At 65.5% G+C, this 55986-nt stretch carries 57 protein-coding genes, 1 pseudogene and 2 riboswitches (2 of these 60 only partly in view); of the genes and pseudogenes, 34 read left to right on the top strand and 24 right to left on the bottom strand.

Annotation, left to right across the window (positions count from 1 at the left end):
* From QF047_RS00765 to QF047_RS00740, 6 genes are all read left to right on the top strand, one after another.
* On the top strand, positions 1-217 hold the final stretch of the coding sequence (locus QF047_RS00765) for a fumarylacetoacetate hydrolase family protein (protein ID WP_307272841.1). 1265 nt of this gene lie to the left of the window's left edge; only the last 217 of its 1482 coding nucleotides appear in the window; the start codon falls outside the window, past its left edge; its stop codon occupies positions 215-217.
* A complete protein-coding gene (locus QF047_RS00760; protein WP_307272838.1) occupies positions 210-890 on the top strand; it encodes a GntR family transcriptional regulator in 681 nt (226 codons plus the stop codon). Before QF047_RS00765 ends, QF047_RS00760 begins: the two co-directional genes overlap by 8 nt.
* Positions 891-935: 45 nt before the next feature.
* A complete protein-coding gene (gene hpaE / locus QF047_RS00755) occupies positions 936-2477 on the top strand; it encodes a 5-carboxymethyl-2-hydroxymuconate semialdehyde dehydrogenase (RefSeq protein WP_306636298.1) in 1542 nt (513 codons plus the stop codon).
* 66 nt (positions 2478-2543) lie between these two features.
* Entirely contained in the window at positions 2544-3623 is a 1080-nt protein-coding gene (hpaD, locus tag QF047_RS00750) for a 3,4-dihydroxyphenylacetate 2,3-dioxygenase (protein WP_307272835.1), read from the top strand.
* A gap of 2 nt (positions 3624-3625) precedes the next feature.
* Entirely contained in the window at positions 3626-4411 is a 786-nt protein-coding gene (gene hpaH / locus QF047_RS00745; RefSeq protein WP_306636302.1) for a 2-oxo-hept-4-ene-1,7-dioate hydratase, read from the top strand.
* Positions 4396-5211, top strand: coding sequence for an HpcH/HpaI aldolase/citrate lyase family protein (locus QF047_RS00740; protein ID WP_307272832.1), 816 nt, complete (start codon positions 4396-4398; stop codon positions 5209-5211). The genes hpaH and QF047_RS00740 overlap by 16 nt, the downstream gene beginning before the upstream one ends.
* Positions 5212-5270: 59 nt before the next feature.
* Here QF047_RS00740 and QF047_RS00735 read toward each other — a convergent pair whose 3' ends face one another.
* Complete coding sequence (locus tag QF047_RS00735; protein WP_307272831.1) at positions 5271-5936, bottom strand: metalloregulator ArsR/SmtB family transcription factor; 666 nt, start codon at positions 5934-5936, stop codon at positions 5271-5273.
* Between the two features lie 92 nt (positions 5937-6028).
* On the opposite strand from QF047_RS00735, the gene QF047_RS00730 reads away from it, so the two are divergent.
* A complete protein-coding gene (locus QF047_RS00730; protein ID WP_307272829.1) occupies positions 6029-6523 on the top strand; it encodes a hypothetical protein in 495 nt (164 codons plus the stop codon).
* Positions 6524-6689: 166 nt separating this feature from the next.
* The gene (locus QF047_RS00725) at positions 6690-8099 is read left to right on the top strand and encodes an aldehyde dehydrogenase family protein (protein ID WP_307272826.1); all 1410 of its coding nucleotides are present in this window, start codon (positions 6690-6692) and stop codon (positions 8097-8099) included.
* A gap of 36 nt (positions 8100-8135) precedes the next feature.
* On the opposite strand, the gene QF047_RS00720 is transcribed toward QF047_RS00725, so the two are convergent.
* The 7 genes from QF047_RS00720 to QF047_RS00690 all read right to left on the bottom strand — a co-directional run bounded on the left by QF047_RS00720 (position 8136) and on the right by QF047_RS00690 (position 14479).
* Positions 8136-8522 carry a hypothetical protein gene (locus tag QF047_RS00720; RefSeq protein WP_307281681.1) on the bottom strand — a complete coding sequence of 129 codons (387 nt, stop codon included), beginning with the start codon at positions 8520-8522 and terminating at the stop codon, positions 8136-8138.
* A gap of 165 nt (positions 8523-8687) precedes the next feature.
* Entirely contained in the window at positions 8688-9113 is a 426-nt protein-coding gene (locus tag QF047_RS00715) for a heat shock protein transcriptional repressor HspR (RefSeq protein ID WP_306636313.1), read from the bottom strand.
* 13 nt (positions 9114-9126) lie between these two features.
* The gene (locus QF047_RS00710) at positions 9127-10095 is read right to left on the bottom strand and encodes a DnaJ C-terminal domain-containing protein (RefSeq protein ID WP_306636315.1); all 969 of its coding nucleotides are present in this window, start codon (positions 10093-10095) and stop codon (positions 9127-9129) included.
* A 312-nt stretch (positions 10096-10407) separates the two neighbouring features.
* Entirely contained in the window at positions 10408-11121 is a 714-nt protein-coding gene (locus QF047_RS00705; RefSeq protein ID WP_307272820.1) for a nucleotide exchange factor GrpE, read from the bottom strand.
* Between the two features lie 2 nt (positions 11122-11123).
* Entirely contained in the window at positions 11124-12995 is a 1872-nt protein-coding gene (gene dnaK, locus QF047_RS00700; protein WP_306636319.1) for a molecular chaperone DnaK, read from the bottom strand.
* Between the two features lie 248 nt (positions 12996-13243).
* Positions 13244-13558 (bottom strand): hypothetical protein, encoded by a 315-nt coding sequence (locus tag QF047_RS00695; RefSeq protein ID WP_306636321.1) that lies wholly within the window; start codon positions 13556-13558, stop codon positions 13244-13246.
* Positions 13559-13648: 90 nt separating this feature from the next.
* Positions 13649-14479, bottom strand: coding sequence for a TetR/AcrR family transcriptional regulator (locus tag QF047_RS00690; protein WP_307272813.1), 831 nt, complete (start codon positions 14477-14479; stop codon positions 13649-13651).
* Between the two features lie 127 nt (positions 14480-14606).
* On the opposite strand from QF047_RS00690, the gene QF047_RS00685 reads away from it, so the two are divergent.
* Positions 14607-15536, top strand: a complete 930-nt coding sequence (locus QF047_RS00685; RefSeq protein ID WP_307272810.1) for an NAD-dependent epimerase/dehydratase family protein — start codon at positions 14607-14609, stop codon at positions 15534-15536.
* A gap of 3 nt (positions 15537-15539) precedes the next feature.
* Here QF047_RS00685 and QF047_RS00680 read toward each other — a convergent pair whose 3' ends face one another.
* Positions 15540-17738 carry an MMPL family transporter gene (locus tag QF047_RS00680; protein ID WP_307281679.1) on the bottom strand — a complete coding sequence of 733 codons (2199 nt, stop codon included), beginning with the start codon at positions 17736-17738 and terminating at the stop codon, positions 15540-15542.
* Positions 17739-18037: 299 nt separating this feature from the next.
* Here QF047_RS00680 and QF047_RS00675 point away from each other — a divergent pair, with 299 nt between their 5' ends.
* The 7 genes and pseudogenes from QF047_RS00675 to pabB all read left to right on the top strand — a co-directional run bounded on the left by QF047_RS00675 (position 18038) and on the right by pabB (position 23695).
* Positions 18038-18502: a MarR family winged helix-turn-helix transcriptional regulator gene (locus QF047_RS00675; RefSeq protein ID WP_306639178.1), complete on the top strand. Its 465-nt coding sequence runs from the start codon at positions 18038-18040 to the stop codon at positions 18500-18502.
* Positions 18503-18573: 71 nt separating this feature from the next.
* Positions 18574-19392, top strand: coding sequence for a methyltransferase domain-containing protein (locus tag QF047_RS00670; protein WP_307272806.1), 819 nt, complete (start codon positions 18574-18576; stop codon positions 19390-19392).
* Between the two features lie 83 nt (positions 19393-19475).
* Positions 19476-19775: a type II toxin-antitoxin system Phd/YefM family antitoxin gene (locus QF047_RS00665; protein ID WP_307272803.1), complete on the top strand. Its 300-nt coding sequence runs from the start codon at positions 19476-19478 to the stop codon at positions 19773-19775.
* Complete coding sequence (locus QF047_RS00660) at positions 19772-20164, top strand: type II toxin-antitoxin system VapC family toxin (RefSeq protein WP_307272800.1); 393 nt, start codon at positions 19772-19774, stop codon at positions 20162-20164. The genes QF047_RS00665 and QF047_RS00660 overlap by 4 nt, the downstream gene beginning before the upstream one ends.
* Before the next feature lie 21 nt (positions 20165-20185).
* A complete protein-coding gene (locus tag QF047_RS00655) occupies positions 20186-20809 on the top strand; it encodes a LysE family transporter (RefSeq protein WP_307272798.1) in 624 nt (207 codons plus the stop codon).
* 125 nt (positions 20810-20934) lie between these two features.
* Complete coding sequence (locus QF047_RS00650) at positions 20935-21471, top strand: low molecular weight protein-tyrosine-phosphatase (protein ID WP_307272794.1); 537 nt, start codon at positions 20935-20937, stop codon at positions 21469-21471.
* A 90-nt stretch (positions 21472-21561) separates the two neighbouring features.
* Positions 21562-23695: pseudogene (pabB, locus tag QF047_RS00645) on the top strand (aminodeoxychorismate synthase component I).
* 32 nt (positions 23696-23727) lie between these two features.
* Here pabB and cls read toward each other — a convergent pair.
* Positions 23728-25167: a cardiolipin synthase gene (gene cls, locus QF047_RS00640; protein WP_307281675.1), complete on the bottom strand. Its 1440-nt coding sequence runs from the start codon at positions 25165-25167 to the stop codon at positions 23728-23730.
* A gap of 131 nt (positions 25168-25298) precedes the next feature.
* Between cls and QF047_RS00635 the strand changes: the two genes are divergently transcribed.
* Both QF047_RS00635 and QF047_RS00630 read left to right on the top strand, forming a co-directional pair.
* Complete coding sequence (locus tag QF047_RS00635) at positions 25299-26225, top strand: aminodeoxychorismate lyase (protein ID WP_307272792.1); 927 nt, start codon at positions 25299-25301, stop codon at positions 26223-26225.
* A 167-nt stretch (positions 26226-26392) separates the two neighbouring features.
* A complete protein-coding gene (locus tag QF047_RS00630; RefSeq protein WP_307272789.1) occupies positions 26393-26857 on the top strand; it encodes a pyridoxamine 5'-phosphate oxidase family protein in 465 nt (154 codons plus the stop codon).
* A gap of 20 nt (positions 26858-26877) precedes the next feature.
* Here the strand turns inward: QF047_RS00630 and QF047_RS00625 are convergent, their stop codons facing one another.
* Positions 26878-27588, bottom strand: a complete 711-nt coding sequence (locus tag QF047_RS00625; RefSeq protein ID WP_306636346.1) for a TetR/AcrR family transcriptional regulator C-terminal domain-containing protein — start codon at positions 27586-27588, stop codon at positions 26878-26880.
* Between the two features lie 233 nt (positions 27589-27821).
* Here QF047_RS00625 and QF047_RS00620 point away from each other — a divergent pair, with 233 nt between their 5' ends.
* The gene (locus tag QF047_RS00620; RefSeq protein WP_306636348.1) at positions 27822-28076 is read left to right on the top strand and encodes a hypothetical protein; all 255 of its coding nucleotides are present in this window, start codon (positions 27822-27824) and stop codon (positions 28074-28076) included.
* 95 nt (positions 28077-28171) lie between these two features.
* On the opposite strand, the gene opgC is transcribed toward QF047_RS00620, so the two are convergent.
* Positions 28172-30562: an OpgC domain-containing protein gene (opgC, locus tag QF047_RS00615; protein ID WP_307272785.1), complete on the bottom strand. Its 2391-nt coding sequence runs from the start codon at positions 30560-30562 to the stop codon at positions 28172-28174.
* A gap of 353 nt (positions 30563-30915) precedes the next feature.
* A riboswitch (SAM riboswitch) is annotated at positions 30916-31030 on the top strand.
* Between the two features lie 13 nt (positions 31031-31043).
* Between opgC and QF047_RS00610 the strand changes: the two genes are divergently transcribed.
* From QF047_RS00610 to QF047_RS00600, 3 genes are read left to right on the top strand one after another with little or no spacing between them, the layout of a single operon-like run.
* Positions 31044-31322 (top strand): DUF1737 domain-containing protein, encoded by a 279-nt coding sequence (locus tag QF047_RS00610; RefSeq protein ID WP_306636352.1) that lies wholly within the window; start codon positions 31044-31046, stop codon positions 31320-31322.
* A complete protein-coding gene (locus QF047_RS00605; RefSeq protein ID WP_306636354.1) occupies positions 31319-31729 on the top strand; it encodes a rhodanese-like domain-containing protein in 411 nt (136 codons plus the stop codon). The genes QF047_RS00610 and QF047_RS00605 overlap by 4 nt, the downstream gene beginning before the upstream one ends.
* Positions 31730-32938 carry an O-succinylhomoserine sulfhydrylase gene (locus tag QF047_RS00600; protein ID WP_307272778.1) on the top strand — a complete coding sequence of 403 codons (1209 nt, stop codon included), beginning with the start codon at positions 31730-31732 and terminating at the stop codon, positions 32936-32938.
* 212 nt (positions 32939-33150) lie between these two features.
* Here QF047_RS00600 and QF047_RS00595 read toward each other — a convergent pair whose 3' ends face one another.
* A complete protein-coding gene (locus QF047_RS00595) occupies positions 33151-33453 on the bottom strand; it encodes a DUF1905 domain-containing protein (protein WP_307272776.1) in 303 nt (100 codons plus the stop codon).
* A gap of 117 nt (positions 33454-33570) precedes the next feature.
* Between QF047_RS00595 and QF047_RS00590 the strand changes: the two genes are divergently transcribed.
* Entirely contained in the window at positions 33571-35439 is a 1869-nt protein-coding gene (locus tag QF047_RS00590) for an HNH endonuclease signature motif containing protein (protein WP_307272773.1), read from the top strand.
* Between the two features lie 53 nt (positions 35440-35492).
* Here the strand turns inward: QF047_RS00590 and QF047_RS00585 are convergent, their stop codons facing one another.
* Complete coding sequence (locus QF047_RS00585) at positions 35493-36719, bottom strand: glutamate--cysteine ligase (protein ID WP_307272770.1); 1227 nt, start codon at positions 36717-36719, stop codon at positions 35493-35495.
* Between the two features lie 67 nt (positions 36720-36786).
* The gene (locus tag QF047_RS00580; protein ID WP_307272768.1) at positions 36787-38310 is read right to left on the bottom strand and encodes a UDP-N-acetylglucosamine 1-carboxyvinyltransferase; all 1524 of its coding nucleotides are present in this window, start codon (positions 38308-38310) and stop codon (positions 36787-36789) included.
* Between the two features lie 157 nt (positions 38311-38467).
* Here QF047_RS00580 and QF047_RS00575 point away from each other — a divergent pair, with 157 nt between their 5' ends.
* The gene (locus QF047_RS00575; RefSeq protein ID WP_307272765.1) at positions 38468-39313 is read left to right on the top strand and encodes a hypothetical protein; all 846 of its coding nucleotides are present in this window, start codon (positions 38468-38470) and stop codon (positions 39311-39313) included.
* A 61-nt stretch (positions 39314-39374) separates the two neighbouring features.
* Here the strand turns inward: QF047_RS00575 and QF047_RS00570 are convergent, their stop codons facing one another.
* Genes QF047_RS00570 through QF047_RS00560 form a run of 3 tightly spaced genes read right to left on the bottom strand, consistent with a single transcriptional unit; the run spans position 39375 to position 42348 of the window.
* Positions 39375-40175, bottom strand: a complete 801-nt coding sequence (locus tag QF047_RS00570; protein ID WP_307272763.1) for an energy-coupling factor transporter transmembrane protein EcfT — start codon at positions 40173-40175, stop codon at positions 39375-39377.
* The gene (locus QF047_RS00565) at positions 40172-41725 is read right to left on the bottom strand and encodes an ABC transporter ATP-binding protein (protein WP_307272760.1); all 1554 of its coding nucleotides are present in this window, start codon (positions 41723-41725) and stop codon (positions 40172-40174) included. Before QF047_RS00565 ends, QF047_RS00570 begins: the two co-directional genes overlap by 4 nt.
* The gene (locus QF047_RS00560) at positions 41725-42348 is read right to left on the bottom strand and encodes an ECF transporter S component (protein WP_306636370.1); all 624 of its coding nucleotides are present in this window, start codon (positions 42346-42348) and stop codon (positions 41725-41727) included. The genes QF047_RS00565 and QF047_RS00560 overlap by 1 nt, the downstream gene beginning before the upstream one ends.
* Before the next feature lie 64 nt (positions 42349-42412).
* Positions 42413-42552, bottom strand: a riboswitch (TPP riboswitch).
* A gap of 72 nt (positions 42553-42624) precedes the next feature.
* Here QF047_RS00560 and QF047_RS00555 point away from each other — a divergent pair.
* The 7 genes from QF047_RS00555 to QF047_RS00525 all read left to right on the top strand — a co-directional run bounded on the left by QF047_RS00555 (position 42625) and on the right by QF047_RS00525 (position 46762).
* Positions 42625-43167 carry a heme-degrading domain-containing protein gene (locus QF047_RS00555; protein WP_306636372.1) on the top strand — a complete coding sequence of 181 codons (543 nt, stop codon included), beginning with the start codon at positions 42625-42627 and terminating at the stop codon, positions 43165-43167.
* A 76-nt stretch (positions 43168-43243) separates the two neighbouring features.
* Positions 43244-43453, top strand: a complete 210-nt coding sequence (locus tag QF047_RS00550; protein ID WP_307272757.1) for a hypothetical protein — start codon at positions 43244-43246, stop codon at positions 43451-43453.
* Between the two features lie 79 nt (positions 43454-43532).
* The gene (locus QF047_RS00545) at positions 43533-44012 is read left to right on the top strand and encodes a DUF4383 domain-containing protein (RefSeq protein WP_307272754.1); all 480 of its coding nucleotides are present in this window, start codon (positions 43533-43535) and stop codon (positions 44010-44012) included.
* Positions 44013-44078: 66 nt separating this feature from the next.
* The gene (locus tag QF047_RS00540) at positions 44079-45140 is read left to right on the top strand and encodes an iron-containing redox enzyme family protein (RefSeq protein ID WP_307272751.1); all 1062 of its coding nucleotides are present in this window, start codon (positions 44079-44081) and stop codon (positions 45138-45140) included.
* The gene (locus QF047_RS00535; protein ID WP_307272749.1) at positions 45137-46189 is read left to right on the top strand and encodes a glycosyltransferase family 2 protein; all 1053 of its coding nucleotides are present in this window, start codon (positions 45137-45139) and stop codon (positions 46187-46189) included. The genes QF047_RS00540 and QF047_RS00535 overlap by 4 nt, the downstream gene beginning before the upstream one ends.
* Positions 46186-46401 (top strand): CDGSH iron-sulfur domain-containing protein, encoded by a 216-nt coding sequence (locus QF047_RS00530; RefSeq protein WP_307272746.1) that lies wholly within the window; start codon positions 46186-46188, stop codon positions 46399-46401. The genes QF047_RS00535 and QF047_RS00530 overlap by 4 nt, the downstream gene beginning before the upstream one ends.
* 97 nt (positions 46402-46498) lie before the next feature.
* Positions 46499-46762 carry a DUF4235 domain-containing protein gene (locus QF047_RS00525; RefSeq protein WP_306636387.1) on the top strand — a complete coding sequence of 88 codons (264 nt, stop codon included), beginning with the start codon at positions 46499-46501 and terminating at the stop codon, positions 46760-46762.
* Positions 46763-46776: 14 nt separating this feature from the next.
* On the opposite strand, the gene mnhG is transcribed toward QF047_RS00525, so the two are convergent.
* Genes mnhG through QF047_RS00495 form a run of 6 tightly spaced genes read right to left on the bottom strand, consistent with a single transcriptional unit; the run spans position 46777 to position 53187 of the window.
* Positions 46777-47187 carry a monovalent cation/H(+) antiporter subunit G gene (gene mnhG, locus QF047_RS00520; RefSeq protein WP_306636390.1) on the bottom strand — a complete coding sequence of 137 codons (411 nt, stop codon included), beginning with the start codon at positions 47185-47187 and terminating at the stop codon, positions 46777-46779.
* Entirely contained in the window at positions 47177-47455 is a 279-nt protein-coding gene (locus QF047_RS00515; protein WP_306636392.1) for a monovalent cation/H+ antiporter complex subunit F, read from the bottom strand. Before QF047_RS00515 ends, mnhG begins: the two co-directional genes overlap by 11 nt.
* Positions 47452-47997 (bottom strand): Na+/H+ antiporter subunit E, encoded by a 546-nt coding sequence (locus tag QF047_RS00510; RefSeq protein WP_307272739.1) that lies wholly within the window; start codon positions 47995-47997, stop codon positions 47452-47454. The genes QF047_RS00515 and QF047_RS00510 overlap by 4 nt, the downstream gene beginning before the upstream one ends.
* Complete coding sequence (locus QF047_RS00505) at positions 47994-49598, bottom strand: Na+/H+ antiporter subunit D (RefSeq protein ID WP_306636396.1); 1605 nt, start codon at positions 49596-49598, stop codon at positions 47994-47996. The genes QF047_RS00510 and QF047_RS00505 overlap by 4 nt, the downstream gene beginning before the upstream one ends.
* Entirely contained in the window at positions 49595-50116 is a 522-nt protein-coding gene (locus tag QF047_RS00500; protein WP_307272736.1) for a Na(+)/H(+) antiporter subunit C, read from the bottom strand. The genes QF047_RS00505 and QF047_RS00500 overlap by 4 nt, the downstream gene beginning before the upstream one ends.
* Complete coding sequence (locus QF047_RS00495) at positions 50113-53187, bottom strand: Na+/H+ antiporter subunit A (RefSeq protein WP_307272734.1); 3075 nt, start codon at positions 53185-53187, stop codon at positions 50113-50115. Before QF047_RS00495 ends, QF047_RS00500 begins: the two co-directional genes overlap by 4 nt.
* A gap of 196 nt (positions 53188-53383) precedes the next feature.
* On the opposite strand from QF047_RS00495, the gene QF047_RS00490 reads away from it, so the two are divergent.
* The 3 genes from QF047_RS00490 to QF047_RS00480 form a co-directional block, all read left to right on the top strand.
* Complete coding sequence (locus tag QF047_RS00490; protein WP_307272731.1) at positions 53384-54787, top strand: MFS transporter; 1404 nt, start codon at positions 53384-53386, stop codon at positions 54785-54787.
* A 122-nt stretch (positions 54788-54909) separates the two neighbouring features.
* Positions 54910-55392, top strand: coding sequence for a cation:proton antiporter regulatory subunit (locus tag QF047_RS00485; protein WP_306636402.1), 483 nt, complete (start codon positions 54910-54912; stop codon positions 55390-55392).
* A gap of 5 nt (positions 55393-55397) precedes the next feature.
* A protein-coding gene (locus QF047_RS00480) for a cation:proton antiporter (RefSeq protein WP_307272727.1) crosses the window boundary here: on the top strand, positions 55398-55986 show its 5' end (the start). 593 nt of this gene lie beyond the right edge of the window; the window shows 589 of its 1182 coding nt (coding positions 1-589); its start codon is at positions 55398-55400; its stop codon lies beyond the right edge, outside the window.

The following is a 55986-nucleotide window of genomic DNA, read 5'->3' as shown; positions in this document are numbered from 1 at the left end:
CGACTCCGACGGCATCCTGGTGATCCCGCCGGCCATCGCCGAGGAACTCGTGGAGGACTGCATCACGCAGGAACAGGAAGAGAGCTTCATCTTCGAAATGGTCCAGCAGGGCAACAGCGTTGACGGCCTCTACCCCATGAATCCCAAATGGCAGGCCCGGTACGAGGAATGGAAGGCAGGCACCACGGATCCAGCAGCAGGTAACCCGAATGACTGAGACAGTGACCGGTCTTCCCGCGGCATCCGCGGGCAGCAAATCCGAGCAGGCCTACCAGGCCGTCAAAGCCCGGATCATCGAAGGAACCTACACTCCCGGTTACCGGCTGGTCCTGGGCAGCATCGCCAAGGACCTGGGATTCAGCGTGGTCCCGGTCCGTGAGGCCATCCGCCGGCTTGAGGCCGAGGGCCTGGTGACGTTCGAACGCAACGTGGGCGCCACTGTAGCCGGAATCGACCCCACCGAATACCTGTACACCATGCAGACCCTGAGCATCGTGGAGGGCGCCGCCACCGCGCTGTCCGCTCCGCTGATTGATCCTGCCGCGATTGCCCGGGCCCGTGTAGTGAATGCCGAGATGCGCGAGTGCCTGGAGCACTTCGACCCCGTCAGGTTCACCGCGCTGAACCAGGACTTCCACAGCGTCCTGTTTGAGCACTGCCCCAACCCGCACATCCTGGACCTGGTGCACCGCGGCTGGAACCGGCTGGCGGCACTGCGGTCTTCCACGTTCCGCTTTGTCCCGGGCCGCGCCCACGATTCTGTGGACGAGCACGAGGCACTGCTCCAGCTCATCGAATCCGGTGCGGATGCCGATGCCATCGAGAAGGCAGCGCGCCTGCACCGCTCCGCCACCCTCGACGCCTACCTCGCGCAGGCCAAGAACCTCTGACCGCTCCCGGAGCATTCCCCCCACCTCAGCAGTAAGGAAACAACAATGACGTTCACTGCAGAACAGACAGCCACCCATTACGTGCCGCAGGACTTGCCCCGCCACATCCAGCACTACATCAACGGCGAGTTCGTTGATTCGGTGGGCGGCAAGACCTTCGATGTCCTGGACCCGGTGTCCAACACCAACTACGCCACCGCTGCAGCCGGCCAGAAAGAGGACATCGACCTCGCAGTAGCCGCAGCCCGCGAGGCCTTCGTCAGCGGCCCATGGCCGAAGATGAAGCCCCGCGAACGCGCCCGGGTCCTGAACAAAATCGCCGACGCCGTCGAGGCCCAGGAAGCCCGGCTCGCCGAACTGGAAACCTTCGACACCGGCCTGCCGATCACCCAGGCGAAGGGCCAGGCCCTGCGTGCGGCCGAGAACTTCCGGTTCTTCGCGGACCTGATCGTGGCCCAGTTCGACGACGCCATGAAGGTTCCGGGCTCGCAGATCAACTACGTGAACCGCAAACCGATCGGCGTCGCCGGCCTGATCACGCCCTGGAACACCCCGTTCATGCTCGAGTCCTGGAAGCTCGCCCCGGCCCTGGCCACCGGCAACACCGTGGTCCTCAAGCCCGCCGAATTCACCCCACTGTCCGCCTCCCTCTGGGCCACCATCTTCAAGGAAGCCGGCCTGCCCGACGGCGTCTTCAACCTGGTCAACGGCCTAGGCGAGGAAGCCGGCGACGCACTGGTCAAGCACCCCGACGTCCCGCTGATCTCCTTCACCGGCGAAACCACCACCGGCCAGACGATCTTCCGCAACGCTGCAACCAACCTCAAGGGCCTGTCCATGGAGCTGGGCGGCAAGTCCCCCTGCGTCGTGTTCGCCGACGCCGACCTCGACGCCGCGATCGACTCGGCCTTGTTCGGGGTCTTCTCCCTCAACGGCGAACGCTGCACCGCCGGCTCCCGCATCCTCGTCGAACGCGCCATTTATGACGAATTCTGCGAGAAGTACGCTGCACGTGCGAAGAACATCGTGGTGGGCGATCCGCATGATCCCAAGACCCAGGTGGGCGCCCTGGTCCACCCGGAGCACTACGAGAAGGTGGCTTCCTACGTCGAGATCGGAAAGTCCGAAGGCAGGCTTCTCGCGGGCGGCGGCCGGCCGGAGAACCTGCCGGAGGGCAACTACATCGCCCCCACCGTGTTCGCCGACGTCGCACCCGATGCCCGGATCTTCCAGGAGGAAATCTTCGGACCCGTCGTGGCCATCACCCCGTTCGAGAACGACGACGAAGCCCTCGCCCTGGCGAACAACACCAAGTACGGCCTGGCCGCCTACATCTGGACGCAGAACCTGACGCGCGCGCACAACTTCTCCCAGAACGTGGAGGCCGGCATGGTGTGGCTGAACAGCCACAACGTCCGCGACCTGCGCACCCCGTTCGGCGGCGTCAAGGCCTCCGGCCTCGGCCACGAGGGCGGCTACCGCTCCATCGATTTCTACACGGACCAGCAAGCGGTGCACATCACCCTCGGCTCCGTCCACACCCCCAAGTTCGGCAGCATCGAAGCCTCCGCCGCCAACGAAGGCTAGGCCCAGGCACCAGCCCGGCCTGCCGCCGTCGTACTTCCCAAAACCTTTCAAAGAAGAGAGCACACCATGACCAACTTCGTTCCCACCCCTTCTGTCCCGGCACCGGACATTGTCCGCTGCGCCTACATGGACATCGTGGTCACCGACCTCGCCAAATCCCGCGAATTCTATGTGGATGTCCTGGGCCTGCACGTCACCGAAGAAGACGAAAACACCATCTACCTCCGCACCCTGGAGGAGTTCATCCACCACAACCTGGTGCTGCGCAAGGGACCCATCGCGGCCGTGGCCGCGTTCGCGTACCGGGTGAAGTCCCCCGCGGAGGTGGACGCTGCGGAGGCCTACTACAAGGAACTCGGCTGCCGGACCGAACGCCGCATCGGCGGCTTCACCAAGGGTGTGGGCGACTCCGTCCGCGTGGAGGATCCGCTCGGGTTCCCGTACGAGTTCTTTTACGACGTGGAGCACGTGGAGCGACTCACCCAGCGTTACGACCTCTACTCCGCCGGCGAATTGGTGCGCCTGGACCACTTCAACCAGGTCACCCCGGACGTCCCCCGCGGCCGGGCTTACCTGGAGGACCTGGGCTTCCGTGTCTCGGAGGACATCAAGGATGCCGACGGCGTCACGTACGCCGCGTGGATGCACCGGAAGCAGACTGTTCACGACACCGCGCTCACCGGCGGCAACGGCCCGCGCATGCACCACGTCGCGTTCGCCACGCACGAGAAGCACAACATCATCCAGATCTGCGACAAGATGGGCGCCCTGCGCATCAGCGACCGGATCGAACGCGGGCCCGGCCGGCACGGCGTGTCCAACGCGTTCTACCTCTACATCCTTGACCCCGACGGCCACCGCATCGAGATCTACACCCAGGACTACTACACGGGCGACCCTGACAACCCCACCATCACCTGGGACGTCCACGACAACCAGCGCCGCGACTGGTGGGGCAACCCCGTGGTCCCGTCCTGGTACACCGAAGCCTCCCTGGTCCTGGATCTGGACGGCAACCCGCAGCCCGTCATCGTCCGCGAGGAGAAGAGCGAAATGGCAGTCACCGTGGGCGCCGACGGCTTCTCCTACACCCGGCCGAGCGAAGCAGCCGGGGCTGAGGGCTTCAAGCTTGGGGCGCAGCTGTAGCCATGCTGGATGCCAAGACGATCGAGGCCATCGCGGACGAACTGCTGGAAGCAGGTCGGAGCCGGACGCCGGTGCCGCGGCTGACGGCGCGCTACCCGCACATGACAGTGGAGGACTCCTACGCCGTGCAGCAGCTCTGGCGCCGCCGCAATGAGGAGGCCGGCCGGACCCTGGTGGGCCGGAAGATCGGCCTCACGTCCAAGGCAATGCAGGACGCCACCGGCATTACCGAGCCGGACTATGGCGCCATCTTCGATGACATGGTCCTCGAAACCGGCTGCTCGGTGGAGTGGGACCAGTACACCCACCCGCGGGTGGAGGTGGAGCTGGCGTTCGTGCTCAAGGACGGGCTCAAGGGCCCGGGCGTCACCATCTTCGATGTCCTGAAAGCCACCGACTACGTGGTCCCGGCCCTTGAGATCCTGGACTCCAGGATCGAGATGGAGGGCCGGACCATAGTGGACACCATCTCCGACAACGCCGCCATGGGCGCCATGGTGATCGGCGGCAACCCCGTCAAGCCCGACGCCGTGGACCTCCGCTGGGTCTCGGCCATCCTGTACAAAAACCAGACCGTGGAGGAAACCGGCGTCGCCGCCGGCGTCCTGGACCACCCCGCCAACGGCGTCCACTGGCTGGCCAACAAAATCGCCGCCCACGGCGATGCACTCAAGGCCGGGGACATCATCCTCGCCGGATCCTTCACCCGGCCGCTCTGGGTGTACAAGGGCGACACCATTCACGCCGACTACGGACCCCTGGGAGCTGTGACATGCCGCTTCCAGTAGACGACACATTCCGGGATGCCTTAGCTGCAGCCAACCGGCCCCTGGCAGGGATGTGGGTGTGCTCCGGGAGCCCGCTGGTTGCTGAGCTGTGCGCGGGGTCCGGCCTGGACTGGCTCCTGGTGGACGCCGAGCACAGCCCCAACGGGCTCGAATCCATCCTCGCCCAGCTCCAGGCCATCAACGGCTACCCGATCCAGGTTATGGTCCGTCCTCCGGTCAATGACACCGTGGTCATCAAGCAATACCTCGACCTCGGCGTCCAGAACCTGCTGATCCCCATGGTCAACTCTGTCACTGAGGCGGAGGCAGCGGTGGCCGCCACCCGCTATCCGCCGCAGGGCGTCCGCGGCGTGGGGTCCGCCCTGGCCAGGGCCGCCCGCTGGAACCGGGTGCCGGACTACCTCGCCCGGGCCAGTGAGACCATCAGCGTCACCGTGCAGATTGAGTCGACGGCGGCTGTGGACTCCGTGGCGGACATCCTGAAGGTCGATGGCGTGGACGCGATCTTCGTCGGGCCCTCCGACCTCGCCGCGTCCATGGGCCTGTTGGGACAGCAGGAACACCCCGAGGTGCGCGCCGCCGTCGAACACTGCCTCGCGGCTGCCAAAGCCGCAGGCAAACCCGCCGGCGTCAACGCCTTCAATCCGGACACCGCCCGCCACTACCTGGACCACGGCGCCAACTTCATCCTGGTGGGCGCCGACGTCGCCCTCCTCGCCCGCGGCTCCGAAGCCCTCGCGGCCAGGTACATCCCCAAGAGCCCGGTGGTTGAGCCTGTCGAAACCCCCGCAAGCTACTGATCTTCCCTTCCTAAGACTTCTTTCACGACTGTGAGGAAGGCCGGCCGAGTGGAAGCCGCTCAGGCCGGGTGTTCTACCGGGAGCCCTGCCGCCTTCCACTCGGGAAAGCCCTCCTCGAGCCTTGTGGCGGGCCGCCCTTCGTCCATGATCAGCCGCACGGCCTCGTCCGCATACAGGCAGTAAGGTCCGCGGCAGTAGGCGACGATTTCGCTCCCCGAAGGAACGTCATGCAGCCGCGACTTCAGGTCCGAGACGGGCAGGGAAAGCGCACCCGGGATATGTCCGGCGTCGTACTCTGGCTGCGGGCGCACGTCCAGGACAACGACGTCCCCCTGCCGCAGCCGCACCAGCAGTTCGTCGCGCCTGATAATGCTCAAGCCGGCACGATCGCCGATGTAGGCATGGACGAGATTGTCCAACTCCCCCGAGTGCACTTCGGCTGTCTCCCGAAGTGCCCGCCATAGCCGCTCCACCGCCGGGCCGGCAAGGGAGTAGTAGATCCGCGTCCCCGAGCGTCGGGAGCAGACCAGGCCAGCCCGCAGCAAGCGCTGCAGGTGCTGGGATGTATTGGCCATACTCTGCTGGATCTCTGCGGCCAGCTCGTCAACCGGCCGCTCCCCCTGCCCGAGGACATCGATCAGCTGCGCCCTCCTGCCGTTCCCCAACGCCTTGGCAGCTTCTACCAAGCCGTCGAAGAGTGCCTCTTTATCCTGCTGGTCACCCACTTACGCCTCCTATTCAAGAGATCTCTTGACAAGCCTACCGTCCCGGGGTTCTTATTCAAGTATCCATTTGAATAAGAAAGGAAGTGGTGGCCGTGTCCACCATCCAAACTCCCGAGCGGAAGCAGTCCCGCGTTCGGACAGGAGCCGCTCTCATGACGTTGGCCGGTCTGGCCTTCGTGGCGTACGCCGTGATCTTCCTAATAATGAACTTCACGGACGCCTTTCTTGAGCTGGGCATCGGCTCCGACCAAGTAGACAAGGGCAAGGCGGAGATCGAAGCGTTCAGCCCGCAGCTGTATCACTACATCAGCCATCTGCACATCGCGCTCAGCGGCTTCATCGCTGCGACGGGACTGGCCGTTGCAGGCCTGTCATGGTACGGAGTGCGCCGCGGAGAACGCTGGGCCTTCGTCACAGCCATCATCGTTCCGGTCGTCGGACTCGCCGTGGCCCTCCCCGCGCACTACCCTTGGGGCCTGGCCACACTTGGGCACCTCGGCCTGATCTACCTCGCCGTTGTCATTTTCCTCGTAGGGGTCGTCGCGGCCTATAGCGGAATGCGGGGCCCTGCGACTACACACCACTGACACTCAGACGGCAGCCAATAGAACATGCCCGGCTGCCCGGATCCCGTTCCCTCCACGTCAACGGTCCTGCGCGAAAAGACAAGCATTCCTGACGCCCACTCAACGAGACTGGGAGCAACCCGCCGGCCATCCGGCAAGCGCCTGACTACTCGAAGTGGAGTACCCCATGGAAAGTTACGATGCCCTCCTGGCGTCCGTCTCCCCCACATCCGGCCCTACCCGGACCATCCTCGACCCGGCAACCGGCGAAGAAGTGGGCGAGGCACCCATCCACACCCTCGAGCACCTTGAGGAGGCTGTCGCCGCCGCCCAGGCAGTCCAGCCCGCCTGGGCAGCGCTGGGCCACGACGCCCGGTCGGCCGCGCTTCTTAAAGCAGCCGACGCCGTCGAACGCTCCGCCGAGGAGCTCGCCCGCCTGCTCTCCCGCGAGCAGGGCAAACCCCTCAACGGCCCTAATGCCCGCTTCGAAGTCGGCGCTTGCGCCGCCTGGCTGCGCGTGGCAGCCGCTACCGCGCTTGAGCCCGAAACACTCGTGGACGATGGCGAAACGTACGCCAAACTGCACTACAAGCCCATCGGCGTCGTGGGCGCCATCGGCCCGTGGAACTGGCCCATGATGATCACCGTCTGGCAGATCGCCCCGGCCCTGCGGATGGGAAACGCGGTAGTGGTCAAGCCGTCTGAATACACTCCGCTGAGCGTCCTCGCCCTCATCAAAGTTATCAACGAGGAACTGCCCGAAGGCCTGCTGTCCGTGGTTTCCGGGGGCCGGGACGTCGGCGCCCGCCTCGCCGGACACCCGGCCATCGGAAAGGTCATGTTTACGGGCTCCACCGCCACTGGCAAGGCCATCATCAAATCCTCCGCGGACACGGTCAAACGGCTCACCCTCGAACTAGGCGGGAATGACGCCGGCATCGTCCTGCCGGACGCCGACCCCAAGGCCATCGCCGAAGGGCTCTTCTGGGGTGCCTTCATCAACACCGGACAGACCTGCGCGGCCCTGAAGCGCCTCTACGTCCACACCGACATTTACGACGCCGTCTGTGAAGAACTCACTAACGTCGCCAAAGCGATGCCCATGGGAAATGGCCTGGACGAGAACAACGTCCTCGGCCCGCTGCAGAACAAGGCCCAGTACAGCATCGTCGCCAACCTGGTGGATGCCGCAAAGGAATCAGGCGCACGCATCCTGCTCGGCGGAAACCCGGACACCAGCCAGCCCGGCTACTTCTACCCCGCCACCCTCGTAGCGGACATCGACAATGACAACCCGCTGGTGGCTGAGGAACAGTTCGGTCCCGCCCTGCCCATCATCCGCTACAGCACGGTGGACGAGGCCGTGGAGAAAGCAAACGCACTCGACGTCGGGCTCGGCGCCTCGGTCTGGTCGCCCGATCTTCACGCCGCCCGCGAAGTCGCAGCGCGCATCCAGGCCGGCACCGTCTGGATCAACAAGCACGGCGCCGTGGACCCGCGGATCCCGTTCGGCGGCGCCAAGCAGTCCGGCTACGGCCTCGAGTTCGGGGTCGAAGGCCTCAAGGCCCTCGGGGTACCGCAGGTCATCAACGGATAAGCACCGGGAACGGCGTCGCCGCCCCCACCAGGGGGTTTACCCCATGGCAGGGGCAGCGGCGGTCCGGCCGGAGAGCTGGCGGCGGGCCCAGCGGGCGAGTTTCTTGCCCTTGCCCTTCCACCAGTTGTCCTCGTCCTTGTCGTGGTGCAGGCGGAAGATGATGGCCATCAGCACGAACATGCCCATCACCACATCAATCCAGGACGCCAGCACCAGGGCAATCAGGACGGTTACCCCGTTGGCAATGATGGACGGAATGGCGAGGGTCCGGAAGACAGTGCTGGCGACGTAGCGCCGGTGGGACCGGGGCACGGACAGGGCACGCACCATGTCGAAGCACACGCACACCACCACCACTGTCTGGCCGATGGCCAGCAGGATCTGCCCGGGAATCGAGCCGCTGAAAGCGGCCACGCCTTCCATCCCCGGGCTCACGGCCGGCCCTTGCTTTGAGCATTAAACATAAAAACCCCCAGAAACTTGGAACCACTGCTGCTGATCCAGCAGTGGTTCCATTCAAGTTTCCGGGGGCCGAAGCGTCACGAGTAGTGGGTACTCGAATTTCGGCCGGCCCGCTTAAGCCGCTACCTATTGCCCGATGGCCCGCGGCCGCCACAGCACCACAGCCTGCGACCGCGGCCGGGGGCGCTGCCCGCGCGCCAGGCTCACCACGTCGCCCGCCGCGCCCGCCGCGAAGATCCGCGAATCGAACGGCTGCGGGCGCCGGCTGAGTTCCTCGGCGAGTTCCGAAACCCGGCGCTGCAGGGCGGCAACCTGGTTTTCGAGTTCCAGGATCCGTTTGATGCCTTCGAGCGAGACGCCCTCCTGGGAGAGCCGCTGCACCTCGCGCAGCATGTTGACGTCCCTTTGCGAATAGCGGCGGGACTTGCCGGGCGCGCGGCTGGGCGAAACGATGCCCAGCCGGTCGTACTGCCGCAGCGTCTGGGGGTGCATGTCCGCCAGTTCAGCCGCCACCGAGATCACGAAGATGGGCTGGTCTGAGTTGATGTCCACGGCTCATCCGTCACTAAAGCCGGGCCTTGGCGGCCAGGCCCTCTCGGACGTCAGCTCCGGACGTCGCCTCGGCAAAGGCCTTCACCGCAGCTTCGGCTTCCTTGTTCAGGTTCTTGGGAACGGCGACGTCGATCGTCACCAGCAGGTCGCCGGTCCCCTTGGACGTCTTCACGCCTTTGCCCTTTACCCGCAAGGTACGGCCCGACGGCGTCCCGGCCGGAACGCGCACACGCACTTTTTCGCCCTCGATGGTGGGCACTTCGATGTCGGCGCCCAAGGCAGCCTCCGGGAAGGTGACGGGGACGTGGATGCGGAGGTTGTCGCCGTCGCGCGTGTAGAACGCGTGCGGCTGCACCGAAACGGTCACCACCAGGTCGCCGTTGCCGGCGGGACCGGGCTGGCCCTTGCCCCGCACGCGGACTTTCTGGCCGTCCTTGATGCCGGCGGGGACGCGGACATCGATGACTTCACCGCTGGGCTCGCGCAGGCCAATGGTGGTGCCGCGGATGGACCCGGCGAACGAGATGCTGGTGGACGCCGTGCGGTCCGCGCCCTTCTGCGGGGCGCGCTGGAAGCCCGTCTGCCCAAAGCCGCCGCCGAACAGGTCTGCGAACTCGGGCGGAATTCCGCCTGCCGGGCTGAACCCGCCTGGCTGGCGTCCCGGGCCGCCGGTGAACAGGCCGCCGAACATGTCCTCGAAGCCGCCGTTGCCGCCACCGGCACCGCCGGGAGCGAAGCGGGCTCCGCCGCCCATTGCCCGGATGGCGTCGTACTGCTGGCGCTCTTCGGGATCGGAAAGTACTGAGTAAGCCTCGGAGATGTCCTTGAACTTCTTCTCGGAAGCAGTGTTCCCCGAGTTGGTATCAGGGTGATGCTGCCGCGCAAGCTTCCGGTAGGCCTTCTTGATGTCGGCGTCGGAAGCGTCCTTGGCAACACCAAGGATCTTGTAAAAATCCTTGTCCACCCAATCCTGGCTAGCCAATGGCGTTTCCTTTCTTGTACTTACTAAAGCTCTACGCGCTGCATGGGCCCCCGCCCCTACGCCGGGTGGCTGGGATCTGCGATCCCAAGCCACCCGGCTCCGATAGGCCCGATGCCACTCCCGGGGCCCATGCAGCGCTCCGAGCTTGTGGTCATCTCACCTTAGGCGACACGAACGCCGAACGCCGGAGCGGATGAGGGGGCCCGGGAGTGGCTTCGGGCCTGCCGGAGCGTGGCGGCTTAGGTCCGTAGGACCAAAGCCGCCACGCGTAGGGGCGGGGCCCCCTCATCCGCGCAGGCGTGGGGGATGAACCTACGCAGGTACAGCGACGATGACTTGCGCGGCCCGGAGGACGCGGTCGCCTGACTTGTAGCCGGAGCGGAGCACCTGGCTGACGGTGTCAACTTCGATGTCCTCGCCGGGCTGCTGGATGAGGGCCTCGTGGATGGTGGGATCGAACTCCACGCCGGTCTCATCGATGCGTACCAGGCCGTAGGTCTTCAGCGCGTTCTCCAGCTTGGTGGCGATCGCGGCGAAGGGACCGTCCGCGAGGTCACCGTGCTGGCGGGCTGCGTCGATGTCGTCCAGGACGGGCAGCACCGAGTTCAGGACGCCGATGACGGCCATCTCCCCTGCCACGGCCCGGTCGCGTTCAACGCGCTTACGGTAGTTGACGTACTCGGCCTGCAGGCGGAGGAGGTCGTTCTTCAGCTCGGCTGCCTCAGCACTGCTGGTCCCTGCCGGGACCCCCTGGGCCACCGATTCCTCAGCCGGCACATCGATTCCGTTGAGGATCTCCTCAGCCTGGGCCAGCGCGTCGCCGTCGGAATCCTCGGAACCGGCGCCGGCGGCGGTGTTGCCGCCTTCCGCGTGACCGCCCTCGGGGTGCCGGGCCTGGCCGGTCACCGGGTCAACCTTGCGGTTGTCCCGAATGACCGGTTCCTGGTGGCCGTTGCCCTGCTGATCCTGGAGGTGCTCTTCACGGGGTGACGTGTTGTGCTCTTCCTCGTTACCGTGATGCGGCATGGTTACTTCTTCGCTTCGTCTTCGTCGATGATCTCGGCGTCGACGATGTCCTCGTCGGCAGCCTTGTCTCCGCCCGCGGCGGCACCTTCAGCACCTGCGGCACCGGTTGCGCCGTCCGGGGAACCGGCCTGCGAGTAGATGGCCTCGCCCAGCTTGCCCTGGGAAGCCTGCAGCTTCTCAAAGGCGGCCTTCACCGCGGCGTCGTCCGTGCCTTCGAGGGCCTTCTTGAGGTCGTCGACGTCGGTCTGGACCTCGGTCTTGACCTCTTCAGGCAGCTTGTCGGCGTTGTCGGCGATCAGCTTGTCCACGGAGTAGGCGAGCTGCTCGGCGGAGTTGCGGGTGTCGGTTGCCTCGCGGCGGGCTTTGTCCTCGGCTGCGTGCTCCTCGGCGTCACGGACCATGCGGTCGATGTCTTCCTTGGAGAGCGCGGTGCCGCCGGTGATGGTCATGGACTGTTCCTTGCCGGTGCCCTTGTCCTTCGCGGAGACGTGGACGATGCCGTTGGCGTCGATGTCGAAGGTGACCTCGACCTGGGGAACGCCGCGCGGAGCCGGAGCAATGCCGGTCAGCTCGAACGTGCCCAGCGGCTTGTTGTCGCGGGTGAACTCGCGCTCGCCCTGGAACACCTGGATGGCCACGGACGGCTGGTTGTCGTCAGCGGTGGTGAAGGTCTCGGACCGCTTGGTGGGGATGGCGGTGTTGCGCTCGATCAGGTGCGTCATCACGCCGCCCTTGGTTTCGATGCCGAGGGAAAGCGGGGTGACGTCGATCAGGAGGACGTCCTTGCGCTCACCCTTCAGCACACCAGCCTGGAGGGCTGCACCAACGGCCACAACCTCATCAGGGTTGACGCCCTTGTTCGGCTCCTTGCCGCCGGCGAGTTCCTTGACCAGTTCGGAAACGGCGGGCATGCGGGTGGAGCCACCCACGAGCACGATGTGGTTGATGTCGGAGAGCTTGATGCCGGCTTCCTTGATCACGTCGTGGAACGGCTTCTTGGTGCGCTCGAGCAGGTCCTTGGTGAGGTCCTGGAACTTGGCGCGGGTCAGCTGCTCGTCCAGGTGGACGGGGCCGTCGGGGGTGACGGACAGGTACTGGAGTGAGACGTTGGTGCTGGTGGAGGAGGAGAGTTCCTTCTTCGCCTGCTCGGCTGCTTCGCGGAGGCGCTGCAGGGCGATCTTGTCCTTGGACAGGTCGATGCCCTTGACCTTGAGCTGGTTCAGCAGGTAGTCAACAACGCGCTGGTCCCAGTCGTCGCCGCCGAGGCGGTTGTCACCGGCGGTGGCGCGCACCTGGATGGTGGAGAAGTTGTCCTCGTCCTTGCCGACTTCCAGCAGGGAGACGTCGAAGGTGCCGCCGCCGAGGTCGAAGACCAGGATGAGTTCGTCTTCCTTGCCCTTGTCCAGGCCGTAGGCGAGTGCCGCGGCGGTGGGCTCGTTGACGATGCGCAGGACGTTCAGGCCCGCGATTTCGCCGGCTTCCTTGGTGGCCTGGCGCTCGGCGTCGTTGAAGTAGGCCGGGACGGTGATGACGGCGTCGGTGACCTTTTCGCCCAGGTAGGACTCGGCGTCGTTCTTCAGCTTCATGAGGATACGCGCGGAGATTTCCTGCGGCGTGTACTTCTTGTCGTCGATCGCGACGTTCCAGCCGGTGCCCATGTGGCGCTTGACGGAGGCGATGGTGCGGTCGATGTTGTTGACGGCCTGGCGCTTGGCGATCTCGCCAACCAGGACCTCGCCGGACTTGGAGAATGCAACGACCGACGGCGTGGTGCGGCCACCCTCGGCGTTGGCAATAACGGTGGGCTCGCCACCTTCGAGAACGGAGACGACGGAGTTGGTGGTTCCGAGGTCAATACCTACTGCACGTGACATGTGTTGCTTCCTTCTTTCCTTGGAAACTTGCTGGCGCCCGAATGATTGAGCGTTCTGCACTCAACTTTACTCACGGCGCCGACAATGTCAACCAAACTTGAGCGTAGCACGCTCAACTTCCACTTTTGCAGCAGGATGCGGCTCCCTTTTTCCTTGTATTTCTGCGCTTAAAGGCCGACGGCGGCCCTCCGTTTCGCTGTTGGAGAACCGCTCCGCCGGGCTGCTTTCTTTATCAGTTGCTTGCGCTGCTACCTGTCGCTGTCAGTGCCGCCGTGCAGCGGACCGCGCTCCTCGGCCGTGGTGTTGACCTGCCCGTCAGTAAGCCGTTCGCGGATGCCGTCCGCTTCGTGTGCCGTGCCTGCGGTGCCGGCGGTGCCTGCGGTGCCGGCCTCGCCGTAGTCGCCATCCGGGTATTCGCCGTCCTCAAGGTTTTCGGCAGGCTCCCCTACGGTGCCGGCATCACCGTAGTCGCCGTCCACATACTGCCCGCCCTCACCTTCCAGTCCCGGGGCGCTGCTTCCCTTGCGGGGCTCCTCGCCAAAGGTTTCCGGATTCTCGGTCATGGTGCATCTCTCCTTTGAGTTCCGCGTCCATGCGGGCGCACTTGCAGTCTAACCAGCCCGAACTTCCGCCAACAGGGCAGGCTTCAACCTTCAGGAGCTTTGTCCAGGCAACCCCGCCACGCGCGCCAGAACCCTGAGGTGATAGTCAAAAAGCTCACCCGGGGCGGAGAAGGTGTCCGGCCCGTACTGGTTGAAGACCTCGAAGCTCACCGCCCCAAACAGTGCGCTCCACACCAGGACCCCGCGCGCCACCAGCTCCCCGGAAATATCCAGGTTGAACTGCGAGCGGATCGCGGAGAGGTCCGATCCAAGTGCCGGAGGAATGGCCGCAACGCCCTGCTCCCGGACCATTAGCCGGCCGGCGCGTGCCGCGGCGTCGAGGATCCCTACCAGCGTGACGATCACGCGGGTGCCGGGCCCGGTGGTCCGCTCCGCCGGGGCTTCATACCCGGGCACTGGACTGCCGAAAAGGAGGGCATAACTGGCCGGCTCACGCAGCGCCCACGCCCGGACGGCCCGGCCCAGCGCGCAAAACCGGCCCATATGGTCACCCTCCGGAACGGCGGACACCGCGGCATCAACTTCGTCGCCGAGTTCTCCGACGGCGTCGATCAGCAGCAGCGTCAACAGCTCGTCGCGGTTCTCCACATACCGGTAAACCGCGGAGGACACCACCCCCAGGTCCCTGGCGACGGCGCGAAGCGAAAGTGCAGCGGCCCCGTGGACGGCGAGATGCTGCCGGCCCAGCCGCACAATGTCCGCGACAGTCCGGGCGCGGGCCCGCTCCCGTGGCGTCCCTGGCTGCAGCGAACCCGGCTGCAGCCAACCGGGCTCCAGCGAACCGGGCTGCGGCGTCCGAGACGTCCAGCTCGCGGGGCGTTCCCCAGCCGGCGCCATTGCGTCCTTTTCCCGTTCAGTCACAGCTTCAGCATGCCATACAGAGAGAGCAGTGGAAGCAATAGAGAGCACCGCTCTTGACTCAGCCACCGCCACGCCCCATGCTGATCCTGAGAGCACCGCTCTCACCATCAGCCTGCCAGGAGGAAAAATGTCGGAAACATTCGTGGTGACCGGAGCAGGGCCCGTCGGCTGGACCGTCGCCGGGCAGCTGGCCGGCGGCGGCAACCGGGTGCGCGTCCTGACCCGTTCCGGCAGCGGACCCACGCACCCGCTGGTGGAGCGCGTTGCGGGCGACGCCAGAGACGCCTCCCAGCTGCGGAAAGTCTTTGCGGGCGCGGGCGCGGTCTTCCACTGCATCCATGGCTCCGCGTACACGGCAGCCACCTGGGAGGCAGAACTGCCTGCCGCAGAACAGGCGGTGATGGAAGCAGCTCAGGAGACGGGCGCCGTCGTCGTATTTCCCGAAAGTCTCTACTCCTACAGCGAACCCCACCGCGTCATGACGGAAAGCAGCCTGAGGGCCGCCGCGGGCGGCAAGCGCGGAGTGCGGACGGAGCTGCTGCAGGCGCGCGAAGCCTCAGCCACGCCAACCGTGAGCGTGGTGGCCGGCGACTTCTTCGGGCCCCGCGTCCGGATGGCGCACGGCGGCGAACGCATCGTGGCGCCAATTTTGGCGGGCAGGAACGTAAGCGTTGTGGGAAGCGCCCGGCAGCCGCACTCATTCACGTACATCGCGGACCTGGCCAGGGCAATGATTACGGCCGCCGGCATGCCCTCAGCATGGAACGCTGTGTGGCACGCGCCCACCGGGACCGCGATAACCCAGCGGGAGCTCGCCCACGCCTTCGCAGCGGCGGCCGGCCAGGCTGGACCAAAGGTGCGCGCCCTGCCTGGCTGGATCCTCCGCGCGGGCGGAATCTTTTCCACCGATGCCCGCGAGCTGGCCGAGACCCTTTACCAGTTCGAGAAGCCATTCGTGATGGATTCATCGCTTTCCGAAGCGGCTCTGGGCATCGCCCCGACGCCTCTTCCCGAGGCTGCTGCCGCCACCGTGGAGTGGTGGCGGCAGCAAGGGTGACTGCTAGCGGGTGGCCACCTCTTCGAGGGGTTCGGCTCCGGCCTCCCGCTGCACGGCGGCGTCCAGTTCCGGCCTGCCCAGTTTGCCGGGCCACCAGATGCGCGGACCGATGTGATAGGCCAGTGCGGGAACCAGCAGCGAGCGCACCAGGATGGTGTCAAGCAGCACCCCGAAAGCGACGATGAACGCCAGCTGCACCAGGAACATGATCGGAATGACGCCCAGCGCGGCGAACGTTGCGGCCAGGACCACGCCGGCGGATGTGATCACGCCGCCAGTTACACCGAGCCCGCGAAGGATGCCGGGCCGGGTGCCGTGTTTCAGGGATTCCTCGCGGACCCGGCTCATCAGGAAGATGTTGTAGTCCACGCCGAGCGCCACCAGGAACACAAAGCCGAACAGCGGAACCGTGGCATCTGCACCCGGGAAGCCGAGGATGTTGTTGAAAACGAAGGCGGAGACGCCCATGGCCGCCCCGTAGGACAGCACCACCGAGAGCACCAGCAGGACCGGCGCCACAATGGAGCGCAGCAGCAGCATCAGGATCAAGAGGATCACCACCAGGACCACCGGGATGATGATCACCAGGTCGCGCTGGGCGGTGGTGTTGGTATCCAGCGCCGTCGCCGTCACACCGCCCACCAGCGCACCCGGGTCCACGGCTTTCACCTCCGCGCGGAGGGCTTTGACGGTCTCCTCGGCCTCCAGCGAATCCGCGGCGTCGTTCAGGGTCGCGTTGATCAGCACCTTTCCGTCGCGGACGTCCGGGGCGCTGGGAGCACCGGGGGCTCCGGTGATGGGCACCGAACCTTGGGCCAGCAGGTAAGCCTCGCCGACGCCGTCGGACGCTTTCACCGTGTCCAGCACCTCCTGCGCCTTGCCCTGGCCGGCAACCACGACGGCGGGGCTGCCGCTGCCCGCGTCGAAATGGCGCGCCAGCGCGTCCTGGCCGTCCACGGTATTGGAGGCGGTGAGGATAACGTCCGTCTGCGGGACGCCGTTTGCCTTCAGCTGAAGCAGCCCGCTCGCCGCAACCACCAGCAGCAGGACCGAAGCCACCCAGACGGTCCGGGGCCGCCGGGACACCAGGGAGCCGGTGGCACGCCACAAGCCCTTCTGGCCCTCGAGTCCGGTGACCAGCTCGGGTTCACGCTGGTCAGCCGGGACGAGCTTGGGCCGGAATGGCCAGAATGCGGCCCGGCCCAGGAGTGCCATCAGGGCGGGAAGCAAGGTCAGGGCGGCGAACAGCGAGCAGAGGATTCCCGCCGCAGCCACGGGACCCAGCGCTTTGTTGGAGTTCAGGTCGGAGAAGAGCAGGCACAGGAGGGCGATGATCACGGTGGCGCCCGATGCCAGGATGGGCTCGAAGGAGGCCTTCCAGGCTGTGAGCACACCGGCGGTGCGGTTGGTGGTGTGGGTCAGGGCCTCCCGGAACCTCGCCACAAACAGGAGAGCGTAATCCGTGGCAGCACCGATCACCAGGATGGACAGGATGCCCTGGCTCTGCCCGTTGAGCTGGATCCACTCGGCCTTGGCCATGCCGAAGACCAGCAGGATGGCCGCGCACAGGGCGAAGACCGAGGTCAGCAGCACCACGATGGGCAGCAGGAGTGAGCGGTAAACAACCAGCAGGATCACGAACACGGCCCCCAGCGCCACCAGCAGGAGGATGCCGTCAATGCCGGCGAAGGCTGCCGTGAGGTCAGCCGCGAGCCCCGCAGGACCGGTGACATAGGTTTTGATGCCCGCCGGGGCCGATTGCGCGACCGTATCGCGCAGCTCCCGGACAACCTCCTTCACCTCTTTGGACGAGTCGATCGGCACGATGAACTGCACGGCCTTCCCGTCCCCTGAGGGGATGGGCCCGATCACCGCACTGCCCGCCTGCAGACCTTCCAGATCAGTGCGGAGGCTGGCGATCCCGCCAAGCTGTACCGCGCTCAGGGTTTCGTCGGCTTCCAGGACGATAACGCCGGGCACCTCGTCGGAATCCCGGAACTTCGCCTGCCAGTCCTGGGCGGCGGTGGCTTCGGCGCTGGCCGGGAGGAATGATGCCTGGTCATTTGAGGAGACCTCGTCCAAGCGCCCGAACGTGGGTCCGCCAACGCCCGCGAGCGCGAGCCAGGCCAGCACGAGGATAACGGGGACGAGCCAGCGCAGCCAGAAAGGGACGCGCTCCTTGGCGGGGGAGTGGGATTTCATCATGCCTTCCGGACAGCGACGGGAGTAGAATTAATTCCATCCTAGAGTATCTCCACCATAGAGATAAGTGCTGGCCTAGCTTTTCTTCAGTTGATCCAATACAGAGAGGTTCCCGCGCCTGAAGTAATATCCGTCAGTACGGCCGGGCGCTGGAGCGCTCTGTTCGAAGCAGGAATGAGGAGGTAGACGTGGCAGGCAACAAGACCCCCGCCGCGCCCGCACCTCCCCCGGGGGCCGGGGCCCGGAAGGGTGGGAACCCCTCGCAGGGCGGGCCTCCCCAAGGCAGGGGCCCGCACCCGCTGATTCGGCTCCTTCAGGAGTTCACGCTCGAAGCCAACCGGTATGTGGATGCGGCCGGCGGCCGGAAAGACATGCACCGGACGGACCTGAATGCGCTGGCAGTCATCATGCGCCACACCGCAAATGGCGGCACGGTCACGCCCGGGCTGCTGCGAAAAGAACTGAACCTCAGCTCCCCGGCCACCACCGCCCTGATTGACAGGCTGGACAGCTCCGGACATGTAGTGCGGGAGCGGGACAGCTCCGACCGCCGGCAGGTCCACCTTCGAATGACGCCCAAGGCCTTCGAGGAGGGCGGCGCCATCTTCGCTCCGCTCTCACGCCGGATGGGCAGCGCACTGGCCACCTTCTCCCCCGAAGAACTGGAAACGGTCACCCGGTTTATGACAGCCATGGTGGAAGCCACGGTGGCGGCGCGGGAAGAACCCGCCGGCGCACCGGCCTCCTCCACCGCACCCAACTAAGTCGCGCCAAGTGTCGTTTTGAAGGGGCAAAACGACACTTGGCGCGACCTGGTTGGGGGTAGCGTTTGCTTATGAGTGCGCAGCAGCCCGAAGACGACGTTTACACGCACGGCCATCACGAGTCGGTGGTCCGCGCCCATGCCGCCAGGACCGCCGAGAATTCGGCCGCCTTTGTCCTGCCGCACCTGACCCCCGGAACAGAACTGCTCGACGTCGGCTGCGGCCCGGGCAGCATCACCTGCGATTTCGCCGCACTGGTAAGCCCCGGCAAGGTCATCGGCCTGGACCGCTCGCCGGACATCATTGCCCAGGCCACGGCCCTCGCCGTCGAGCGGGAGGTGGCGAACGTCGAGTTCATTGCCGGCAACATCTACGATCTCGACTTCGAGGATGAAACGTTCGACGTGGTGCACGCCCACCAGGTGCTTCAACACCTGACCGATCCCGTTGAGGCGTTGCGGGAAATGCGCAGGGTGGCAAAGCCCGGCGGGATTGTCGCCGTGCGCGACGCGGACTTCCACGGCATGAGCTGGTATCCGGCCATCCCTGAGCTGGACGAGTGGATGGAGCTTTACCAGCGCATCGCGCGCAGGAACGGAGCAGAGCCCGACGCCGGGCGGCGGCTGGTGAGCTGGGCACAGTCGGCGGGATTCACCGACGTCGCGCCCACCAGCAGCAACTGGCTTTACGCCACGGGGCAGCAGCGCCGCTGGCAGGCACGTGTCTGGGGCGAGCGTGTGCTTCATTCGGCGTTCGCTGAGCAGGCGCTGGAGTACGGATTCGCCAACCCCGCGGACCTGGCCAGGATCTCCGCCGGCTGGCACCGCTGGGGATCCACGGACGACGGCTGGTTCCTGATCCCCAACGGCGAGGTCATCGCGCGGGCTTAGGCTGCCTAAGCGTCATTACCGATATCCACATAACAACTTTGCGGTCTGCCAAGGAGCTGCTGCCAGGGAATATCGTCGGGCACATGAGCTACTACGGCGACCATGAATACTGGGCGGAACCTTACATGGTGGAGGTTGACCAAGTAGAGTTGGTCAACATGGGACAGTACAACGTCCAGGAAGCAAAAACGCGTTTGTCTGAGCTCTTGAACCAGGTGGAAAACGGCGAGGACGTGGTGATCGCCAAAGCAGGCAGCCCTGTCGCCCGGCTGGTAAAAATCGAGCGTCCCCATAAACGGGAGCTGGGCTTCCTGGGCCCCCTGCACATTCCTGATGAGTTCTACGAGCCCTGGAGCGACGAGGAGATGGGGGCCGCGGAATGATGCGGCTCCTCCTGGATACCCATGTTTTCCTGTGGGCGGTTGCGGAACCGAAGCGCCTCTCAAGCAAAGCCAGGAGTTCCATCAGCAAGCTGGAAAACCAAATCTTCGTGTCGCCGGTCACCGCCTATGAGCTGTCATACAAGCACCGCCAAGGAAAACTGCCCTCCGGAGCGGCGATCGCCATGAGCTTTGGTCGGCAGGTTGCCCATCTTTACGCTTCTGAACTCGCGGTCTCGTCGCCTCATACCGTGGCGGCAGGACAACTGGACTGGGACCACAAGGATCCCTTCGACCGCATGCTCGCCGCCCAGGCGATGGTGGAGGGACTTACCCTCGTTACCGCAGATGAAGACCTGCAGGCTTTCGACCCCGTGGCAACCCTCTGGTGAATGCGGCACTAAACTTGGCTAGTGCAATTTTCCCTTTGGCTCGCCCTGGCCGGCGCCGGCGTCCTGATCAGTTTCACCCCCGGCGCAGGGGCCATCAACACCATGAGCAATTCACTGAACGCCGGGTTCCGGCGCTCCATGTGGGGAATCCTCGGCCAGCAGGCAGCACTGGTGATCCACGTGGTGATCGTTGCGCTCGGTGTGGGAGTTCTGGTGGCCAGCTCGCCCGTTGCCTTCAACGTCATCCGATACTCCGGGGCTGCCTACCTGGTGTATCTGGGTATCAGGCAGTTCCTCGCCAAGCCGGACCTTGAGCAGGGGAAAATTGCCGGCCTGAGGAACGAGCCCGCCTGGTCCATCTTCCGGCGCGGGTTCTGGGTAAACCTGCTGAACCCAAAGGCAATAATCTTCTTCCTCGCCTTTATGCCCCAGTTCATCCGGCCGGAGCTTCCCCTCCTTGCCCAGTACGCAGTACTGACGGCAACGATCGTGGCCATCGACATCCTGGTGATGTGGTTCTTCTTCGCGGCCGCCGCCAGGTCCTTTGAGCGGTTCACCCGCAGCCCTGGCGGCCAGCTGGTCCTCAACCGGTCATTCGGCGTGCTGTTTGTGGCCGTGGGTATCCTGCTGGCCCTCCTCCACTAGCTTCCCCGTGTTCCATCCGCCCCCCGAAGGCTATGTGACGGGAAAACACACCATCTTTACAAAAGGGTCAAGCTTTGCGGACCTGCCGCTAGCCAACAGGGTGTATTAGCACGCATGCTTAGTATATGAACTCAGCGTCGAGCCCATACAGAGTTATCGCCGTCTGCACCGGAAACATCTGCCGGTCCCCCATGGCCGAGCTGATGCTGACCGCCGCGCTGGAACGCGAAGGGCTGGACCAACTGGTAACCGTAGACTCCGCAGGCACCACCGGCTACGAGGCCGGCCGGCCGATTGACCCTCGAGCGGCCCGACGCTTAGGCGCAACACAGCTCACGTCGAACACGCACATTGCCCGCCAGTGGCAGCACGCGTGGTTCCGGGAACGCGACCTGATCCTGGCCCTGGACATCGACCACCACGCCTGGCTCAGCGAGTCCGCCCCGGACCAGGAGTCCCGGGACAAGATCCGCATGCTCCGCAGCTTCGATCCCCGGCTGGCGGACAAAGACCTGCTGGACCAAGGCATTGAGGACCCCTGGTACGGCGGGCAAGCCGACTTCGAGACCGTCTGGCACGAGGTCCACGCTGCCCTGCCCGGACTGGTGGACTACATCAAAGGGGCCGTCCTTAGAAACGCCCAGCTCCAGCGGCAGGCCTAGGCTATAAGCATTGCCTGCTGCAGGGCCTGCTCCAGCAGGGCCAGCTCGCAGACATGAAAGCCCGGCAGGGATAACGGTACGCTCTAATCCATGAGCCCAGCCCCCGTCATCATCGCCGTCGACGGGCGCTCGGGTGCTGGCAAAACTACCCTCGCCGTCGAACTGGCGGCACGACTGCGCGCCCACCACAAGGTCTCGCTGTTCCACCTCGAGGACATCTACCCGGGATGGAACGGCTTGCTGGCGGGCATCGACCGCTACGTGGCCACGGTCCTGGAACCCCTGAGCCGCGGCGAGGCGGCCACCTGGACCAGCTGGGACTGGGAAAACCATTACGACGGCGCCTCCCGCGTCACGCTGCCCGCCGAGATTGTCATCGTTGAGGGGGTGGGGGCGGCTGCCGCTGCCGCCCGGCCGCTGCTCAGCGCCGTCATCTGGGCGGACTCCCCGGATGACATCCGCCGGACCCGCGCCCTGGATCGCGACGGCGGAACCTACGAACCCTACTGGGACCAGTGGGCTGTGCAGGAAGAGGAATGGCTGCTCGGCGACGACGTCCCGCAGCACGCCGACGTGCGTGTGCTGAACCGCGCTGACGGAACCGCCCCTGCGGACGTGCTGCAGCTCCTGCCGTACCTTCCCGCCCTGGCCCCCACCCTGTCCCCCGAACTCGCGGCGCGCCGTGCCCTGACCCTCCGGGCCGAGCGCCTTGACCGCCGTCCGGACGCAGCCGCCTTGTTCAGTTCCCTCTATGGGGCCTCGGCCAACGCCGTCTGGCTGGACTCTTCCAATACGGACGCTTCCAATGCTGACTCCTCCAACGGCGGCTCTGCTGCCCACGTCCGTGAGGACCGGGCAAGACCTGCAGCCGCTGAGCGCAGCCGCTTCAGCATCATGGCCGACAACGGAGGCTTGTTGGGCCGGTCCGTGACGCACCGTTCCGGTTACAGCAGGATCGAGGCGGGCTGCGCCTCAGCCACGGTGGCAGGCCCCTTCTTCCGCTGGCTCGACACCGTGTGGGGAGACGCTGCAGTCAGCACCCCGGAAGGGTACCCCGGCGAATTCACGCTGGGCTGGCTCGGCTGCCTTGGCTACGAGCTCAAACGGGAAACCGGCGGAACTGACCATTCTGCCTCCACCCCTGACGCAGCCCTGATCTTCGCCGGAAGGGCAGTGGTCCTGGATCATGCCGAAGGCACGGCCTGGCTCCTGGCCCTCGATGCTACGGACGCCGATGAATGGCTGGAAGATGCCCGCACCGCTGTCGAAACAGCTGCCAGCCCCGCCGCCCAGGCTGCCGGAGCCCATGGGGGCCTTGGCACCCAGGCCAGCGGCAGCAACGGCGTCGTACTTCCGGACGCGCCCGCATTCACAAGCCGCGATACCGGTGCGGCATACCGGGAGAAAATCGCCGCCGCCCCAGCACGAAATAGCCGAGGGAAACACCTACGAGGTCTGCCTGACCACCACGTTGTCAGCGCGGATTCCGGCCGCCGCGCTCGACCCGTGGCAGACCTACCTGGCTCTGCGCCGGAAAAACCCGGCACCCTTTGCCAGCTACCTTCGGCTCGGCAGCCTGCACGTAGCCAGCACCTCGCCCGAGCGCTTCCTGAAGATAGCGTCCGACGGCGGCATGCGCGCCGAACCCATCAAGGGGACCCGCCGCCGCGCCTCCGATCCTGCTGAAGACGCGGCGCTGCGTTCCGAGCTTGAGACGTCGCTGAAGGACCGCGCCGAGAACATCATGATCGTGGATTTGCTGCGGAACGACCTGAGCCACTTCTCCGTCCCCGGCTCCGTGACCGTCAGCCGGCTCTGTGCCATCGAAAGCTACGCCACCGTCCACCAGATGGTGAGCACCATCGACGCACAGCTTCAGCGCGGATCGTCCCGGGCCGAGGCGGTGGCCGCCTGTTTCCCGGCCGGCTCCATGACCGGCGCGCCGAAGATCAGCACCATGGCCATCCTGGACCGGCTGGAAGGCGAAGCACGCGGGCTCTATTCGGGCGCCATCGGCTACTTCTCGCTGAATGGCGCCACGGACCTCGCCGTCGCCATCAGGACCCTGGTGATCAATGCGGCCGGCGACGGAACCTCGGAACTGGCCCTCGGCGTCGGCGGCGCCATTACGGCCGATTCAGTGCCGGACGAGGAATACGATGAAATCCGCACCAAGGCCTTCGGGGTCCTCTCGACGCTGGGCACACAGTTCCCCGAAAACTAGCCGCTGCATTGCACTTTCTACTGCACGGTCTTCTACTGCACCGTCGCCGTCAGCCTGGCCACGTTGTCCACGTACCGCCTGGCCAGGGGCCGCTGGAGCCAGTCGGCCAGCCTGAGCTCGTGCGAAATGTCCCGGTAGGTGTCTTCGACCGCGCGCATCTTGGTGACGATGTCCTCGCCCAGCAGCATCACGGACACTTCAAGATTGAGCGAGAACGAGCGCATGTCCATGTTGCTGGAGCCGAGCACCGCAACCTCGTCGTCGATGGTGAAGTGCTTGGCGTGGAGCACAAAGGGAGCTTTGTACAGGTAGATCCGGACACCGGCCTCCAGCAGGGCCTCGTAGTACGAGCTCTGGGCGTGGTGGACCAGGAACTGGTCGCCCTTCTCCGAGACGAACAGCTCCACGTCCACACCCCGCTGGGCGGCAGTGGTGATGGCATAGAGCAGGGAATCGTCCGGTACGAAATACGGGCTGCAGATGGAAATCCGCTGCTGGGCCGAATAAATGAGGGTGTTGAACAGCCGCAGGTTGTTTTCAGTGATGAAGCCGGGGCCGCTGGGCACCACCTGGGCGGTGACGTTGCCGGGGTGCGGGTTGGACGGAAGCTGCAGCTGGTGCTCCAGCGACTCGTCGGTTTCGCTCAGCCAGTCGGTGGCGAAAACCACGTTCAGGGTGGTGACGATGGGCCCGCGCAGGCAGGCCATTAGCTCCACCCATTCGCGGCCGGCTTTCCGGTGCCGGGGGTTGTTGTAGGAGGGCTCGATCAGGTTCTGCGACCCGGTGAAGGCCACTTCGCCGTCGATCACCATGATCTTGCGGTGGTTGCGCAGGTCCGGCCGGCGCCACTGGCCGTGGATGGGCAGCAGCGGGAGCATCCGCTTCCACTGGATTTTTCCGGCCCGGAGCCGTTTGAGCAGGTTCCGGTAGCCCTTCACTCGGAGGGTGCCAATGTGGTCGAACAGCACCCGGACTTCCACCCCGCGCTCCGCGGCTTCCTCCAGGGCTGTCATCAGGTCGTCGGTGATGTGGTCCGTGCTCATGATGTAGAACTCGGCGTTGACGAACTTCTTCGCCTTCCGCACCGCCTTGGTCATCTCAAGGATCGAATCCGGGTACCCGGGGATCAGGTCCACTGAGTTGCCGTCCACCATGGGCAGGGAGCCCAGCCGCCGGTTAAGCTCCGCCGCGGACCGCACCCAGTCCGGGCCCGGGTAGTCGCTTTCGACGTCGGCCAGCGCCGAGATACCGGCCCGCACCCTGTCGTTGACATCCTGCTGCTGCTGCCGCCGGCGGCTGGACAGCTTGAAGTTGCCGAACAGCAGGAACAGGATGATGCCGACGAACGGGACAAAGAAGATGCCCAGCAGCCATGCCATTGCGGTGGTGGGCCGCCGGTTGCCCGGGATGATGCCTACGGCGAGCACCCTGATCACCAGGTCGGCGACGCCCAGCAGCACCACCACCCACATCGGCGCGGTGCCGGCAAGCGAAAATGGCCACAACACGTGAATAACCCCCGGAAGACTCCGCTCCCGGCGGACGGTTTCCGGCCAGGGCACTCTGCCCAGCTTATCCGCGGGCGCCACACTAAGCTGGACCCATGACCTCTCCAGCCAACGTGGTTCTCGTATTCCTCGATCCTGCTTTCCCCGACGGCCGGTTTGCTGATGCTTCCCAGCCCCAGTTGCTGGTGACGGATCTCGGCGCCACCCGGGGCGACGGAATCTTTGAGACCATGCACGCTGTGGACGGCACTGTCCGGAAGATCCAGGCGCACCTGGACCGCCTTGCCGGTTCCGCGGAAGCCCTGGACCTGGCCATCCCCGCAGAGGACGAGTGGCGCCGCGCCATCACCGCCGCAGTCTCCGAGCACCGGTCACGGCATCTGCCCGCCTCCTCCCCTGATGAACTGGCAGTAAAGCTGGTGGTGACCCGCGGGGTGGAAGGTGCTCCGGCGCCCACGTCCTGGGTCCAGGTATCCCCTGCCGGCGCAGGCCTGCGCCGGCAGCGTGAGACAGGCATCGACGTCATCCTGCTGGACCGCGGCTATGACAGTCATGTTGCGGAACGCGCGCCGTGGCTGCTGCTGGGCGCGAAGACGCTCTCCTACGCCGTCAACATGGCAGCCCTCCGCCACGCCCACAAACAGGGCGCGGACGACGTCATCTTTACGTCCTCCGACGGCCGTGTCCTTGAAGGCCCCACGTCCACCGTGCTGATGGCACACGTGCAAACGTCCGACGACGGCACGCCCGTAAAGCGCCTCGTCACGCCCCTGCTGGACAGCGGCATCCTCCCCGGCACCTCCCAGGGTGCGCTGTTCGCCGCGGCAAAGGCTGCCGGCTGGGAGTTGGGCTACGGCCCGCTTGAGCCGCAGGATCTCCTGGACGCCGACGCCGTCTGGCTGATTTCGAGTGTGCGGATGCTGGCGCCGGTAAACCGGATCGACGGCAAGGAAATCGGCATGCCGTCCCTGCAAAAAGAGCTGACTGCCGAACTGAACGAACTGTTCGCCGGCATTCAATAAACTCCAGGACTTTCAGGACGGTCCGGCGGAATACTCGAAGCGCTCCAGGACCGCGCTGCCGCCGCCCGCGCTGACACCGATCACGCGGCCGGTAAATCCCCCGGCAAGCAGGCATTCAGCGGGCAAGGCATAGTCACCGGACGAAGATTGGCCTTAGTGTGTGGTTCATGACTTCTGACGCGGGACCTGCCGGGAAACTGTCCTTTGATGAATGCTGGGAACTTCTCGAAGGTGACACCCTGGGCCGGCTCGGCTTGACGGTGGACGGACACCCCGAAATTTTCCCGGTCAACTATGTGGTGCACCGCCGGAGCATTGTCTTCAGGACGTCCGGCGTCACCAAGCTGTGGAATGCCAAGGCGGAACGCCCGGCGGTCCTAGAGATCGACGGCTACGACCCCCACACCGAAGAGGCATGGAGCGTAGTGGTGCGCGGGGACACGGACATCATCGAGGACCAGGCTGACAAGGATGCCGTGGACAGCCTGGGGCTGGAGCCGTGGCAGCCGGGCGAGAAAGCCCACTACATCAGGTTGACAGCCCGGGCACTGACGGGCCGCCGCTTCAAGGTGAACAAACCGGACATCTGGAACACCCGCACCACAGACCGGCGCCGCGCTTCTTTCGAGTAGCTGCTGCCCGCTCCGGGGTGCTAGGCGGGCGAAGCGGCCGGGTGCTCTGAGAGCTGCGCTTCAAGCCCGGACAGCAGGATGGTCAGTCCCTGGTCCAGCTCTGTCTCGCCGTCGTATTCTGAAAGGTCCGGAGCCAATGCCCTCAGCCGGGGGAACTCTTTGGCGGGCAGCCGGTGCAGGCCGAGCCGCAGCAGTGCTTCGTTTTCTTCCGGATCCACCACATATTCCTGCAGTTCGTTCAGGATGTGGCCGTAGAGGAAGCCGTAGTAGGCGCGGTAGACGTGCAGGGCACCGGCGGGGTTGAACCCTGCCCCGATCAGCAGGGAGAGGATCTGTTCCAGCGGACGCAAGGTGCCCAGCGGCCTCAGCCCCAGTGGGGTGGAGAGGGGCCTGGTGACCAGCAGCGGCACCACATTGGGGTGCTGGAGCGCGAGCAGCCGCAGGTTGTGGGCGATGCTGCGGAGCTGTTCTTTCCAGTCTGGGTCCTCGGGATGGATGGGGAGCTGGTTGAGGACCAGTTCGGACACTCCGTCAAGCAATGCTGCCCGGTTCTCCGCGTAGCGGTAGAGGCTCATGGGGTCACGGCCCAGTTCCTGGCCCAAACGGCGCATTGTCAGCGCATCCAGGCCTTCAGCGTCCACCAGTTCAAGCGCTTTGGCCAGCACCAGTTCACGGCTGAGCGGAGCCTTCCGGCCGCGTTCTTCGGTGCGTGAGGGCTTCGGGGAGGACATGTGTTTACCGTTCTGGAGCCGTCAGCAAGTGGGGTGCCCGAAGGTAATTCCAGACGCTTGCCGTATTTGTAGTCTACGGGTAAAGTCTACAGCGTAGACAAGCTGTTAGCGCCATCTTGCACCCATCGATTCCCGAAGATTCGATTAACGCTCCATTGCCTTGTGCAGGCTTTGAGGTTCCCGCTGCTGTAGCCGAACGGCGGCACCCACGCACCTAGCGAAGGGACGCCGTCATGGCACATTCGCAGTTCGACACTTTCCTCCAGGAAGCCACCCAGCTGGATAAGGCCTACGATCACAGCCTCGACGACGACCGGCTTTACGGCCTGTACACCAGCTGGTGCTTCATCAACCAGCAGACGCCCGGCCAGGAGTCCGTTTTCTGGGCAGCCATGAAACACCGTATGCCGGCGGGCCACAACGGCCTGCGCATGAAGGGCCCGGCAGCCGCCGACTACATCCTGACAAGCTACCCCGGCCTCGTTTAGGGTCTGGCACATAAAAAGGCGTGAAGCGCTTCCCGGCAGGAAGCGCTTCACGCCTTTTCGTTTTTTCAGCTCTGTATCCTTCTCCGACTGTCGCCTCAGGTCGGAATGATCCGGAAGAGGAACCGCGTCCGGACCATCACCCACAGGAGCCCCAGGACAAGCGCGCAGGCCGCCGTATTAATCCAAATGTCGCCTTGGCGCAGCGCCGGGATGTTGGCGATCACCGCGATCAGCACCACGTGGATGATGAAGACGTACAGGGTTGCCCGGCCCAGGGGAATCAGGAACCAGCCCAGGGCGCGGGCCACCGGTTTCCAGTAGGCCGTGAGGAATGCGTAGGCGGCCACCACCAGCACCAGGACGTTGAGGAGCCGGCCCGGGGCCAGATAAGTGCGGCCGAAGAAGAGGTCATACATGGTCCGGTACGCCGTGTCCGGAACAATCGCGAGCCGCATATCAAAGGCGTTGGCCAGGTACGGGTTGCCCCAGGACAGGAACGCGAAAGCGAAGGCGGCCGCAGTGCAGGCGGCCACTGCCCAGGTGTGGTCAGTTAGCCACGAAACAATGCGGTGGCGGTGGAACCCCGCCACCAGGCCGATCACGAAAAGGACCTGCCACACCAGCAGCGGGAAAGAGTCCTCGAACTGCGAGGGCAGGATCCGGAACCGGGTGGCCGCGCCCACTGCGTACACGGCCAGCGTGGCGCCGAGCACCCATACTGCCTTGCCGCGGTTGAGTGCGGCAAGGATCAGCGGGCTGACGAGCAGCAGCACCACGTACAGGCCCATCACGTTGAACTGCCACGGGCCGAACTGCAGCAGCAGGATGGCCGGCAGGACCTGCGGCGGTACGGGGAACTGGAACAGCGATTCCATTCCGGCGTAGAGGTCGTAGGTCCGGCCGGCGCCGTTGTGCCCCGCCCCGCCGGTTCCCTGGTCAACGTAGGTGGTCAGTGCATCACTCTGGAACAGGGGCAGCAGCGAGATCAGGAAGACGCCGATCAGCACCGCCAGCGCCGTCAGGTAAAGCTTCCCCGCACGGCGGGAGGTCAGGTCCACCACCGTCCCAAAGTCCCGGTTGACCCGCGGCCTGTACACCATGCCCACCACCAGCCCCGAGAAGAGGACAAAAAGTTCGGCCCCGGAAACGAAACCCACCGCCTCCTGGGTGAGCAGCTGGAACAGTGACATCATGCCCAGGTGGTTTACCACCACAAACACAATGGCCATGCCCCTCAGCAGGTCCACCCGCGAATCCCTGCTGGAGGGATCGGTGTAGCCCCAGGCTGTTGCGGCATTGACCCGCCGGGGGATTTGCCACAGCGCCACCAGGAGGATGATCAGTGCCGCTCCCACGGTCCAGGCAGCCGCCCCGGCGACGGTGTTGGCGCGGACGTATCCGCTGCCGGCACCGATTTCGGTGGCAGGACCGGTCACCATGGGGGAAGCCTCGAGCCGATCCAGGGCGGCAGCAGCAACCGCAGGGTTCCCGGTGAGCAGCCAGTCGATGCTGGCCACCCCGGTGTCCCTGGTGCTTGTCCGCTCATCCCAGACCACTGCCGCCGTGCTGGCGAAGTCCGTGGACGTGGCAGCATCCAGGACCTGGTCCCACCAGCCCACCTTGATGTCCACGTCCGAAGCGCCGCCGGAGGCCGGGCTGTAGAACGCGGAGGTCTGCAGCAGGAACGGCTTGTCCTTCCCTGACGCATAAGTCCCGTAGAAGTCTTCCCCGTCGGAGGCCGTGAGCATCTCCTGGAGTTCGTTCTGCCGGGGAACGGTGTTGACCGCCGCGCCGCCGGCAGTGTCGTCGTGGAAAGCGGTCAGGCCCACCCAGTCCACGGCATCGTCCCCCGGATAGTACGGGGCGTAGGCCGCATCGGAGCCGTTCCACACGCCGTCACCGTTGGTATCGAGCAGGGCGAAGCCATCGCTGCCCGGCACAGGGGCGTTCCGGTGCCGGTCGAACGGGTAGTCCTTCCCCAGGTACGGCTCCCACACCATCGGTGGTCGGATGCCATCGGCATCTTCAAAGGCTGCGGCGACGGCCTGGAAGGCGGACCGGTAAGCGGCGGGCTGCTGGCCCCATTCCACCCAGCTGGCATTCATGTCGGGGGCAAAGCGGATCAGCACATGGCCCTTGAAGTCCGCTGTCAGCCTCCGCACGTCGCCGGCGAATGATGCGGCAGCTTCAGCGGTAACCTGGTCAAGCGGAACGCTGGGCTTCACCGTGAGCATCGCATGGGCGCCCTGCATCCCGGACTGCTCCAGGAAGCCCCGGATGTCGTTCTCCTCCGATCCACGGAAGGGCAACGCGATGTCGTGCCCGAAAAGCGCCGGCGACGCGCCGAACCTCTCCGTAAAACCGGCCGCCGTGTCCTCGCCCCATTCGAGGACAGCGCCCAGCAGCGGTTTGCCCTCACCCGGGAAGGTGTCGGCAGCACGGGCGGCTCCGGCGGGCAGCACCACTGCCAGGAGGGCAATCGTCACCGCGGCAAGAAGGGCAGCACCCCTTCGGACAGCCGACTGGCGGGTATGTTGTCCCCGGAAATTTTGCCAATGGAGTTGCGTGGGACGGCTCTCCAGCGCGGCGGCTCGTGGCGTGCTGATGGGGACCCCCAGGAATTTTGCTCCGACGGCGCGGCGGCGCCCTGACAAGAACCCTATCTGGCGTGGAAAGCCGCGGCGGGCGTCGGTCGGCTTCGCTGCCCGTGGCGGTTCCCGCCGTCGTACGTTCCAGGAACCGCCGCGCAATCACCCAAGCTGCTTCAGCGGCGCTTCAGTTACGGAACATGACGACGACGGCGGTGCGGCCCCGCGCGCCAAGTGTTACGTTTTTGGGGAGTAATGAGTACCGGTGCCAAGCCCTGACTGGCCGGTCGGCAACCCTCCTTCCGCGGCGGGGTGCCTCAGGTGAATACTCGGCATATCGACCGATTCGAGCTGCAAGCGTGAGAGAAGGAGATCCGTCATGTCTGACGCACCTGCCCCTGAAGAGAAATTGTCCTACCGCCTCATCAGCGGGCCGGATGACCGTGCGTTCTGTGAGCGGATCTCGGCCGCGCTGGCAGAGGGGTATGTGCTGCATGGAAGCCCCGCAGCAACCTTCAACGGCAGCAGCGTCATTGTGGCCCAGGCTGTAGTCCTGCCGGCCGCCATCGCGTCCGCGGATGCCGCCGTCGCCACTGCCGTTGATGACCTTGAAGCAGCCAGCGAAGACCTCGAGTTCGACGGCGAGGGCCACGCATGAGCTATGCAGGAGACCTCACCCCCCAGGAAGCCTGGGACAAGCTGCAGCAGGGCGCCATCCTCGTGGACGTGCGCACCGAGGGCGAATGGGCCCACATCGGCATCCCCGACACAAAGGCCACGGACAATGATCCGCTGTTCATCCAGTGGACCTTCCCGGGCGGCATTCCCAACCCTGATTTCATCAAGGACCTGAGCCTGCAGGCCCCCGACAATCCTTCAACTGAGCTGCTCTTCCTCTGCCGCTCCGGGCAGCGTTCCATCGCTGCCGCAACCGCCGCCACGCAGGCCGGCTTCACCTCCTACAACGTGCTGGAGGGCTTCGAAGGCGAGCCGGACCGCTATGGAGAGCGCACCGTCAACGGCTGGAAAAACCGCGGCCTGCCAACCAACCTGGGAAAGAACTAAGTGACCTTCAACGAAGACGCCGCCGGCTGGAGCCCCGACACCCAGGCCGTCCGCGGCGGGCTGGACCGCACCAACTTCCAGGAAACCAGCGAGGCTGTGTTCCTGAACTCCGGCTTTGTGTACGAATCCGCCGCCGCTGCCGAACGGGCCTTCACCGGTGAGGACGAACGCTTCGTCTACTCCCGCTACGGCAACCCCTCCGTTGCTACATTCCAGGAGCGGCTCCGCCTCCTGGAGGGCACCGAAGCGTGCTTTGCGACGGCGTCCGGCATGTCCGCAGTTTTCACCGCCCTGGGTGCCTTGCTGGCTGCCGGCGACAGGGTGGTTGCCGCCCGCTCGCTCTTTGGCTCCTGCTTCGTGATCCTCAACGAGATCCTGCCGCGGTGGGGCGTGGAGACCGTATTCGTGGACGGCCCGGACCTGGACCAGTGGCGCGAAGCCCTGTCCCAGCCCACCACCGCCGTGTTCTTCGAGTCGCCGTCAAATCCCATGCAGGAAATCGTGGACATTGCGGCGGTGAGCGAACTCGCCCACGCCGCAGGTGCCACCGTCGTCGTCGACAACGTCTTTGCCACTCCCCTGCTGCAGCGTTGCGGCCAGTTCGGCGCCGACGTCATTGTCTACTCGGGTACCAAGCACATCGACGGCCAGGGCAGGGTCCTGGGCGGCGCCATCCTGGGCACCAAGGAATTCATCGAAGGCCCGGTCAAGCAGCTCATGCGGCACACCGGCCCGTCGCTGTCCGCCTTCAACGCGTGGGTCCTCACCAAGGGCCTCGAGACCATGGCCTTGCGCGTCAACCACTCCTCCGCCTCCGCGCTGCGGATCGCCGAGTGGCTGGAGCAGCAGCCGGCCGTGAGCTGGATCAAGTACCCGCTGCTGAAGTCGCACCCGCAGTACGAGCTCGCCGCAAAGCAGATGAAGGCGGGCGGCACGGTGCTCACCCTTGAACTTGCCCCTTCCGGCGGCCGCTCGGGCAAGGAGGCCGCCTTTGCGCTGCTGGATGCCTTGCGGATCATCGACATCTCGAACAACCTGGGCGATTCCAAGTCCCTGATCACCCACCCTGCCACCACCACGCACCGGGCGATGGGACCTGAGGGCCGCGCGGCCATTGGCCTGAGCGATGGAGTTGTTCGGCTCTCGGTGGGGCTTGAGGACCTGGACGACCTGATTGGCGACTTGGAACAGGCACTCAAGCAGATTTAGCGCTGGCTGGGGCGGGGCGGGTTCCACGCGTCCTGGCTCCGCTCCGGCACCGCTGGGTCCGCTGGGTCCGCTGGCTCCGCTCCGGCACCGGGACCATTTGCCGCTTGCTGCTCCTTCGTCGCTCTGACGCAAGCTACACAAATGACCCCGGCACCCTCGCCGGATCTCTGCGACTGTATCGGGAATCGGCGGGTGTTCCCGCTATCCAGGCCTCAGAGGCCGTCGAGGGAAAGGTGGACGGTTACTTCGTCGCCTTCGTCGATTTTGGCTTTGTCCCTAACGCCCTTCTTCACGGGTAGCAGGTACGAGCTGCTTTTGTTGTCCCGGAAGAGCGAAGTCTGCCAGGAGTGTCCGCCGATCTCGGCCTTGACTTTGATCGAGCCGAACGCCTTGCTGGACCCTGCAGTTTGAACGCGCACATCGTCCGCGATCTCTGCCGGCAGGGTCAGGAAGTGCCAACCGGCCTCGCCGGGATACAGCCACAATGCTGCTTTGAAAGAATACGACGCCGTCACGCGCCGAGTATGGCACTTTCGGGCCCTACATATAAAGCGGCCAAAAAGTTCTGCAGTTTTTCCCACCGGCCGGCCCACCGCACCTAAAATGTCAGACCCCCGTTAGAAGATGTTTCTATGGGAAACGGCGCGGGCACAGTGGCGGTGATGGAGGGCATTCATGCTTCCGTCGCTGGCCTTGATGCGCTGTTTGTTGAGGATGCCCGCTTGGGCGCGGGCCGCCCGGGCCCTGCTAATACTGACGGCGTTGACGTCGTGACCGATGTGCTGCAGCGCCGGTATGAGATCCGTCTGGAGCGGATGGCCGTAACGAAGCAGCTGGAAGCCCAGATCGCCGCCATCAAGGCCCGGGATGCCGCCGAGGCCATCGAAATCCAGCACGCGATGACCCCGCCCGAAGCACCCGCACACGAACGCACTTACGCGGAGATGTCCGCGATCGAGGAAATCGCAGGCGTCCTGACCATCAGCTCCCCCGCCGCCGGGGCGCTCGTCACCCAGTCCCGGCAAGTCTGCTCCCTGCCGCCGGTCATGGACGCCCTCTCCAGCGGGGCCATCTCGTGGCAGCATGCGAAAATCATTGGCGACGAAACCGATGGCCTCGGCCCTGCCGGCGCGGCCGCCCTCGCCGCGCATTTCCTGGACCCCGACGCACCCAATCCGGCACGCGGAGCCGCCGCCGGGGACCTGGTCCCCGGACGCTTCCGGGCCAAGGTCCGCGGCTGGCGCGAACGTCACCACCCCGAATCCCTCGAAAAACGCCACGCCAAAAGCGCCGCCGACCGGCGGATGGAATACACCCCGGACCGCGACGGCATGGCCTGGCTCTCCCTGTACCTGCCCGCCGACACCGCCTCCGCCATCTGGAACCGCAGCACCGCCCTCGCCCGCGGCCTCCAGGGCCCCGAAGAGCCCCGGTCAATGACACAACTCCGGCCCGACATCGCCGCCCGTTTGCTCCTGGCCGCAGGACCAGCCCTCAGCCCCGCCCCGGAAAGCACCGCAGAAGAATTCAACACCGAAGAGAACACCGACGCCCCCATCGGCGTGGCCTCCGTGTCCGTCAATGACCGGCCCGCTGCCGACACCGGCACCACCGACGACGGCACCTCTACGGGTTCCACCGGACACGAAGCTCCAAACACCGACGCCGCCGACCTCGCCTCCGCCGGGCATGAGGAAACCGGCCGCAGCGGTTACACGGACCTCGCCAGCGTCTCAGTCCCGAATGCCCAAGTGCTCGTCACGGTCCCGGTGTTCGCACTCCTCGGCCTCACCGACGAACCCGCAACCCTGGACGGCTACGGACCTATCCCCGCCTCCATGGCCCGGAAACTGGTCACCGAAGGGGCCAGTTCCTTCTACCGGGTGCTCGTAGATCCCCGGGACGGGGCACCGCTCGAGATCGGGCGCACCAGCTACCGGCTCACTAAAGCCCTGAAAAAGGCGCTCCAGCTTCGGGACGGCAAATGCACCTTCCCCGGCTGCAACAACCACTCCCTCGACAACGACACCGACCACCTCACCGCCTGGCACCACGGCGGAACCACCGGAATCAGCAACCTGGCCCAACTCTGCCCGAAACACCATCGCCTCAAACACCACAAACCTTGGACACCCACCCAAGCCACACACAACGAACCACCCGGCTGGACCTCCCCCACGGGCCGACACTACAAACCCGAACAACCCGACCAGGAACCACCACAATGGCCGCAGATCCTGCATGTCTTCGGGAAACCCTTCGAAGCGCCCGCCTTCGACCCACGCTGGGCGGAGCCGCCCACCCTGGAGCCGCCTGACGGTTACTTCCTGGACGCTGAGCCTCCGCTTGAAGAACCCGACGATGACAGTCTTGTGGATCCGGACGACATCCCGCTCGACGATCCTGCATGGGACGACTTCTACGCCACGCCCCCGAAACTCCCTCAGGACCCGTTTCCCGACTGGCACCTCTGGCTCAGCGAATCCCTCTCGGTCCCCTGAGGCTTGCTGTCCGCGGCTCTTTCCCCTGAATCCTGGCCCTCAGTGCCGGCCCACTAGGACTGCCTGACCCGCAGCAGTTCCGGGGCCTCATCAACCGGGGAAAGATTCAACGCCCCCCGCATGGTGACGTCCACCGCATGCCTGACCACAGCGCTGAAACCAAGGTCGCCAGGTTCCGCGGCTGCCATAGCCCTTTCCCGGACGCGCCGCTGTTCAGCTGCCCCTGTTCCACGAGCAATGACGTCCTCCACCCCTTGCCGGGCCAAGGCCAGTTCACCTTGCTCCTGCAATACCGGGGCGAGATAGTCCACCAGGGAGCGCACCACGTCCGCGGCACGCGCCGGCCGGAAAGTCCCAAAGTCGAGCAGTTCCCCGCCAAGTCCCTCGCTGCTCGCCTGCCAGGAAGCCATCCGCAAAAGCACAGTGGGCACGGGAGCGGGATCCACTCCGTCGTGCCACTCACGGCTGGCAGTTTCCACCAGCGCCCGCACCAGGACTGCAATGAGTGCGGCGTCTTCTGCCCGAAGGCAGACGTCCGCCACCCTGACCTCAACCGTGGGATGGTTTCGCGACAGGCGGGCGTCGAAGTAAATCATCCCTTCATCCAGCATCACACCGCTGTCCAGGAGCCGGGCAACCACCCTCCGGTAGGCAGAGTAGGTCCCGTAGATTCCGGACGGTCCGGCAGTCGGCCAACGGTTCCATGCCTGCGTGCGGTAGCTCTCGAAGCCGGTCTGCATACCGTTCCAGAAGGGAGAATTCGCGCTGAGCGCAGTCAGCACGGCAAGCTTGTCGCGGATCCGGTCCAGCACTGCCACACCCTCGTCATGCGACTCAATGTAAGTGTGTACGTGGAAGCCGCACGTCAATTGCTCCTGGGCGGTCAGGCCAAACCGCTCCAGCATCTTGGCATAACGGGGATCAGGAGTAGTGTGGCTGGACAAACCGAGCGGTGAGGTGGCCAACGCCGCCACCCGTGCCTTGTTATTCCTGGCAGCCCTGTCCGCAAGCGCCCGCCCTGCCCGGATCTGCTCCAGCAGCTCTCCGTACTCCAGGCAGGGCCGGGTCTGGGTCTCTATCTGCTCCAGCTTGAGTTCGGCACTCAGTCCCATCTCGTCATCGATAACGGCTGTGTCCTGGGTGTGCAGAACACGAGGGTCGTCTGGAGCGTCGTCGGCGGCCATCCGGCGGCCGGACAGCAGCGCATCAGCCAGGGCCAGCGGTTCGCCACTGTCCGGATCAACGATCAGGAGTTCTTCCTCGACTCCGAATGTACGCATACTCACATTCTGCGACAGGGCAGCGCCTTTTGACGGCCTTCATTGTTTCATGACGAAGCGTGAATGGTCAGTCCTGGAAGTACTCCACCTTGGCCCCGATGGTGTTAAGCCGCTCTGCCAGGTCCTCGTAACCGCGCTCGATAACGTAAATGTTCCGCAGCTCGGACACTCCCCTTGCCGCCAGCATGGCCAGCAGCAAACAGGCCGCGGGGCGTAGAGCCGGCGGGCAGCCAACCTCTGCCGCGCGCCACTTGGTGGGCCCGTTGACGTAGATCCGGTGCGGGTCCAGCAGCTGGACCTGCGCCCCCAACCGGTTCAGCTCAGTCAGGTAGATGGCGCGGTTCTCGTAGACCCAGTCGTGGATCATGGTTTGCCCGCTCGCATTTGCAGCGATCACGGCAAAGAAGGGCAGGTTATCGATATTCAGGCCCGGGAACGGCATGGGGTGGATCTTGTCCTCGGGAGCATGCAGCCGGGATGGCTTGGTGGTGACGTCCACCAGCCGGGTCCGGCCATTGCGGGCCATATACTCGCTCGAGATTTCAAGCCGCTGTCCCATCTGCTCCAGCGTGGCCAGTTCGATCTCCATGAACTCGATGGGCACGCGGCGGATGGTCACTTCCGAATTGGTGACAATACCGGCGGTGATGAGGCTCATGGCCTCGATGGGGTCCTCGGACGGGAAGTATTCAATCTCGGCATTGATCAGGGAACGGCCGGTGATCTTCAACGTGGTGGTGCCGATTCCGTCAATGCTTACACCGAGCATCTGCAGGTAGAAGCACAGGTCCTGCACCATGTAGTTCGGGCTGGCGTTGCGGATCACGGTCGTCCCCTCCCGGTGCGCCGCTGCCATGATGGCGTTCTCGGTGACGGTGTCGCCGCGCTCGGTCAGCACAAAGGAACGGTCGCGGGTATCGGCAGAGGGCGCCTGCACGGTGTAGAAGCCCTGAGTTGCTTCCACGCTGAGACCGAACTGGCGCAGCGCCTGCATGTGCGGCTCCACGGTACGGGTGCCAAGGTCACAACCGCCAGCGTACGGAAGGCGGTACCCCGAGGACTCATCCATCAGCGGCCCCAGCAGCATGATGACACTGCGGGTGCGGCGGGCGGCTTCCACGTCCATGGCTTCGAGGTTCAGGACCTCCGGCCGGCGGAGCTGAAGGTCGGTGTCATTCAGCCAGGTGCATTCCATGCCGATACTGGTGAGCACCTCGACGATGCGGTTGACTTCCTCAATGCGGGCAAGACGGCGAAGAATGGTAGTGCCCCGGTTGATGAGGCTGGCACACAGCAGCGCGACACCTGCATTCTTGCTGCTGTTGACGTCCACAGCACCGGAGAGGGTCCGCCCGCCCTCCACCCGGAGGTGCGTCATTTGGGGTTTACCCACGTTGACGATGCTTCGGCCGAAAATTGTTTCGAGGCGCTGGATCATCTTCAGGCTCAGGTTCTGCTTGCCCTGCTCCATCCGGGCAATGGCACTCTGGCTGGTGCCTAGCTCCGAGGCCAGCTGTCCCTGGGTCCAGCCCTTCTCGCTCCGGGCATCCCGAAGCATGGCGGCAACGTGTTCCGTGGTCTCTTGCGTCATGCAGGAAATATATCATAAATGAGTTACGGTGGAGCCTGCGTGGGCGCAAAAGCGGTAATAAGAGAACGTTTACCCACTACATGCGATAGAAATCGAACACTCTCCGTTCTTTACCCCGCCCACTGCTCCGGGGACACTGTAAGGACCTCTTCCTTCAGTGACCACGGAGGTGGCCCCGTTGCGGACGTCACAAGGCACGCGAACGCCCAGCCGCCTGGGCTGCTTTGATGCTCGCCGCCCTGCTCCTGATCCCTTGGCCGGCTTCCGCATCACCTTCACCGGAGAAGGCACCCAGTCGCTCCTCGGCAACGACATCTCGTGGCCCCAGTGCAGCCAGGATCTTCCCACGGGCCAGGCGTTCTCGATCGTCGGCGTCAACAACGGCCTGGCCAACACCACCAACCCATGCCTCGCCAAACAGCTCACGTGGGCAGCGTCGTCATCCGGCGGCACACCGCAACCAAAGGTCTCCCTTTACGTCAACACCGCCAATCCGGGGAGCGCAGGCTCATGGTGGCCCACCAGCGATGAATATCCCGCCGGCACCCCGATCCATAACCCCTACGGGCCCTGCAAGGCGAAGGACTACGGCAAGGCCTGCGCCTACATGTACGGCTACGCGAAGGCTTGGGATGACGCCCACATCCGCGGGATCAGCAAAGCCTCGGACTACATCTGGTGGCTGGATGTGGAAACCGGAAACAGCTGGTCCACCGCAGACAAGGACGCCAATTGCGCAGTCCTGGAGGGCATGACCGACTTCTTCCGCAGCATCAAAGCCAAGGGAGTGGGCATATATTCAACCGGCTCCCAATGGAGCCAGATCGTGGGAACCATCAGCAGTTCGAGCAACCTCTACTCACTGCCGAGCTGGTTGGCGGGGGCGCGCACGCAGACCGGTGCCAAAGGCAACTGTTCCAACCCGCCGCTGACGTGGGGCGGCCGGGTGACGCTCACGCAGTTTGTGTCGCGAGGGTTCGACTACGACTATTCCTGCGTCTGAGCGCCGCCCCGCGCCGCCGCACAGGCACCTGCACCAGCCGGACAAATCAGGCTTTGCCCGGTCAGCTCCCCAGCCACACCATGTTCCAGGTTCCTGCCCACAGCGAGGCAGCAAAGGCAGCACCGGCCATCAGCACGCCACCGCCCAGGACCCAGAGATCCAACCTGCTATACGTAGACTCCCGCGCCCAGGTCCGGGTTTCCCCGCCAAACCCGCGCGCCTCCATGGTCACCGCCAGGCGTGACGCGCGGCGGATGGCCTGAACCAGCAGTCCGAAACTCTGCCCCAGCGTCGCCTTGATCCGCTGCAGCGCGCTGCCCCGCGAGCCCACCCCGCGGGCACGCCGGGCCATGCCGATGGTTTGCCACTCTTCAGCCAGCAGTCCCACCAAGCGCATGGCCGCCAAGGTACCCAGCACGAACCGGTGCGGCAACCGGGCCTTTTGCGCCAGTGCGTCGGCCAGGTCAGTAGGGTCCGTGCAGCTCATCAGCAGTACCGCCGGCAGCGCAATCGCCAGCCCGCGCAGCATGAACCCGGCCCCCAGCTCCAGCGAGCCTTCGCTCATGGTCCAGATGCCGACGTCGATCAGCGTCCTTCCGCTGTCCGGCGCCAGGATGGAGGTGCTCCAGCCGCCCACGGCCGCGGCGATGATCAGCGGCCACCCCCGCTGCCACAGCAGCGTGAGGGTGAGGCCGGCCAGCGGGAACAGCAGGAGTTCCACAGCGAGGGCCACGGAGGCGGACACCCAGTCGATGGACAGTGCCAGCACAGCGGTCACCAGGAAGACGGCGGCGAACTTGCTCAGCGGATTGGCCCGGGTCAGCAGGGCGCGGTTTCCCTGCAGGTTCAGCTCCCGCCTCATGATGCCACCGTCTGCGCCGCAGCGATTCGCAGCTCCGTCCCGCCCAGGGCCGCCGTGAATTCGGCATCATGGGTCACCGAGACCACCGCAGTCCCGGCGTCCAGCAGTTCGGACAGGAACGAGGCCAGCTCGGCCCAGGTGTTGGCGTCCTGGCCGAACGTGGGCTCGTCCAGGACCAGGACCTGCGGATGGGCAGCCAGGACCGTAGCCACGGAAAGCCGCCGTTTCTCACCGCCCGAGAGCGTATACGGGTTGGCGTCAACGAGCTCCGTCAGCCGCAACCGCTCCAGCAGCTCGTCCACCCGCTCCATGCCGTGACCCAGATGCCGGGGGCCAAACCGGAGTTCGTCCAGCACCTTCCCCGTGACGAACTGGTGCTCGGGCTCCTGGAAAACGGTGCCCACACGCTCGATCAGTTGTTCCGCCTTCCACTGGAAAGGATCAATCCCGGCACCGCGGCTGAGGGCCAGGGTGGCGGAGACCTTGCCGGCAACCGGCTCAAGCAGTCCGGCAAGGGTCAGGGCGAAAGTTGATTTTCCTGCGCCGTTGGGTCCCGTGACGGCCAGCGCCTGTCCGGCCCGGACCTGCGCGGTAATGCCTTGCTGCACGGGTATGGGCGGCAGCTTCCGGAAACCCTTGCGGCGGGCCCGTTCACGCGAGACCGCCAGTTCCTCGGCGGCGAGCAGGAGGTCGCCGGTTCCGGAAGCGGGTTCCGCCCGGCGACGGGTTTCCGGAACATAGCCGGGCACCCACACCCCGGCAGCGGCCAGCATGCTCCGGGCCTCACTGAACACGCGGTCCGGCGGCCCGTCCAGAAGCACAGCTGGATCGGTGGACGAGCCGGGCTGCAACACCACAATGCGGTCCACCAGGTCCTTCCACACGGACACCCGGTGCTCCACCACCACCAGCGTCGCCCCGGTCTTCTCGAGGCAACGCCCCACGGCGTCGCGGACCTCGATCACCCCCGCGGGGTCCAGGTTGGCCGTCGGCTCGTCGAGGAGGATCAGCCCGGGCCGCATGGCAAGGATGCCCGCGAGCGCAAGCCGCTGTTTCTGCCCGCCGGACAGGGCCGACGTCGGATGGTCCAGCGGCAGGTGGGACAGGCCGACGTCGGCCAGCGCCTCGTGCACGCGGGCCCAGATTTCGTCCCGGGGCACGGCAAGGTTCTCCGCGCCGAAGGCGACGTCGTCACCTACGCGTGAAAGGACCACCTGCGTCTCGGGGTCCTGCTGCATGAGGCCGGCGCGGCCCCGCTGCTCGCGCGGGTAGGCTCCGCCAACCAGCAGCGAACCGGACTCGTCGGAATCGCCCGCCTCGCCGCCGTCGTCGTTTACATCGCCCAGGACCCCCGCCAAGGCATGAAGGAGGGTGGACTTGCCCGCTCCGGACGGGCCGAGGAGGAGCACGCGCTCCCCCGGTTGGATGTCCAGGTCAAGGGCATGCACCGCGGGTTTGGCCCTGCCGGCATGCCGCCAGCCCCAGCCGAGGGCGCTGATGGCAGCCGGGCGCGCCGCAACCGGAGTCCCGTGCTGGGAGGTAGCGGTCATCAGGAGAAGACGGGCTCCGTTGCTGCCTTCCGGGAGGCGAAGGAGCTCAGGACCCCGGTCTTCGCGAGGCCGCGCGTGGCGACCCAGGACAGTGCGCCGGCAATGATGGCGCCCGAGATGGCCGTGAAAATGATGTACGCCAGCTTGTCCCCGCCCGAGTAGGCGATGTTCCAGCCCCACGGCGCGAAGGAATCGTTCAGGCCGCAAAACAGCCCGGCGCCGGCCCCGGCAAGCAGGGATACCGGCAGGTTGAACTTCCTGTACACGAAGATGGCGAAAATGATCTCTGCACCCAGGCCCTGGACGAAGCCGGAGAAGAGCACGGAGGCGCCGTACTGTGACCCCATCAGCAGTTCACCGGTGGCGGCCACGGTCTCGCAGAACAGTGCTGCGCCCGGTTTGCGGATGATAAGCATGCCCAGCGCGGCCGGGATCATCCAGCCGCCGGCGATCAGGCCGGTCAGAGGCGGGTAGACGGCGTTCATGGGGGCCGAGACTGCGGCGGCCCCCTGGGACCAGGCCCAGAAGATGACTCCGCCGGCGATGGCGATCAAGGCTGCCACCACGATGTCCACAACGCGCCAGGACTTGCTGGTGGTCTTCTTTACTGCTGTTGTTGCCATGCGATCCTCCTGAGGAACAGGAGGGGAAAGTGGACCGGCCGGCCGCTGCTGCCGCGGCCGGACACACTTCGAGAACTCGACTCCCTTGCGCCGGTACTAACCGGATCAGGTTCGAGGGTCTGCGGCTGTCCGCACTCTCAGCGCCCACCTGCGGATCCTGGCATGGCCAGAACTGCCGACGGCGGCGCTCCCCTGTCGTTGAATGATTCTGTAGGTAAAACAATGCCCTGATGGGCGTGGTCCAGTTTACACCGGAGGAGGGGTAGATTGTGGGCCATGACTGCCAATTCGCGGGATATGACTGAGTTCGATCCCGACTCGGATGACACCCAGCCGGAAGGCTCCCTGCAAACGCTCATCGCCCGGATCGAGGGTGAAATCCGCGAGCTCCAGTTCCCCCGGTTCTCCATGGACGATGCGCTGAACCTGGGGCTGTTGCTGGTGGAACTGGGCAAGGAGGACCAGCTCCCCATCGCCATCGACATCACCAAGGGTGAACAGGTCCTGTTCCATGTCGCCCTGCCGGGCGCCACCCCGGACAACGAGCACTGGATCCGGGCCAAACAGCGTACCGCTGCCCGGTACGAGGTGCCGTCCCTGCTGGTGGGGCTCCGCGGACGGCTCCGCGGCGGACGGATTGAAGACCAGGCCTGGTTCGACCAAAGCCGGTACGCAGCCCACGGCGGCTCCTTCCCGGTCTATGTCACGGGGGTGGGCGCGGTAGCCGCCGTGACTGTTTCGGGGCTTCCCCAGGTGGAGGACCACAACATGGTGGTTCGGGCCCTGCGCGAAGTCCTTGGTTCCATGGGCGCGGACTGACGCCGGGCGTGGGTGAGATCGGACCCGGGGAGAGATCAGGCCAGAGCTGACGTCGGGCTTTGGCGGGGAGGGCATCATGAGCGGTCCCGTGGAGGAGAACCTGGTGCGGGCGGCGGTGGACAAAGCCGAGGACGAGATGATCTTCATCGGCCCGGACCACCCTTACTACCCGCTGCTCGCGGAACTTGTGGCCGCCGTCGGGATGGCCTGGCAGCAGGGGTACGAGCAGGGCCGCCACGGCGGGCGCCACCCGAACCCTTATACGTGGAAAAGCCCGGAGGAGTGAGGGCGGGCGGGAAGCGTGCTTAGCTTTTATTAGTAATCATGCTTACTATGTTGTTCCCGGCTTTTGAGGAGTACAGGTTATGGCGGTCAGCACCCAGGCCACCGCAGCGAGGACCGGCCTGCAGAAGGCCACCCGAGCCACGGGCGCAATTTTCCTGCTGCTGGGAATTTTGGGATTCATTCCGGGCGTGACCGCCAACTACGGTTCCCTGCGCTTCGCGGGGCCCGGCTCTGGAGCGGAGCTGTTCGGCATCTTCCAGGTGTCCGTGTTGCACAACGGCGTCCACCTTTTGTTCGGTATCGCCGGCCTGGTGATGGCCAGGACGCACCGGCAGGGGAGGAACTTCCTCATCTACGGGGGCGTGGCCTATCTGTTCCTGTGGCTCTACGGATTGTTGGTGGGTGATGACCTGCCGGCGAACTTCCTTCCTGAAAACAATGCGGACATATGGCTGCACCTGGCATTGAGCCTTGCCATGATCGCCCTGGCCATTCTGTTGTCCCCGCGGACCGTCCCCGGCAGCGCCTCGCGGGACCCCGACGCGGCGAACGAGACCTGAACGTCCATAAGACCGGCTGTCGAAGACGCAGCACCGGTAGCAATTCCCCCCGCCCAAAGGAGCATCATGAAGATCCCGGAACCCCGAGGTCCTATCAGCAGTACCCTGTTCACGACCCTCGCCCACGTGCCCGGCAGCGCTGAGGGAGCCGCCGCCGTCGAGGAACTGCGCCTGCTGGCCACACCCGGGGCGGCGTCATCCGCTGACATCGTCGGGGACGACGACGTCCAGCTGGCCCTTTTCTGCCTTTACGAGCTGCACTACTCCGGACTTGTTGGCGTCAGCGATGAGTGGGAGTGGGAACCCGGGCTGATCCAGGTCCGCCGCCTTCTTGAACGGCCTTTTGAAGTGGCGCTCCGGACTGCCGCGGCATCCGCTGCCGGAGAGATCAACGTACCGGCCGCTGCGAAGCTGACCAGTGACGCCGTGGCGGACATCCTTTTCGGACTGGCCGCCGGTGACACCGGGCCCAGCGTCTCCCGCTTTGTCGCCAAGAAGGCGACCCTGGACCAGCTCAAGGAGTTCCTGATCCACAAGTCCATCTACCAGCTCAAGGAAGCGGACCCGCACACCTGGGCCGTCCCCCGCCTTACCGGAAGGCCCAAGGCTGCCCTCGTGGAGATCCAGGCTGATGAGTACGGCGGCGGGCACCCCGAACGTATGCACAGCGCCCTGTTCGCCCGGACCATGCGCGGGTTGGGCCTGGACGACAGTTACGGCGCCTACGTGGACACGGTTCCCGCCGTCTCCCTCGCCGCAGTGAACATGATGTCCCTCTTCGGGTTGAACCGCCGGCTCCGCGGGGCCATCACCGGGCACCTGGCCATCTACGAGATGACCTCCTCGCAGCCGAACCGGCTGTACGGCAACGGCTTCCGGCGGCACGGCTTCGAAGCCGGGGTGACCCACTACTTCGACGAACATGTGGAAGCCGACGCTGTCCACGAGCAGATCGCCGGGCGCGACCTAGCAGGCGGCCTGGTGGAGGCCGAGCCTGAGTTGCTTGCTGACGTCCTGTTTGGTGCCACGGCGGCGATGGCCATCGACGGCAGGCTGTCCACCCACCTCCTGGCCAACTGGGAAAACGGCATGACCTCGCTGAGGGCGGCAGTACCGGCGGCAGCATGAATACCCCCATCGCAGGGCCCTCCGCGGAGTACATCCTGCCGCTGCGCTGGGCGGCGGAGACGGAACTGGACTCGGAGCTGCAGGACCTCGCCGCCTACCTCGAGCGCCTTCTTGAATGGATTCCCGTCACCGTGGTGGACGGCTCCGCCCCTGAGCTGTTCGAGCGGCACCACGCTGTTTTTCCACAGGGCGTCCGCCACCTCCAGCCCGGGCCCGCCGGCGGTAATGGCAAGGTGGCCGGTGTCATGACCGGGGTGCGCGCCTCCTCGGCGGAACTGCTGGTGATAGCCGACGACGACGTGCGCTACACGCGTGAGTCGCTCGCCGCCGTCGTCCATCACCTCAGCTCGGCGGACATAGTGCGGCCGCAGAATTACTTTGACCCGCTGCCCTGGCATGCGTGGTGGGACACATCACGGACCCTGGTCAACCGGGCCTGGTCGGCGGACTACCCTGGCACCCTGGCCGTTCGCAGGAGCGCACTGCTGGCAACCGGCGGCTACGATCCCGTGCTGTTCGAAAACCTTGAGCTGATCCGGACCGTCAAGGCAGCCGGTGGCCGCGAAAAGATCGTGCCGGATTTGTTTGTGGCCCGCAGGCCGCCGAAGTTCCGGCACTTCCTCAAGCAGCGCACGCGCCAGGCCTACGATGACTTCGCCCAGCCCCGGCGCCTCGCCGCCGAACTTGCCTTGCTGCCGGTGATTGCCTGCGCAGCCCGCCTTCCCGCCGGCCGGCGACGGGCCGCCCTCCTGGGCCTGGTTGCGGCGCCCGTCCTCGTCGCCGAGATGGGACGACGGCGGCACTCCGGGACGGCGGCCTTCCCCTTCCGCGCCGTGTGGTTCGCCCCGCTGTGGACCCTCGAGCGGGCGGCCTGCATCTGGATCGCCCTGGCGTTCCGTTTGGGCGGGGGCGTGCCCTACGCCGAAACCCGGCTTAAGACTGCCGCCCACTCGGAGGCGGAACTCCGGCGCCGGCACCAGGGCAAACTCTCCACAATGCAGGGCGGCGCCCGGAGTTTTACCGACAACCCAAACAAGGAGCAGCCATGAACCAGGAACGCGCCGAAAGCTCCATCGTGGTGTGCCCCGACGGCCCGCTGATTATCCGGGGCGACTTCGACATCGTGACGCCGTCCGGCGCCCCGGTCCCCCGCCAGCGCCAAACGGTGGCACTGTGCCGCTGCGGCGCGTCAGCCATCAAGCCCTATTGCGACGGCACCCACAAAATGATCAAGTTCCGGACGGAACCTCCTGCCAACTGACGCAGCCAAATGCCGGCCGCCGTTGCTGTGCCGTAGCCGCAGAATGGGCGGTTAGGCTGGGTACAGCCCGTTTTTCCGCCCGCAAGGAGTACAAAGAATGAATCTCTTCATCAAGCTGCTCGGTACCGGTATAAGCCTTGGCGCCGGCTTCATCGGGACCAAGCTGGTCAACACCGTCTGGGAAAAGAGCACCGGCCGGAAGCCGCCCACCGGCAAGGACGAGGACATCCCCACCAGCCTGCAGTCCGCCCTGACGTTCGCGCTGATCTCGGCCTCCGTCAGCACCATCATCCAGGTCCTGGCCAACCGCGGCACCCAGCGTGCCATCACCCGGTTCGCCAAGAGCCAGGACATCGTCTGACGCCTTAGCCGCTTCTAGTTCAACGAGCCGTCGCCGGAACCGTCCTCGCGGGCGGTTTTGGCGGCGGCTTTTTGCACTACCGCCTCCAGTTCGTCGGCCGTCAGCAGTTCGCGGTGCAGGTGCTTGGTGCGGTAGCCGGCCCGGCCCACCATGTGCGCGGACACCGGCACCGTCAACAGCTGGAAGATCCAGGCGACCACCAGCGCCGGCCACACCCACCAGGTGCGCATCTGCAACCCGATCGAGGCCAGCAGCAGGAACAGCCCCAGCACCTGCGGTTTGGTGGCCGCGTGCATACGGCTCAAAAGGTCCGGGAAACGGAGCAGGCCGATCGCCGCACCCAGGGACATCACCGCACCGACCACCATAAACACGGCGGACAGCAGGTCAATCCAGAAATCCAGGCCAGTGGCGTCAGGACTCATCCGGCTGCTCCCTTCGGTCTGCCACAAAGCGGGCAACAGTGACGGACCCGATGAACCCGATGATGGAGATGGCCACCACCAGCATCAGGTTGTTCAGGTGCCGGTTCACGGCCATGTCCACGCACAAGGCCCCGCCCAGGATGGCGAGCAGGACGTCCGCCGCGAGCACCCGGTCAAGCAGTGACGGGCCCCGCGAAATCCTGATGATGGCCCCGCCCGCGGCGAGCGAGAAGATGACGGCTGTGAGAACCAGGACGGTCTGCATCATGGGGCTGTCTCCATCCGTACGGCGTCGAGTTCCTCCCTGGTGCCCATGATCCGGATCAGCCCGGCCTCGATGGACCGGACCTCCTGCCGAAAGTTCTCCACCTCTTCAGCGGAGCTGATGTTCAGGGCGTGCAGGTACAGGGTGGAGGTTGACCGGTCCACCTCCACCACCAGCGAGCCCGGAATCAGGGAAATGACATGCCCGGTGGCGGTGACCAGCAGGTCCTGGTGGCTCCGGAGCGTCACCGCCACCAACGCGTTCTTGACCTCGGACCCGCGCATCACGGCAAGGTACAGGACCTGGGCACTGGCCACCGCCACCTTCGCCAGGAACATCAGCGAGAAGGGCACGGCGTAAAGGATGTTGAAGCGGCCGCTCAGCTCAACCGGCGGCAGATAGAACAGCCGGGCCACAGCCACGGCCAGCAGGGCGCCGAACAGGAGGTTTCCCGGGCTGAAGTCCTGCCACAGGGCGCCCCAGACGATCACCAGCCACACCAGGAGCGGGAGTTCCTGGCGCAGCGAAATACGGCGCCGGCTCATTTTCCGCCTCCGGTCGTGAGGATCATGGGCACCACGGTGTCCTCGCCCAGGACTGCCTGGATATAGGCAGACCTGTTGAGCATGTCGCGGGCGGCCTGATCGGAAACTTCAAACAGCGGACCCGCGAACACTGTCAGCGCGACGCCGAGAACCACCAGTCCCAGCGTTGACCCCACCATGGTGCGCGGCAGGAGCGTTACGGTGTTGCGCTTGGCCCCCGGCCCGGCAACCCTCGCCCCCGGCGCGGCGAGGAGCACGGGATCCGGGTGCTCGGCGTCGGTGGGCCTGCGCCAGAAGGCGCGGTTCCACACTCTGGCGATCGCCAGCAGCGTCAGGAGGCTGGTGACCACGCCGCCGATTACCAGGGCGTAGGCCAGCGGCGTGCCCAGCTCGATGCCGGCCTGCATCAGCCCCACCTTCCCGAGGAACCCGGAGAAGGGCGGGATGCCTGCCAGGTTCATGGCGGGAACGAAGAACAGCAGCGCCAGCAGGGGCGACAGTTTGGCGAGCCCGCCCAGGCGATCCACCGACGAACTGCCGCCACGGCGCTCAATCAGGCCCGTCACCAGGAACAAGCTGGTCTGGATGGTGATGTGGTGGGCCACGTAGAAGACCGCCGCCCCCAGTCCGGCGGCGGAGGACATGGCCAGGCCGAACACCATGTAGCCGATGTGGCTGACCAGGGTGAACGAGAGCAGACGTTTGATGTCGTTCTGGGCCAGCGCACCAAGGATTCCCACCACCATGGTCAACAGCGCGGCCACCATGAGGGGCGTGTTGAGCGTGTCTCCGGGAAAGAGCAGGGTCTCCGTCCGCACCATCGCGTAGACCCCCACTTTGGTCAGCAGGCCCGCGAACACGGCGGTGACCGGCGCAGGGGCGGTGGGATAGGAGTCAGGCAGCCAGAAGGACAGCGGGAAAACAGCGGCCTTGATGCCGAACGCCACCAGCAGCATCACGTGCAGGAGTGTTTTGGTTCCCTGGTCCAGTTCGCCGAGCTTGATGGCGAGGTCCGCCATGTTGACGGTTCCCGTGGCCCCGTAAACCATAGCGATGGAGATCAGGAACAGCACCGAGGACACCACGGACACCACCACATAAGTGACGCCTGCCCGGATCCGCGGCCCGGTCCCGCCCAGCGTCATCAGCACGTAGCTTGCCGTCAGCAGGATCTCGAAGCCCACGTAGAGGTTGAAGAGGTCACCGGACAGGAACGCATTGGACACTCCGGCCACCAGGATCAGGTACGTCGGGTGGAAGATCGAGACGGGCGCGTCATGGTCGCCGTCGGCCATGCCCTGCCCGGTGGCGTAGACCAGCACGGCGAGGCTCACCGCCGAGGAAACCACGAGCATCAGCGAGGAGAACTGGTCCACCACCATCACGATGCCCCACGGCGGCAGCCAGCCGCCGATGGTCACCGCGGCGGTGCCGCCGTCCCATACCGAGGCCAGCAGCAGGCATTCGAGCAGCAGCGTGAGGGACAGCAGGGCAATACTGACGGCGCGCTGGGCGCGTGAGTGCCGGATCAGCAGGAAGGTCAGGGCGGCGCCCAGGATGGGAAGTACGACGGCGAGCGGGGCAAAGCTTGCGATGTTCACTTTCCGCCTCCTTCCGGGCCGGGGGCCACCTTCGTGGAGCCCGGTTTTTCTTCTGCGGCTGCGTGTTCGGCGGCCATTTCACGGCCGCCTGCCAGAACCGTCGCCACCGGAAACTCGGAGGTCTCAGCGGGGATCTCGGCGTCGTCCTCGGCGTCGAAACTTGGGGTTACCGCAACGCGGAGGTCTTCCACGTCATCCTGGATCTCATCCTGGCGGGCCAGGACCCAGGTGCGGTAAATGATGCCGAGCATAAATGCGGTGACGGCAAACGAGATCACGATGGACGTCAGGATCAGGGCCTGCGGAAGGGGGTCGTTGTAATCCGCCGCCGCCGTCTCCTTTGAATAAAAGGGCGCGAGGCCGGCGTAGCCGCCAGTTGCCAGGATCAGCAGGTTGGTGGCGTTGGCCAGGAGCATCAGCCCCAGCAGCACGCGCGTGAGGCTGCGTTCCAGGATCAGGTAGATCCCGCAGGCGTATAGGGCACCCATCACGATCAGCAGGGTCAGGTTGATGCTCATGCCTGGCCCCTCGAGGTGGTCTCGGCCGGGACGCCTTCCGGCTCCCCGTCACTGGCGGACACATCCGCAGGTGCGCTCGCGGCGAAGTCCTGCTCGTCGTCGGGCACGTCGCCGGCGGGATCGGCGAAACGCTCTTCAAAGTGCTCGTCGATCTCGGCCCCGAGGCTCCGCAGGACGTCCAGCACCAGGCCCACCACCACGATGTACACGCCGATGTCGAAGATAGTGGAGGTGACGAATTTGATGTCGCCGAACACCGGCAGCCAGAGTTCGATGATGGCCGTCTGGAACACCTGTCCGCCCAAAAGCAACGGCACCGCACCGGAGGCGGCTGCCACTGCCAGCCCGATCCCCAGCAGGGCGCCGGCGCTGACAGGAGTGGCTTCCCGAAGTTCGAACCGCCCGCCCGCCAGGTACCGGATGGTCAGGGCCAGTCCTGCCGTCAGGCCGCCGGCAAAACCGCCGCCGGGCAGGTTGTGTCCCGCCAGCAGGAGGTAGAGCGAGAAGATGATCATGGAGTGGAAAACCAGCCGGGTGACCACCTCGAAGATGATGGAGCGCCGTTCCGGGGCCAGGGTGCGGCCTGCAACGATCCACGCATCGCGGGCTGAGGCGGCGAACTTCCGGCTCACCGCAAGCGCAGCGGCGTCTCGCGTACCGGGGTCGATTCCCCTGAGTCGGCCCACGGTGCCTGCGGCGACGGTGGCGGAGTTCCTGATCCGGTCGCCGCGGCCGCGGACGAAGATCAGGCTGGCCACACCCGTGGCTGCCAGTGCCAGGACGCTGATCTCGCCGAACGTGTCCCAGGCGCGGATGTCCACGAGCGTCACGTTGACGATGTTCAATCCGCCGCCGCCCTCGTAGGCGAGGCGCGGGAACTCCAGGGACACCGGCGTCGCGATCCGTGCGCCCATGGCCTGGATCGCGGCGAAGACCATGGTGACGCCGAAGGCCAACCCGATGATCACACGCACCACGCGGTACTTGCCGCCGGTGCGGTCCCGCAGTTCGGGGGGCAGGCTGCGCATCGCCAGGACGAAGGCCACCAGGATGATGGTCTCCACCAGCATTTGGGTCAGGGCCAGGTCCGGGGCGCCCTGGAGCGCAAACATCAGGGCGATGCCGTAGCCGGTGACCGAAACCATGAGGACGGCCAGGAACCGCTTGTTCGCTTTGACGGCGGCCAGGGCACCGATCACGATGCCCGCACCCACCACCAGCTGGATCGGGGAGCCCGGATCAATCAGGTAAATCCCGTCCGGGAGGGGCTTGCCTGCCAGCAGGATGGCCGAGAGCGGCAGCACAAAGGCGACGCTCAGGATGACGGCAAGGTAGTAGTACAGCGAACCGCGCTGGGTGCGGCCGGTGATCCATACCGCCACGTCATCCAGCGCACCGATGGTCAGCTGGTAGGCCTTGTCCGCGTCCACCCACGGCGGCACCAGCGACTGGACCCGCGCCACGGCGTTGCGGCCGAAGTACATTGCCAGGCCCAGCGCGAAGGTGAGGGCCGTCAGTCCCAGTGCCGGGGTGAAGCCATGCCACAGTGCGAGGTGGCCGGCCTGTCCGGCTGCGGTGCCGGCGTCGGACGGGGTGGAGGCAAACAGCGCCGCATACGGCTGAATCCACGCGTCGACGGGGACCGGCCAGAGGCCGTAAACGATGGTCAGGAGGCTGAGGATGGCGGGCGCGGCCAGGAAGGAAGGGCTGATGGCCTTGAAGGGGGTGCGTTCCACGCCGGGCTTGGTGGCGAATGCACCCCACATAAAGCGGGCGCTGTACGCGAAGGTGAGGACGGATCCCAGGACCAGTCCGGCCAGGACCACCGTCCCCCACGCGCCGGCTTCGGGGTTACCGGCGTGGTGGACAAACGCCTCCAGCACCGATTCCTTGGCCACAAACCCGCCCAGGAGCGGAACACCGGCCATGGAAGCTGCACCAATCGCGGCCACGATGCCCAAGGCGCGCGAGGACCGGAAGACCCCGGACAGCTTGGTGACATCGCGGGTGCCCGACTGGTGGTCGATGATGCCCACCACCAGGAACAGCGTGGCTTTGAACAGGCCATGGGCCAGCAGCATCGCCAGGCCGGCGAGGGCCGCATCCGGCGTGCCGAGCCCCACCACCATGGTGAGGAAACCGAGCTGGCTGACCGTGCCATACGCGAGGATGAGCTTGATGTCGGTCTGGCGCAGCGCCCGGTAGCCGCCCACCAGCATCGTCGCCAGCCCGAGGCCCAGCACTACCGGCTGCCAGTAGGACGTCCCGGCGAAGCCCGGCGCCAGCCTTGCCACCAGGTAAATGCCCGCTTTGACCATCGCCGCGGCGTGCAGGTAAGCGCTCACCGGCGTGGGGGCGGCCATGGCTCCGGGAAGCCAGAAATGGAAGGGGACCAGCGCGGATTTGGTGATGGCGCCCACCAGGATAAGGACGACGGCGCCACTCACCATCGCTGCGGACGTCCCGTTCACCAGGTCGGGGGCCTGCTGGAGGATGGCCGAGATCCGGTAGGAACCGGCGGCCTGCCCCAGCATGATGAGGCCCACCAGCATGGCAAGGCCGCCCGCGGTGGTAACCATGAGCGCCTGCAGCGCCGACCGCCGGGCTGCCAGCTTGGTGCGGGCGAAACCGATCAGGAGGTAGGACAGGATGGTGGTGAGTTCCCAGAAGATGAACAGCAGCAGCAGGTCGTCCGCCACGACGAGGCCGAACATGGCGCCGGCGAATGCCAGGAGCTGCGCACCAAAGCCGCCGAGGTCCTCGTCCTTTTCCTTGAAGTACCGCGCGCAGTACACCAGCACCAGTGAGCCGACGCCCAGCACCAGGAGGGACATCACCCAGGCAAGTGCATCCATCCGGAAGGCGAGCTCGAGCTGGAGGCCCGGGATCCACGGGACCACTTCGGCTACCGCGCCGTCACTCGAATAGACGGGAGCGTGCTGGAACAGGAGCCAGGCAAAGGATGCCGCGGGAACAGCGGCCAGGATATAGAAAGCGTTGCGGCCCCAAGCCCTGAAGAAGAACGGCGCCAGCACAGCCACCGTAAAGTGCACGGCAAGGACTGTGATCACTGGTATCTCCGCAACGTCAGGGATTCGATTGTCAAAAGTTGGAGCAGGCGGTTTATTCGTTAGGTCCGGGAGCGCCCAGTTTATCAAGGCTTCTGTACCCATTCCTCTCCCGCTGCTGTATCCTCCCGCCGCTTTCCCCGGTGTCATGGGCCGGAGCTCCGCCTTCTGTTCGCCATCGGCGGATACGATGCATCGTATGAACAGCGCCAGCGCTCCCGGGGCAACGCATCCTTCCTCAGAACTTGAATCGGGGAACCGGGCCACCAGCAAGGGCCGCGTCCTCGCCTGGGCTTCCTGGGACTGGGGCTCGGCCGCCTTCAACGCGGTGATGACCACCTTCGTCTTCACGGTGTACCTCACCTCGAACGCGTTCGGCGGCGAGGATCAGGCCTCGGCGGTCCTTGGCGGTGCGCTGGCCATCGCGGGTTTCGCCATCGCCTTGCTCGCTCCGGTCACCGGCCAGCGCTCGGACGCCGGCGGCCGGCGCAAGCTGTGGCTCGGAGTCAACACGGCCGTCGTCGCCATCCTGACAGCCCTGTGCTTCTTTGTGTTCCCCCGGCCAGAGTTCCTCCTCCTGGGGGTGTCGCTCATCGCCCTGGGCAACGTATTCTTCGAGTTTGCCGGCGTGAACTACAACGCCATGCTGGCCCAGATTTCCACGCCCCGGAACATCGGCAAGGTCAGCGGGCTGGGCTGGGGGGCCGGGTACCTGGGCGGAATTGTGGCACTGCTGATCGTCCTGCAGCTGTTCGTCCAGCCCAGCTTCGAATGGTTCGGAGCCTCCACCCAGGACAGCCTGAATATCCGGCTTGTCGCTGTTTTCTCCGCCGCCTGGTTCTTCGTCTTCGCCCTGCCTGTGCTGTTCGCTGTTCCCGAACTGCCCAAAACACCGCAAGCCCAACGGCTGGGGATGGTGGCCAGCTATGGGCTGCTGCTCCGGCGGATCAAGGCGATCTACGCCACGAGCCCGCACACCATTTACTTCCTGCTGGCCAGCGCTGTTTTCCGTGACGGACTGGCAGCGGTGTTTACCTTCGGCGGAATCATCGCCGCAGGCACCTTCGGCTTTGAGCTGTCGCAGGTCATCTTCTTCGCCATCTTTGGGAATGTGGTGGCGGCTGTCGGCGCCATAATTGGGGGCTTCCTCGACGACAAGGTGGGGCCCAAGGCAGTCATCCTCGGGTCCTTGGTGGGGCTCCTGATCGCCGGGACCGTCATCCTGGTGCTGGGCAACGGCGAGTATTCCTTCTTCGGCATGGACTGGCAGGGATCCACCACCTTCTGGGTGTTCGGGCTCTTCCTCTGCCTCTTCGTCGGGCCGGCGCAATCCTCGTCCCGCGCCTACCTGGCGCGCCTTGCCCCGGACGGCGAGTCCGGCGAGCTCTTCGGGCTCTATGCCACCACCGGCCGCGCCGTAAGTTTCCTGGCACCGGCCCTGTTTACCCTCTGCATCACCGTGGCCACGCCGCTGGTGGCACCGGGCGAGGCCCAGCGCTGGGGGATCCTCGGAATCATGGTGGTGCTCCTGGCCGGACTCCTGGTCCTGCTGCCGGTGAAGTCCCCGGACAAGGCCCCCATCGCGGTGGTCCCGGCCGCCTGATACCTTCCTGGTCCCGGGCTTGTCCTCCCGATGGCTACCGTCCTGCAATCCCGTCCAACGCTTTCCCGGCGGACTTGTTGGCGCCCCCACCACATCGGCGCCGGCCAGACTAGGCTGGAATCATGAACGTGGATGAGACGGACCTTCCGGGCCTCGGCCGGCGGAAGGATTTTATGACGGCTTCCGGCCGCCGGATCGGCGTCGTGGAGCTGCGGGAAGGCCAGACGGAACTCATCGTTTCCACCTGGGATGATCCCGACACCTGCCAGGCGTCAATCCCCTTGACTTCGGATGAAGCAGCAACCCTCGGCAACCTGCTGGGCGGGCAGCACCTGGCCATGAAGCTGACGGAGGAACACAAGGATGTTCCCGGCATCGTCACCCGGCAGTTTTCCATCGCTCCGGGCTCCCCGTTCCAGAACCAGCCCATGGGGAAGGCCTGCATCCGCACCCGCTGCGGCGTTTCCATCGTGGCGATCATGCGCGAAGGTGAGGTGCTCCCCTCGCCGGGACCCGACGTCGTACTTCACACCGGTGATCTGCTTGTTGCTGTAGGCACGCAGGAAGGCCTCGATTCGGCGGCCGATATCCTTCGCAACGGATAAACGCCATGGACCCGTTGGCCCTGACCCTCATCGAGCTGGGGGCCGTTGTGTTCTGCCTCGGCCTTTTGGCCAGGCTGGCCGGACGGATCGGAATGTCGCCCATCCCGCTTTACCTGTTAGGCGGGCTGGCGTTCGGTGCCGGCGGGATCGTAAAGCTCGAAGGTATGCACGAGTTTGCCCACCTCTCCGGGGAAATCGGCGTTATCCTGCTGCTTCTTATGCTCGGCCTGGAATATACAGCTGCCGAGCTTTTCACTGGCCTGCGCCGCTCCTGGCAGGCCGGCGTCCTGGACCTGGTCCTGAACTTCCTCCCGGGCGCCGCCCTTGCGCTGATGCTTGGCTGGGGCGGCGTGGGGGCCATGGTGATGGGCGGCGTCACCTACATCTCCTCATCAGGAATCGCGGCCAAGGTCATCACTGACCTGGGCCGGCTGGGTAACCGCGAGACGCCCGTGGTGCTGTCCATCCTGGTGTTCGAAGACCTGGCCATGGCCGTCTACCTGCCCATCCTCACGGCTACGCTGGCCGGTGTAAGTTTCCTCGGCGGGCTGACGACAGTGGGTATTGCGCTGGCTGTGGTGAGCCTGGTGCTGA

This window comes from Arthrobacter sp. W4I7 (assembly GCF_030816215.1).
Classification (GTDB): domain Bacteria; phylum Actinomycetota; class Actinomycetes; order Actinomycetales; family Micrococcaceae; genus Arthrobacter; species Arthrobacter siccitolerans_A.
Note: the sequence above shows the minus strand (reverse complement) of the source record. Positions and strands in the feature narration are given on the sequence as shown.

Excerpts from the sequence above, each read along its gene's own strand:
- QF047_RS00760 (WP_307272838.1), top strand. The coding sequence starts at position 210 with ATGACTGAGACAGTGACCGGTCTTCCCGCGGCATCCGCGGGCAGCAAA.
- hpaE (WP_306636298.1), top strand. The coding sequence starts at position 936 with ATGACGTTCACTGCAGAACAGACAGCCACCCATTACGTGCCGCAGGAC.
- hpaD (WP_307272835.1), top strand. The coding sequence starts at position 2,544 with ATGACCAACTTCGTTCCCACCCCTTCTGTCCCGGCACCGGACATTGTC.
- hpaH (WP_306636302.1), top strand. The coding sequence starts at position 3,626 with ATGCTGGATGCCAAGACGATCGAGGCCATCGCGGACGAACTGCTGGAA.
- QF047_RS00740 (WP_307272832.1), top strand. The coding sequence starts at position 4,396 with ATGCCGCTTCCAGTAGACGACACATTCCGGGATGCCTTAGCTGCAGCC.
- QF047_RS00725 (WP_307272826.1), top strand. The coding sequence starts at position 6,690 with ATGGAAAGTTACGATGCCCTCCTGGCGTCCGTCTCCCCCACATCCGGC.
- QF047_RS00720 (WP_307281681.1), bottom strand. The coding sequence starts at position 8,522 with ATGGAAGGCGTGGCCGCTTTCAGCGGCTCGATTCCCGGGCAGATCCTG.
- QF047_RS00705 (WP_307272820.1), bottom strand. The coding sequence starts at position 11,121 with ATGCCGCATCACGGTAACGAGGAAGAGCACAACACGTCACCCCGTGAA.
- dnaK (WP_306636319.1), bottom strand. The coding sequence starts at position 12,995 with ATGTCACGTGCAGTAGGTATTGACCTCGGAACCACCAACTCCGTCGTC.
- QF047_RS00695 (WP_306636321.1), bottom strand. The coding sequence starts at position 13,558 with ATGACCGAGAATCCGGAAACCTTTGGCGAGGAGCCCCGCAAGGGAAGC.
- QF047_RS00685 (WP_307272810.1), top strand. The coding sequence starts at position 14,607 with ATGTCGGAAACATTCGTGGTGACCGGAGCAGGGCCCGTCGGCTGGACC.
- QF047_RS00680 (WP_307281679.1), bottom strand. The coding sequence starts at position 17,738 with ATGAAATCCCACTCCCCCGCCAAGGAGCGCGTCCCTTTCTGGCTGCGC.
- QF047_RS00670 (WP_307272806.1), top strand. The coding sequence starts at position 18,574 with ATGAGTGCGCAGCAGCCCGAAGACGACGTTTACACGCACGGCCATCAC.
- QF047_RS00665 (WP_307272803.1), top strand. The coding sequence starts at position 19,476 with ATGAGCTACTACGGCGACCATGAATACTGGGCGGAACCTTACATGGTG.
- QF047_RS00660 (WP_307272800.1), top strand. The coding sequence starts at position 19,772 with ATGATGCGGCTCCTCCTGGATACCCATGTTTTCCTGTGGGCGGTTGCG.
- QF047_RS00650 (WP_307272794.1), top strand. The coding sequence starts at position 20,935 with ATGAACTCAGCGTCGAGCCCATACAGAGTTATCGCCGTCTGCACCGGA.
- cls (WP_307281675.1), bottom strand. The coding sequence starts at position 25,167 with ATGTGGGTGGTGGTGCTGCTGGGCGTCGCCGACCTGGTGATCAGGGTG.
- QF047_RS00635 (WP_307272792.1), top strand. The coding sequence starts at position 25,299 with ATGACCTCTCCAGCCAACGTGGTTCTCGTATTCCTCGATCCTGCTTTC.
- QF047_RS00630 (WP_307272789.1), top strand. The coding sequence starts at position 26,393 with ATGACTTCTGACGCGGGACCTGCCGGGAAACTGTCCTTTGATGAATGC.
- QF047_RS00625 (WP_306636346.1), bottom strand. The coding sequence starts at position 27,588 with ATGTCCTCCCCGAAGCCCTCACGCACCGAAGAACGCGGCCGGAAGGCT.
- QF047_RS00620 (WP_306636348.1), top strand. The coding sequence starts at position 27,822 with ATGGCACATTCGCAGTTCGACACTTTCCTCCAGGAAGCCACCCAGCTG.
- QF047_RS00610 (WP_306636352.1), top strand. The coding sequence starts at position 31,044 with ATGTCTGACGCACCTGCCCCTGAAGAGAAATTGTCCTACCGCCTCATC.
- QF047_RS00605 (WP_306636354.1), top strand. The coding sequence starts at position 31,319 with ATGAGCTATGCAGGAGACCTCACCCCCCAGGAAGCCTGGGACAAGCTG.
- QF047_RS00590 (WP_307272773.1), top strand. The coding sequence starts at position 33,571 with ATGGGAAACGGCGCGGGCACAGTGGCGGTGATGGAGGGCATTCATGCT.
- QF047_RS00585 (WP_307272770.1), bottom strand. The coding sequence starts at position 36,719 with ATGCGTACATTCGGAGTCGAGGAAGAACTCCTGATCGTTGATCCGGAC.
- QF047_RS00580 (WP_307272768.1), bottom strand. The coding sequence starts at position 38,310 with ATGACGCAAGAGACCACGGAACACGTTGCCGCCATGCTTCGGGATGCC.
- QF047_RS00570 (WP_307272763.1), bottom strand. The coding sequence starts at position 40,175 with ATGAGGCGGGAGCTGAACCTGCAGGGAAACCGCGCCCTGCTGACCCGG.
- QF047_RS00565 (WP_307272760.1), bottom strand. The coding sequence starts at position 41,725 with ATGACCGCTACCTCCCAGCACGGGACTCCGGTTGCGGCGCGCCCGGCT.
- QF047_RS00560 (WP_306636370.1), bottom strand. The coding sequence starts at position 42,348 with ATGGCAACAACAGCAGTAAAGAAGACCACCAGCAAGTCCTGGCGCGTT.
- QF047_RS00555 (WP_306636372.1), top strand. The coding sequence starts at position 42,625 with ATGACTGCCAATTCGCGGGATATGACTGAGTTCGATCCCGACTCGGAT.
- QF047_RS00550 (WP_307272757.1), top strand. The coding sequence starts at position 43,244 with ATGAGCGGTCCCGTGGAGGAGAACCTGGTGCGGGCGGCGGTGGACAAA.
- QF047_RS00545 (WP_307272754.1), top strand. The coding sequence starts at position 43,533 with ATGGCGGTCAGCACCCAGGCCACCGCAGCGAGGACCGGCCTGCAGAAG.
- QF047_RS00540 (WP_307272751.1), top strand. The coding sequence starts at position 44,079 with ATGAAGATCCCGGAACCCCGAGGTCCTATCAGCAGTACCCTGTTCACG.
- QF047_RS00535 (WP_307272749.1), top strand. The coding sequence starts at position 45,137 with ATGAATACCCCCATCGCAGGGCCCTCCGCGGAGTACATCCTGCCGCTG.
- QF047_RS00530 (WP_307272746.1), top strand. The coding sequence starts at position 46,186 with ATGAACCAGGAACGCGCCGAAAGCTCCATCGTGGTGTGCCCCGACGGC.
- QF047_RS00525 (WP_306636387.1), top strand. The coding sequence starts at position 46,499 with ATGAATCTCTTCATCAAGCTGCTCGGTACCGGTATAAGCCTTGGCGCC.
- mnhG (WP_306636390.1), bottom strand. The coding sequence starts at position 47,187 with ATGAGTCCTGACGCCACTGGCCTGGATTTCTGGATTGACCTGCTGTCC.
- QF047_RS00515 (WP_306636392.1), bottom strand. The coding sequence starts at position 47,455 with ATGATGCAGACCGTCCTGGTTCTCACAGCCGTCATCTTCTCGCTCGCC.
- QF047_RS00510 (WP_307272739.1), bottom strand. The coding sequence starts at position 47,997 with ATGAGCCGGCGCCGTATTTCGCTGCGCCAGGAACTCCCGCTCCTGGTG.
- QF047_RS00500 (WP_307272736.1), bottom strand. The coding sequence starts at position 50,116 with ATGAGCATCAACCTGACCCTGCTGATCGTGATGGGTGCCCTATACGCC.
- QF047_RS00490 (WP_307272731.1), top strand. The coding sequence starts at position 53,384 with ATGAACAGCGCCAGCGCTCCCGGGGCAACGCATCCTTCCTCAGAACTT.
- QF047_RS00485 (WP_306636402.1), top strand. The coding sequence starts at position 54,910 with ATGAACGTGGATGAGACGGACCTTCCGGGCCTCGGCCGGCGGAAGGAT.